We start from the raw sequence: 54,579 nt of genomic DNA, 5'->3' as shown, positions 1-54,579 counted from the left end.
TGGGTCATTGATGTGATAGGGCACGCGTAACAACTGGCGATGCGCTGTCTGCGATACGGTGCGTTCGAGAGCCTCGAAGAGTGCGGCATCGGCCTCGGGATCGTGGAACGGTTGACCGGGCGCGTCCAGCGCCGATACACCGCCTTCGGGCAGAAGGAAGCGCACGTCGCCTTCGCAGCGGTTTAGCCGCTCGCCTATCCAGGCACCGATGCGCGAATTTTCGTCGGCAGTCGTGCGCATAAGAGTGACCTGCGGGTTATGCGTGTATAACGTGCGGCCGCGATAGTGCGGCGGGACCGTGTCGGGCGCGCCGAAGTTCACCATGTCGAGGGCCCCACAGGAGCCGACGTATGGCGCTCGCGTCCGGGCGACAGCGCCGAAGCGATCATCGGTACAAGCCAGGATACCGCCGAGAAGGTGATCGCAAACTTCGGTCGTCGTGAGATCCAGCAGACCGGTCAGCAGGCCGCCATCGAGCAGCTTTTCCATCGACGCTCCGCCGATGCCGGTGGCGTGAAACACCAGACAGTCGTGGTCCCGCTCAAGACTCGCGCGCACGTGGCCGATACAGCTTGTCGTGACGCCGAACATGGTCAGGCCCACCGCCGGGCGCGCATCGGATGGCTCCTGGTAGCCTTGCGCCTGGCGGAACGCGCCGGTGATCGCCCCGGCCGCGTTCGCCAGCACGCGGCGCGAGATACGGTTTAGCCCGGCGATGTCCGTGACGGGGTGCATCATCGCGATATCGGTCGGGCCGACATAGGCGGACACATCGCCGGACGCCATGGTCGACACCATGAGTTTGGGCAGACCAACCGGCAGCAAACGCATTGCCGGGGTGATGAGCGCGGTTCCGCCGGAACCGCCAAGGCCGATCACGGCGCCCACGTCGTCGCGGCTCGCGAGGAACCGTTTGAACGCGTCGATCATCGCCGCCACCGAACTGCCACGGTCCCCCGTGAAGACGGCGGAGGGACCGCCAGCGTGAGCCTGCGCGACAACCTGCGCGGGGATGTCCGCACCATCGCCAGTTGGCGTCGTCGAGACATCCACGGTGACGACCGGCGCGCCGGCGAGCCGTATCTGATCGCGTAGATAAATCGCCTCGGCACCCTTGGTGTCAAACGTGCCGATCAGGTAGATCTGTTTATCGCGTGTTGTCATGTCGTTTGCTGCGCCGGTAGACTCGGTAGCGATCGTAGTTCACAGTACAAGACATCAGATTCGAAATGAGTCTATAGGATTACAATGAGACCCATGTCTCTTTTTCTGAAAATTCAGGGTAAACAATGAGTCAGGACCGACGCACCACCGTCCAGCCGATAAGCCCGCTAGTGGAAGAAAACGCCGAGACAGCCCAGCGCGGACCGCGTGCTCGCATGCGGCGCGCGCTGCTTGCAAAGGCAATGGAGATGATGGCGAGTGGCCAGACGCCGTCCGTGGCCGAACTCGCGGAGGCGGCAGAGGTGTCGCGCGCCACGGCATACCGATACTTCCCGACGCAAAGCGCGCTCGTCGCGGCGGTGGTCGATGAGAGCCTCGGGCCGATTCTCGAATGGAAGTCCGAATCGGCAGACGCGGTCACTCGCGTCGACGAACTGTTGCTCCACGCCTATCCGCGCATGGAAGAATACGAGGTGCAACTGCGTGCGGCCATACTGGTCTCGCTGCAGCAGGGTGCTCAGATCCGTGCGGGCAAAGGCGGCAACGAGGAACCACTCGTGCGCGGACATCGTATCAAACTGCTCAGTTCTGCAGCGAGCCCGTTACGCGACAAACTCGGAGAGGAGCGTTTCCAGCGTGTACTGTATGCGCTGTCCCTCGTTTACGGCACCGAAGTCTTTCTCGTGCTGAAGGACATCTGGCACCTCGAACTCGAAGAAATCCTGCAGACTGTGCGCTGGACTGCACGGGCGATACTGCGACACGCAAGCACCGACGAGTGACGAGCAGATGTGCCCCGGGCGTGTGCCCAATCGTCGAATCCACTCGGTTCGGCAAAGGGAGTCAAGTCGTTCTTCATATGGCCGTCGGGGATTGGCGTAGGCCTCTCGCGAACATTTCGACGCTTGTCTTCGGTTTGCCGAGATCTCGCCAGGTCTGGTCTGCATAGAAGGGGTCTTCATGGCTCCCGAAATAGGCGAACAGATGTCCGACGAACTTGATCCGCGGGCTGAAGAGGCCGAGGACCCTGATCACCCATAGGGGGGCGATCCGGATTTTCAGAGCAGGTTCGTAGTGCTGGACGAATTGCTCCATCGCCTGTTTGACGGTGACGGCTTCAGGTCCCTGGATAGGGCAGTGTTCCGGCATCGTTTCGGGACGCTGAAAGGCCCTGACCACTTGTCGCCCATAGTCGGCCGCGCTGATCCAATAGACCTTCACGCTGGTGTTTCCGATCCATTGAAGCGCGTTCTTGTCGATCATGTTTGGCAGCAACTCCAGGAAATGGGTCGGTGCAAAAAAAGTGTGCGGGATGCCGGACGCCGCGATGATATCGTGCCCCTCCATCCTGATGAGGTTCGGGACCATGTTGTTTCGGATCGTCGGGAGCGCCGGAGGATAGGCGCCAAGCGCCCCGATCTTCGCGATGTACTGAATGTCCAGCCCTTCGGTGGCGGCTATCAGGTTCTTTATGCCTTCCCGTTCTTCGTAGAAGGGCAGGTTCAGGTCCACCGTCTCGGTAGCGAGATTGATGTAGATCGCGTCCATTCCATCGAGGCCGGCGCGTAAGCCTGGAATGTCCCGAAGATCCCCTTGGACGATCTCTACATTGGCCGGGAGTCTGATCCTCGCCTTGTCCGGCGCGCGAACGATTGCCCGTACCTCGAAGGTTTTGGCCAGTTCCACGACGACCGGCGTACCGAGACGGCCTGTTGCCCCGATCACGGCTATCTTCTTTATCTGTCGCATCGCTACTCCCGTGTGATGGGTCAAAGGATGTTTCTGATTGCCTGCGGGTCGTAATAGCGATCTATGGCAGCGTTCTTCAGTCCGAGGCCTCGCAGCAGAAGTCGGAAGGCGCATTCGACCAGTTCTTCCTGGGGCATGTCGTAATCGATCACGCCGACGTCAGGCAGGCTGATCAAGTGCAGCGTGTTCGAGAGGTGATGGACAAACCAGATGTCGGTTTTGGTGGTGCGCACACCGTCTTCGACATCGCCGGCTGCCCGCGCGGCTCGAAGAGACCTTTCAAAAACGCCGATCCACGGCTTTACATGGCGGTCCAGGAACGCCTTCGCCAATCGACCGTCATCGAGCAGGCTCGACGTGACAAGACGCTTGGTGTTCTCATGAACCTGCCGCGCGCCGATGCCCGGGAAGACGGCCTGTACCAGCACGGCGACGCCCATCACCAACGTTGCCGTTGACGGCGTTGCTCCGTCAAAGAGTGGGCCGCCGAACGCGTTCGCGTCGACGCAATGGCTTTCGAGCTCGGCATACAGCGCTTCCTTTCCCGAGAAGTGCTTGTAGAGAAGTGCTTCGGAAATCCCTGCTGCCTTGGCGAGAGCTAAAGTCGGAAGTGGTGTACGGGGGGGATTGAGGCGGGGGATTGAAGGCGGTGGAGGTTTCGGCTGAGAATCTGATTGTCGAAGTCGGAAACCAGCGAACAACAAACCATCCACCATAAGCAAGTTTACGGAAAAAGAAGTCGTCGGTCTATCGGAAGTCGGTCTGGGTCTGGACGAACTGGTCCGGCACGGAGCCCGGCAGGTGATCCAGCAGGCAATCGAGGCGGAGCTGTCGGCGCTGCTGGAGCGGTTCGAGAACGTCAAGACATTGCACGGCCAGCGTGCCGTGGTGCGCAACGGCTATTTGCCGGAGCGCGAAGTGTTGACGGCGGCCGGACCGATTCCAGTGAAGGTGCCGAAGGTTCGTGATCGATCGGGATCGGGCGTGAAGTTCAATTCATCGATTGTGCCACCGTACGTGAGGAGGTCACCGCGCGTGAGCGCCGCACTGCCGTGGCTGTATCTGAAGGGCATTTCGACGGGCGACATGAGCGAAGCACTGAGCGTGCTGCTGGGCGAGGACGCCAAGGGTTTGTCGGCGAACGTGGTGAGTCGTCTGAAGGCGCAATGGGCCGACGAGCATGCCAGCTGGAGCCGGCGTGATCTGTCGAAGTCGCGCTATGTGTATTGGTGGGTCGACGGCATTCATACCGGCCTGCGCAGTGAGAACTCAGACGGCCAGTGCCTGCTGGTGATTATCGGCGTGAGGCCGGATGGGCGCAAGGAGCGCGTAGCAATCGGCGATGGGTATCGCGAGTCGAAGGCGTCCTGGCAGGAGCTGCTGCTCGATCTGAAATCGCGTGGCTTGCAGGGTGGTCCGCTGCTGGCCGTCGGAGATGGCGCAATGGGATTCTGGGCCGCACTGGAGGAAGTGTTTCCTGCAACTCGCGGCCAGCGCTGCTGGTTTCATTATGCCGACCTCCGGATTATGCCGGCGTGCAGCCGCAATGCGGCGGTGCTGGCGGGGAACGCGCTGTAGGCATCGGCATAATCTCGGTGACTGAGCGATGCTTCCTTTTCCACAACTCGGAGAAGGAGACAACTCATGTCAAATCCATCTCGTGTCCGTATCACCGGACCGCTCGCCTCGTTCGCAGACGGCTTCGCTGCGGAGTTGAGCAAACAAGGTTACCGGCCCAATGCCGCTGCAAATCAACTGCAGCTTCTTGCGCATCTGAGCCGGTGGCTTGCTTCCAGGCGACAAGACGCGACGACGCTCACCGCTCCGGTCCTGGACGAATTCCTGAATGCACGGCGCGCGCAGGGCTACACGTTGTGGCTGTCATCCAAAGCACTGGCGCCGCTGGTCAGCTACCTCAGTAACGTTGGGATCGCGGTGGCAAGCGCGCACGCGGTGTTAAGTCCCAGCGAATCAATGCTGGAGCGCTATCGCAAATACCTTGTCGATGTGCGCGGGCTTGTCGCGACCAGCGCTCGCGGATATGTCGACGTAGCTCGTGCCTTTGCCGTGACCAGAGTCGTCGATGGCGAACTCGATTGGAAGTGCTTGCGACCGCAGCACCTGATCCAATTTGTGCTCTCTGCTAGCCGCGGTCGCTCAACCGGCACAGCGAAGATAACAGTAACGGCACTGCGCTCTTTGCTCATCTACTTGCATATCGAAGGTTTTATCGCGCAGCCGCTTGACACAGCAGTTCCGTCGGTCGCCGGCTGGCGCCTTGCGGGGCTGCCATGCGCACTGGAGAGACGCGACGTGCAACGCTTGCTGGCGGCTTGCGATCGGCGCACTCATCACGGACAACGCGATTTCGCTATGCTGATGCTGCTCGCGCGTCTGGGCTTGCGTGCCGGAGAGGTGCGTATGCTCAAACTTGACGACATCGACTGGCGCGCGGGTGAACTCGTGGTGAGAGGTAAAGGTCAGCGCATCGAACGCCTTCCTTTGCCTGCGGATGTAGGCCAGGCATTGGCATCGTATCTGCGACGTGGCCGCCCCGATACCGCACAAGGCCGTACTGTGTTCGTGCGTACACGCGCTCCTCACCGTGCGCTCTCATCCGCAGGTGTCACAGAAGCGGTGGCCGCCGCGGCTTCACGCGCGGGCCTCCCTCACATGAGCGCCCATCGACTGCGTCATACACTTGCAACCCAGATGGTTCGCTCGGGTGTTGCACTTCCCGAGGTCGCCCAGGTGTTGCGTCATCGGCGCCTGATGACCACGTCAATCTACGCGAAGGTCGACCGGGAGGGGTTGCGCCTGCTCGCCCGTCCGTGGCCGGGAGGTGCGGCATGAGCGAATTACATTGTGCTCTGGCTGAGTATTTGAATTTGCGCCGCTCGCTGGGCTACAAGCTGCGGCGGTCGGAGAAGCTGCTGAAGCAATTCATTGATTTTTTCCTGACCACAGGAGCACCGGCGATCACCATTCAACACGCTTTAACGTGGGCGTGCCAACCAAACGACGGCAGCAACAACTGGTGGGCCTATCGTCTATCGGCCGTTCGTGGATTCACTAAGTATCTGCAAGCCACCAATCCTTCCATCGAGGTTCCACCATCTGACTTATTGCCTTGGCGGCCGCACCGAGCCTGCCCGTATCTGTATCGTGAGGAAGAGATCATCGCGCTAATCAAGGCCGCCAGCGCGCTCAGCTCACCGCTACGAGTAGCAACTTACCAGAGCTTGATCGGATTGCTTGCCGTGACCGGGATGCGAGTGGGTGAGGCGATCAACCTCGATCTGCAAGACTTCGATGCGCGCAACGGCACACTGATCATCAGACGTGCGAAGTTCAATAAGATGCGAGAAATTCCCTTGCACCCAACAACGGTCGCGTCGTTGAAGCGTTATCTCGCCCGCCGCAACCGAATGGCCAGCGCCGAGGGAACCTCGGCACTGTTCATATCTCCGACGGGCAACCGGCTCCTGTACTGCAACGTTCAGTGGACCTTCCAGCGAGTCGCCCGCCAAGCAGGTCTGGTGTCGCGCACCACTCATTGTCGCCCCCGTATTCATGACATGCGTCATGCGTTCGCCGTTAACACGATGCTCGAGGCCTACCGGGATGGTTCGAACACGCAGCAACGCCTCACGCTGCTTTCAACTTATCTCGGGCACGTAAGCCCGGCATCGACCTATTGGTATCTGTCGGCAGCTCCGGAGCTACTCGCTAAGGCAGCCGAGCGTCTGGAGCATCTGCACGGAGAGCAAACATGACTGAACTTGCCATTACTCTGCAAGCATTCTTCACTGATCGGCTCATCCGGGAGCGTCACGCGAGCCCATGCACCGTTGCGGCGTATCGCGATACGTGGCGATTGTTGCTTGGTTTCTGCGCAAAGCGAACAGGCAAATCACCGTCGGCACTTGATTTTACCGATTTCGACATTTCGCTTGTCTGCGCCTTCCTGGACCACCTCGAACGGGATCGTAAAAACAGCGTGCGTACTCGTAACGCTCGGCTCGCCGCCATCCACTCACTGTTTCGCTACGCGGCATTACGTCACCCCGAACACGCAGCCACCATCGCTCGGGTGCTGGCGATACTTCCCAAGCGCTTTGAGCGTGCGATCGTTACCTTCCTTACCGAAGTTGAAGTGCAAGCGTTGCTTGCGGCACCCGATCGCACCTTATGGTCAGGACGACGTGACTACGCGATGCTACTGGTCGCGGTGCAAACCGGTTTGCGAATCTCAGAGGTGATCGGCCTGCTATGGACTGACGTTCACCTCGGCGCTGGCGCACATGTCGCCTGTCAGGGTAAGGGCCGAAAGGATCGCATCACACCCTTGACCGTCCCTGTGGTTAAGGTGCTGCGCGTATGGCTTGCCGAGTGTGAGGCCAATCCAGCTGCGCGGTTGTTCCCAACGCGCACCGGTACACCTCTCAGTCGAGACGCGATTGAGCGCCGTATCACTCTCCATGCAGCTAAAGCATCCGCTGCGTGTGCCACTTTGGCAAACAAGAACGTCACTTTCCATGTGCTTCGACATACGGCTGCAATGCGGCTTCTCGAAGCGGGAGTCGATCCCACGGTAATCGCTCTATGGCTAGGCCATGAACATGTCGACACCACTACCATCTACCTTCATGCACATCTAGGCATCAAGGAGCAAGCTCTCGCCCGGGCCCGAATGCCGAACGCGAACCCGGGCCGGTATCGTCCCTCCGATCCACTTCTCACCTTCCTGGAATCGCTCTGATTATGCCAATGCCTACAGCGCGTTCCCCGCCAGCACCGCCGCATTGCGGCTGCACGCCGGCATAATCCGGAGGTCGGCATAATGAAACTTAGGCCGATATCGGCCTAAGTTTCACAAGATGGGCAACGTGCTCAATGCGCTACCGAAGTCACAGCAAGGCAAAGCCAAAGCAGATCTGCAGGCGATCTGGATGGCCGCCACGCGCGCCGACGCGTATGCCGCGTTTGATCGTTTCGTGACGGTCTACGCGGCAAAATATCCGAAGGCGACAGAAACGTTGAAGAAGGACCGGGAGAGCCTGCTGGCCTTCTACGACTTTCCGGCCGAGCACTGGCAGCATTTGCGGACGACGAATGCGATCGAGTCGACGTTCGCGACCGTGCGCCATCGAACGACGCGTACGCGCAACTGCGTGTCACGACCGACCTTCCTTGGTCTGGCATTCAAGCTGATCGAGGAAGCCGAGAAAACCTGGCGCCGCGTCAACGGGCCTGAAAAGATCAAGCTGTTGCTGGAAGGCATTGCCTTCAGGGACGGCGAACCGGTGCAGGACGATCGACCGGTTCAGCAGAAACTCGCCGCTTGAAATCGCCGATCATCAAGCAGCCCATACACCACTCTTGACGCTAGCTCCTACCGTGTCCTGCGTTCGATCTGGCATAACATCGTCGGCTTCGATAACGGCAATGTGCACGTCCGTAATCCGTTCAAGGAAAAAGGCCTGCGGCACAAGCTTGCGGGCTATCTGGCGAAGTACATCACGAAGGGCTTTTCGGAACACGCGATGAACGAAAAGCGCTACTGGACCAGTCGCGGCGTGGTCGTGCCGGAGCGTATGCCCATCGAACATATCCTGTCGGACGATCCTGCCGAAGCGCTCAAGATCGCGTTCGCGGCGGCAAAGCGCGTCGGAGCCACGCTCGACCGGTGTCAGACGTTCTGGCGTCAGGAACTGGGGTGCTTTTGGCTCTCTACTCGAGAAATTTAGCGGCAACCTATCTGGAATTATTTTCGCTACCAGCGAAAATAATTTTGACTTTCATCGACGGCAGGCATATGCTGTGTTCAGCAGTTAGCGGAGACGTAATCTCGTGTTGTTGGGGCGGAAGCCCTGTGGGAAGGTAACTTCCTAATGTTTGCCCCCTCTTGTGGTTTCGCCACGGAAGGGGATAGGCGAGTTCCGCGAGAGCGGAACTCGGTGAGGTAGGTGGGGGACAAGGCGCTGTTCACTCCGTGCTTTTGCTTTCCGAAGGTGTGCGAGAGGCTGTCACTGTTGAACGCGTCGTGCGAACAACGTTGTAGTGGCGGTCATCCTTGGGAGAAAGTGTATGCAAAAGCTTAAACAAGCTGCAGAACAGTGTCCGTCCGATGTGGGGTTCTCTAAGTGGATTGTGCTAATCCGGTTTCTTCTACGGTTTGGCGCATTGCTGCACCACCTTTTTAGCGCGGTTGACAAGCTTATTGCCGACCTGCTTAAGCTGGGAGGACATTCATAACGGACTTACCCCCTTATTTTCACTCGCTCTTTGGGAGTACTGCCATGTTAGGCGAGGCGCTTCGATTGGTTCGTGTTTATCATGACCTTTCTCAATCTCAGTTGTGCTCGGACTTGGGTGTGTCCAATTCGTATGTATCGGAAGTTGAGTCGGGCAAGAAACAGCCAACGTTAGAGTTATTGCAAAAGTATTCGGCCGCGTTTGATATTCCGGTTTCGTCGTTGCTCTTCTTTGCGGAGAATCTAGGTGATCCGCGACCAACGGACAGGCTTCGCAAGGTTGCTGCGAGCCAGGTGATTTCGCTGCTTCAATGGGTGGAGAACAAGAATGCCCGGCGCACCGAAGAAGTACGTAAGAAAGGGTCGTAGTTATCGATATGATGTTACCCAGTGCCGTCTATATCGCGTCGGCTCTCCGACGAAGCTATCGGAGACTTTGGAAATTCCGTTGGACAAGTTACAGGCGCTAGCTTGTCGGAGTGACAACTACAAGAGTTTTCAGAAGGACGATTTGGATCCATTTGCGTTGCGTGGTCGGAAGCCGCGCGAGATTCAGGAACCTAAACCGGCTCTGAAAGCTGTCCATGAGCGCGTAGCTAGACTACTCAAGCATGTCGAGGTGCCTGAGTATCTGCATTCAGCGGTGAAGGGCGTTTCGTATCGAACAAACGCCCTTCAGCATGCCAAAGTCGGCGCTTCTATTCTCACAATGGATGTACAGGACTTCTACCAATCGACGGGAGAGTCACGGGTTTTTAATTTTTTTCGTGAGGTCCTTCTGTGTGCGCCCGACGTTTCAAGGCTCATAGCCAAATTGTTAACGTGGCGCGGGGTACTGGCAACGGGAAGTTCAGTCAGCCCGCTTCTTTCGTTTCATTGCAATCGTCCAATGTTCGATGAAATGGCGGCGATTGCAGTTGAGGGTTCTTTGACGTTCACGTGCTACGTGGACGATATTACTTTTTCGGGATCTGCTGTGCGACGTGGTTTGGCGTGCGCGATCGGCCGCATCGCTCGAAGGCATGGGCACTGCATCAAGGAGCGGAAAACACGCTTCTACAGTCCGGGGCAGGCGAGCATCATTACGGGTGTCGTGGTAACGGATGGAGTTGTGAGCGTGCCGCACGAGCGCCGACTTAAGGGGCGTCGAATCGAAGCGGCGATTGCGTCTGCGGAGAATCCGATTGATCGCCTTGCGTTGACCGAGAAATTGATGGGGCTCGCAGGAGAGGCCGCTTATCTCGATCCGACTTTTCGGCCGTGGGCTCGTGGGATCAGTAGCCGGCTTAAAGTTATGCGCGGTGCGGCCGCGTATGTCACCAAGCCTGAGGATGCGAGTGCTCGTGCAACAATATCGAGCCCGCCTTGGGAATAGTGTTTCTAATTAGGCCGTGTTCAGCGGGGCTGTCGTGGATGGGTCTGCGGCTACAATAGAATCTGGTTAGATACTTGGGGGTTGTGATGCTTACTGTGGCGTTGCCGGATGAGCTTGAGGTGGCTGTGGTGACTGCAGCGCATCGGTCTGGGCAGTCGGTGGATGAATACGTGGCCGCCGTGTTTGCTGACGCGTTGTCGCTTGAAATAGACCGCTCGCGGCTCGATTCGTTTTTGTCGGGAACGCCGGGGGTTGCGCACGAACGGGCGCGGGCGTGGCTGTCTGATCTGGCCGATGGGAAGCGCACTGAATGCCCGCGTTAATCTGGCATCCCGACGCGCTGGATGATGTGGCGCGTCTCTATGACTTCCTTGCTCCAAACAGTCCTGCCGCTGCACGACATGCCGCTTCGGTGATTCTTGAAGCGGCTGACCGGGTTGCGGAAAACCCAACGATTGGCGTCCCTCGGGCCGAGTTCCGCGAATGGTTCGCGCCGTTCGGCCGCAGCGCCTACGTCCTGCGGTACGCGATTCTGGACGATGGTGACGTGATCGTTACGCGGGTTTGGCATAGCCGCGAACATCGGACGAATTAGGGCGTTTCGGGCCAGGTGGTTGCCATGCGGCGGCGGTTTGCCCGTACCCATGATCCCAAGCTCGCGGCAACGCCTACATTGCCCTGATATCGAGCGTCAGCTGATGGGCAAACAGAGTGTCATTTGCCGCTGGGCGTGGTTTGATGACGGGTTGCGGTGCGCAACGTTCCGCCTCACGCTCGAGGGCGCTGAAACCCATCTGGTCACGCATCAATTCATATTCGAGCGCGTGCAGGCGTAGCACGGCGACCGCCCAGGGCGGAATCACGGTCTTGCCGCTCATCCAGTCCTTGACCGTGCGTTCATGTCGTCCGAGCGTCCGGCACAGGTGGCGCATCGGGAGGCTTCGTGCGTAGTGCAGGAATTCACTGGGGGACGCGGCGTTGTAGCGCGTCAGTATTTTGGGTTTGCGTGTGCTCATGCTGGTCTCGCTGTGGCTTGCGCAGTGTGCGCGACAGACAAAAAAGCCGCCCGGTGGGAGCGGCTTTCTGTAGCGTTTTGCGAAGTGAGTTCGTATCTTTCATATAAATTACAACCGCGATTGTCGAGGCCAGTTTCAGATGTCCGGGTTCTGGCCAAGTTCAGATGTCCGCTTCCGAGTGGTTAAATATCTCTATCTGGAAGGGGTTTTAAGCACCGAGCCTGCCCGTTCGCCGGCGGTTCCCATCACGATCTCGTTCAGGTCGCCCACGGTGAGTTCGCGTTGCTTGCGCGTCCCGGTGGGACGGACCCTGGGTCGAACTTCGTCACCCCGATTGGTGCGCGATGGCGAGCCTGCCGCGCGCCGGTTATCGCGCTCGGCCTGCACCTGCTGGGCAACCCTGAGCGCGTGCCCCAGACGCTTGTTCTCGATGACCGCCCCCTGATCAATCTCCGAGAGCCGGTCATAGCGGGAGCAGGGCAGAGTGCTGCCGTCCGCACGGATCTCGATGCGGCCGTCCGGATATTCATAGACGTCGATGTAGTGATGGATCCGGCCACGGTTCGCGGCCGTGTCTTCGAGCAGATAGATCACCCGGTCATACTGGACGGTCAGCGTGTTCGACACGCAGCGTGTTGCCCGGTGCGTCAGGATCAGGTCGAGATCCTCGTCGTCGCGCAGTGACCGGTGTGCATTAAAAGCGCTCTTCGGTGGCTTGCCAAAGCGCGTGTTGTAGTCGGCCACGAAGTGGGGCGCATAGTCGTTCGCGGCTTCATGTGTATCGATCCCACGCAGCCGCAGTTCCTTCACGAGCCGGTCCTGCAAGGTCAGATTCGCCCGTTCAACCCGCCCCTTGGCCTGGCTGCTGTTCGCACACCATGACTCGATATTAAGCTCGTACAGGGCCCGCCCAAACTGCGTAAATCCCTTGCCGGCCGTCGTCGACGTCTGCGCCGAGCGGAACACAGTGGCCTTGTCGCTGTAGAACGCCACCGGTTTGCCATGCTGCCTGAGATACCCGCGTGTCGCCTCGAAGTAACTGAAGGTCGACTCGGTGGCCGTGAAGTGCAGCGCCATCAGCCGGCTGGTCGCGTCGTCGACGTACACCAGCAGCGTGCACGCCGGCGCCCGTTCCTCGAACCACCGGTGATCGCTGCCGTCGATCTGCACCAGCTCGCCCACGCAGGCCCGACGACTGCGCAACTGATGGATCTTCGGCGGCCGCTGACGCCTCGGAATCCACAGGCCGGCATCGGTCATGAGTCGTCTGACGGTTTCCTTGGCCAGCCGCAGCCCATGGCATTCACGCAGCTTCTCGCACGCCAGCGTCGGGCCAAAATCGGCATAGCGCTCGCGAATGATCGCCAGCGCGCGAGCCGCGGTGCCGGCATCGAGCCGGTTGTTGCTCGGCTTCGCGCATCGGCCGGACACCAGACCCGCCGGGCCATCTCCACGCAGGCGCGCGACCAGCCGTCGTATCTGTCGCGTCGTCAGGCCGAGCCGCTGTGCAGCGCGCCACGGTTTGAGCAGATCGTCCGCCACGGCCTGAATGACCTTGAACCTGTCCAGCTCACGCATCGTCATGGTGATCCTGTCCGTCGCAGCCATCCCAGCCTCCGGCGCCGGAGGATCGACGCCGGGTAAGCTTATGCCGCCTCGAAGCGGACATTTGAACTTGGCTAAAAGCGGACATTACAACTTAGCCTCTACACGATTTTGGTTGATAATTTATCTTATGTCAAATTGGATGGCGAGCCTCCGTCGTGCGCTCCGGGCAATCAAAACAGCCCTTGCCAACGCATCGCTTCGACCGGCAACAAGCTAGCAAATCCAGAATCTCGCGCTTCGTGACGCCTGCTTCGAGCAGGCGTTTTTTTTGCACAGCAATCTTACGATAAACACGACGACGGCGCGCGTCATGAACGCCGCGTCGCGAAACCCTGATATGCCAGTACAGGTTGCGCACCTCCCGCACGATCGTAGACAGATCGCTCACCGACAAGCTATCGCGTTCCCACAGTTCTAGCTGCACCATATTCGGTCTCACGCAGCTAGGCGCCGCCCAAAGATGCTGCAAGGGCCTGCATTGCATCGAAATCCCGTTTCAGCACCTGAGGGTCAGTCCGTACACTTTGATATCGCACAAGGCGCAGCCCCGCCGACTTAGCGATCTCATCCTTAACCGCATCACGCCTGCGGCTAGCATCACCGCTATGACTCCTATCGTCTAACTCAACCACGTACAACACCGATCCATCTGGACGACAAACCACATAATCGAAAATCTTTCGGTCAAATGCATTACGCGAAGACCGGTTGCCCCCTTTAACGTCCACAAGCGCAGCCATCGCGACCTGCGAATGGATCGTCGCGTCTGGCAACGCTGTGCACAGCAACCGAAAAAATTCAAGCTCCCTTGCGGTCATCAAATTGCGCCGAACATACACCAACGATCCCGCCGACGGTGGCCACTTCGCCTTTCCGCCGCTTGACGCGGCAATCAGACCCCCCACAGCGACTACCACCAAAATCAACGTCACCCCATGCATAAGCACCTCGCCGACAAAAGGGCGAATATCGCTCGCTTATTAAGTGAGCAGTTAAAACTGTGATAATTTGTTACATTGCTTGCTAAATGCCGACAGGACTTAAAGAACGTTCCCCGTCGCCATCCAGAACACCCCGATACCTCGATTCCAGAACAGCTGCGCATTACCAAAGTCCGCCCCGTTGGTCTCGACGCATTCATATGCCGCCGCCACCGCCTCACCCCGGCTCGAATCCGCCCCCAGGTGCGCATAGGTCGTCAGCTCAGGCAGCACAATGCCCCGGCTCGTCCAGTAGCGCTTTTTGTTAAAACCAACGTCCCCGGCGCCCTTGCCGACGTACTTCGCGATATATGTCGCAATCAGGTGACGCATAGCGCGCCCCTTGCCGCCAATCTTGCGGAACACGCACCACTTTTTGAAGCCTTCAACACTGTCGTTCACAGCGCCGTCCGTGCCATGCTTTGCAATCACGGAGAGCCAGATCGAGCGCAGCAGCTTCCAGTTCTGCCGACCACTTACCGCCACGTGGATATGCCACGCGCCACGCTTCTGACGTTCAAGCACCGCCACGTAATGAAAGTCCTGCAACTGGTTCAACCGACGCCGGAAGGCGTCCCACCACTTCGCCCATACCTCGATACGTGTCTCATTCGCTCGCGTCGATAACGTCAGCATCCGGTCTGCCCGGATCGCCTTGCAACGCTGCCGGATCATCCGTTTCGACCGCTCAACAGAGGTACGCAACGCCTTATCCGCCCTGGTGGACGCATTCTGTCCATCCTCACCTTTCCCGGCATCACGTTTGCCACGCACTGCCCGAGGCCGCAGCCGAAGCTCCTGAAGCTGGCGCTGCACCCGCGTACTGAACGCCACGACTTCCTGCTGTCCGTCATCGAAGCGGCGCGTGCGCACGATAAATTCGTCGCTAAACGGCGACCATTCCTGCGTTTCTCGTGTCTCGCGACCATCGATACGCGCCTGATTCAGCAGCGCCGACGAACCCCATTCATTAAGCAATGCCTGGTACGTCGGCAAATCGTGTCCTACAATGGCTTCACTCACGTTGGATATCCTGTTATCCGATGTTGGTCACCGCCCGGAATCGCTCCAACGATTGCCGGGTTTTTCTTTTTCTACAGCCCTACCATTCCCGACTCCCATACCCCTGCACTAACCATTTCCGTTAAGTGTTAGAGGTACAAGTTTAGGCGCGCTTCGCGCGCCGGCCGCTGCGGCCTCCCGGCTCGCCGGCGACCGGCGCGTACCGCGCGATTCACATGTCACCGTTACACCAGCCCCGGAAAAAGCGGCTTTGCAGTGAGGGGCGGGCTCGATAACCGCACCAGCCTCACGACATACCATCCTGCCGATACCCGCTACTCGGCCCGACCGCCGCGCTGAGCCGCGCGACAACCGCCACGACTCCGCAGACGCGCCGCAGACGTACCAGCGGCTCCGGGAACCTGTCGGGCACTCCTGACGCTAGACGCTCAGACCTTCTGCACCTGCAACACCAGCAAGACCTCAGTGCGCCCCTTCGACGCGCCGTGACCATCGAGGAAATGCGGCAACCAGCCGACGCTGTTATGCGTCGACGAATCGGTGTCCTGCACCAGCCCACCAATCACGATGACCTCGCCATCTTTCATGCTCACAGTCGTCGTCATCTGCCGCGTGTTCTTCGTCGGCGAATTGTTCACGCCGGTCGTAGTCGCCACGAAGCTCGACATCTGCTCCTGCAGCTGCACCTGTATCGCATCGGCCATTACCGTAGGCTGCACATCAAAAATAAGACCCGCGTCCTGATACTCGACCGACTGAACCGGTGTACCGCTCGTCCCCTGATAGCTGATGCTCCCCAGCGTCGGCACCTGCGAACCCACGTTAAGCCGCACGCTCGACCCCGACAGCACACGCGCATGCGGATCGCTGACCTGCTTAAAGCGCGTATCAGCGTTCAACGCCGAGATCGCGACATTGAGGTAATTACTCGTGAAACGCAGCGCCGTCGAATCCTGATCTGTTGGCCCGTTCGAAAAAGCCACCTGGCCACCAATGCCGTTGAGCACCTTGGCCGCGATCGAGAACGCCGAGTTCTGGTCATTCTCCGTACTCACCTCGTACACCCAGCCACGCACCACCACCTCACCAGCGGCCCGGTCCAGCTCCGGCAACAGCCGTTTCACGTCCCGAATCTCCGCCGCCGTCCCACTAAACACCAGGTCATCGGCCACCGACACGCCCGAACGCGGCGGCACCGGCAAAGGCAAAGGCACCGCAGCCAACAGACCAGACGCGCCCACAGGAGCCGCCGCCACATCGGAAGGCACCACACCACCAACCGGACGCGCCGACGCCGTCATACGCCCGGAAAACAGCGGCTGCACCTCCTGCGCCAGATAAGCCGCCGTGCGAAAACGCGGGTGATACACAAGCGTTTCATGCTCCGGCAGCTTCTGTTCCTCCTGAGGCTTCTTCGACACGAAATCCACCCCATCCCGCGTGTCGACCTTGAACCCCTCCGCATCCAAAAACACCTTCACAAACGAACGCAGATCGCCCGACTTACCGTCGTACTGGAACGACACCAGCCGCGTATCGTCCAGCACATCCGAGCTGATCACGTGCGGCACATGCAACGCATCGCCATAGAGCAGATCCACGAGCTGGCCCACATTCACGAACCGCAGATCGAACGCCCCTCCCCTCACACGAGGCAACGGCTTAAGCGCCACCGAAGGCAACTCCTCAGCCGGCACCGGCACGCTCACCCCGGACGCTGACGGCAACGGCGGCAGCGTCGGAACCGGCGACACCGACTCAGCTGCAAACACCGACCACGAAAACAGCACCCCACACACCGCCCCGATAACCCGCATCATTTGCCTTCCCCAACCGCTTTCTTATCGTTACCCGCTGTCCCACCAGCTGCCCCACCAGCCCAGCCGGTCCACACAGCAACCCGCTCACCATCGACCGTACCGGTCACCCCAAGCGTCTCGCCCTTAAAGTCCTCCGAACCCTCACGCCGAAAATGCCCCTGCGTATCAGCCAGCAGCACATACCCGCGTCCGTCCACCGCATACCGACCCGCCACACGCCACTTCTTCGACGCCTCACCCTTCGGCACCACCGCCCCACTAGACGCACCAGAAGCCGCGACAGGCGCTTCAGCGGCCCTCTCCTGACCATGCGAACCAAAGCCGCCCGAAACGCCTTTAAAACCCTTCCACGCCATCACCCCAGCCACGATCAACGCAACCGGCAGGATGAACAGCGCCTTAGGAACGACCGCCTTCGGTTTCGTATGCAGCTCCGCGCTCGTGTACAGCTCAAAAACCTTTTTCGGATACCACCACACATGCTTAACCGCATCACGCAAACCGCTATTCGGGTTATGCGCGCTGTCCCACTCGTAGATCATCGCGCGACGACCACCGAACAACCGCCTCACATGGACATGACGCCCCACCAGATCACGAATCGTCTTATTCATCCGGTTGGGATGCTGCGTGATAACGATGATGTCCACGCCGAAATGACGATGCACATGCAACTTCTCGATATCCTCGCTCGCCTTCACCGAAACCGACACCGGAGGCCAGATGCGCTGCACCTCGTCAACCACGATCACATCATTGGGCTGGCAGTGCTTGTGCCACTCACGCACCATGTCGTCGTCCCACAGCTCGTGATCGATCGCCAGTCCCCTGATGCCGTTCGCAACAACCCGACGCCCCGCCTTGATTTCCTTCACCAGCGACGCAACCGCCCACAACGTCTTGCCACTACCCGGCACCCCCGTCACCAACGTGATAGCCATAGCGCCGCCTTACTTGATAAAAAACTTCTTCATGCTCGACGCGCCCGCCATCGCCACACGTGCACTGATCGCCCCGCCGATATAGCCGAAGCCCTGAAAAACCCCGCCAATCGCCAACAGGCTCGCAAGGTCAGCCGGAAGCCCGCCGACTGAAGATTGCAACCACGCCAACGTCTGATTCACTGCCAGATCAATCCCCGTCACCGTGAGCACACCAACCCCCAACGCAATCAACGCATTGACGATCAGCGGCTGCACCAGCGCAAGCAGCCACGTCGCCCATGTCATCGCGCATACCTCGCCGCCATCTGGCCAACAGCATCATTCATGCGCTCATACTCATGAGCCATCGACACGAACACATAGAGAAAAAACGCAGCCATCACCACGCCACACACCACGAATACCTTCATGCCATCACCCCCGTACCCACGATGAACGCCGCAGCCAGCGCACACAGCGCCAGAATCAGCGGCCGGATGCTCCGCGCAAGCGAACAGAGCGGATCAAACGAAATCGAATACTGAGAACCAAACACCTCAAACGTCACCGGCACCGGGCACGAACCATCAGCCGCCCCAACGTTCCAAGGCGACATAGACACATCGACCGAACTGGTCGGAATTGGAGGAGCAGCAGGCGCCGTCCCCAACGGAGCACACGCCGACGCATTCGGATCAATCGCACACGGATCACTCGTCGCAGTCGTCCCACTCGCCCCACCCGTATCCGTACCTGTGCCTGTGCCGGTCCCTGTGCCGGTCCCTGTGCCTGTGCCGGTCCCTGTCCCTGTCCCTGTGCCTGTGCCTGTGCCAGTCCCTGTGCCTGTGCCCGTATTCACACCAGGCGTCGTATCGGTCCCACCCGGCTGACCACTAATCGGCAGCGCCCCGACCGAAACACCCGATCCGCTCTGCCCCTGCGTACCCGAACCCGTCCCGGTCCCCAAACCATCGCCAACCGTCCCCGTATAGGCAGGATTGGCGTTCTGCCAGTCGGTCGCATCCTGCGCCGTGATCGGATTCGCCGGGTCATACGGCACCCCCTGATAACCGGCCTGCTGCGCCGCCGTCTGCCAAAGCCCATTCACCGCATCCGCCATCAACTCGGGATTAATCGGCTGCGCCTTCTCAGAATCCGGCACGTTGACCGCAGCGGTCGCAAAATCTGACACCACCGGCGTAGCAGAAGTAACCTGAAGATTCGGCGCAATCCCATAACCTTGCGCAAACGTAAAGGTCGTAGTGAGCGTGCTACCACTCACCGGGCTCGTGGCGTGCGCCGTACACACACCCTGGCCATTACAACTATCAAGAATCCAGTTGGTCGCCTTCGACGGTTCAACGCCATAACACTCAACCGGAGACCCATTGCTGCCGACCGCTGCAATCTCCGCGTTAGCCGCGTCCACATCCGTCAAATAGTCCTTCTCCACCGTCTTGCTACAGTTCTCCGGCCAAATACGCGAGTCCGCAAAGTACACATAATCACCAGACGGCGGAGCGCTCGCCATCGTTGCCGTCACGCTATCGCCCGAGCCGAACAGCCACGACACCAACTTATCAAGCCCCAGCCCTATCGCAGCATTCACCACGGCACCAATCACAGCACCCGCGATAATCCCGAGCCACCCACCACCGACACCCGCTCGCGCACCGGTCGCAGCACCAACGCCGACCGACTCCACCGCCTGAATCGTGCTCGTCGCCTCCACAGACGAAGGCTCAAAACCCATAGAAGCCATCTTTTTATAAAGCAGCCCCGATGCCTCCTCCTGCGGCTTGCCATAGCTCGCATACGCATCCGGCACAGACCCGATGATTTTTCCGTTCGAATCGAACGTCAGTTGCGTCGCCTCAGCCCGACCACACACCGACAGCGCCAGCGCCACGCAAAGAACCTTTTTAAGAGACACCGGACACCCCCCCGTCACACAAACAAAATCGCACCGGCCAGCCAACACGTGGCCACCACAATCGCCACACACTCGTAATACCAGGTCATCGCTATAGCTCCCCTGCTGAGTTCAAGAAATCGCGTATCGCACGCACGCACCAAGCCGCCGCCAACACGCCAAGCACCGCACCGCCAATCTGCAACCCGGCAATTTCGCCACCGGACACCGGCTGATCGCTGCTCAACGTCGAAACCTGCAAATACAACGTCGCACCTGTCGAATCCGTGCCGCAGCTCACCTCCTGACCGTTCGCCTGCGCATACGTGACGCCGCTCACACCATCAGGACCACAAACAATTGCAGACACCGCCATAAAGGCCCTCGCCAGAAAAAAAGGCGTCCGGTTTCCCAGACGCCTTTAATCGCCGCTCCCCCGTCGATCAACGACCGATGAAGCCCTTCACGACGCGGTAACCCCACGCCACGACCACCACCGCCAGTACCGCCCCGCCAATCGCTTCAATCGACGTGGTAACACCACTGATCGAGGTCACCGTGCTGGTCACATCCACACCCGACGCCTGCGCAAACGCGCCGCTCGAGGCGGCAACACCAGCAGCGACAACAAACAACTTCTTAAGCATTTTCATTTTGGTCTTCCTCGCGGCCCGATGATTAGGATTCGCCCGAGCGGGCCACTTTCGAGCGAATCGACTTCGACGGCGGATCGCGACGGAACACGGTACGTGTCACGTACGCCACCCCCTTGCAGATCAAGTTCACGGACAACAGCAGGTTCAGCAACATCAGCTGCGCCGACACCGGATCAACCGCGTACGACGAAAGCCGTTCCATCACCACACCCCAACAGGCCACCGAGGCCCGAAAGACAATCGCGCGCACCATCGCGGCGACCATCGCGCAAACTCAACAGCAGCCGCCGACGCATGCCCGCGTAATAGGCGCATGCCTGACAGCCGCAACCGGGCGTAATCACGACGCAGCCGCACCGACGCCCGCACCCGGCTTTGGCACCGGCTTGGGCTTGTTCGCAGGAGTCCACGACACAATGCGCGGCACCATGCGGCCCGCGTCCTGCCCATAGCCCTCACCAAGCCGATACTGCACGAGGTATTCAGCGCCTACCTCGATCTGAATCTTGTCGTCAAAGAGCGACGTTTTCGCGACGAACGAGCCATCGACCAGCTCGCCCGACTCGTTTTCATAGCTCGACTCAACGAAGCAATGAAGCACGCGCATATCGCGCACCTGTCCCGTTTTTTTGCTGGTGATCTTTTCGTTATCGATCTTCAGAACGCGGATTTTTTCGCTAGCCATCTTATGCACTCCAATTAGGACTACTACGCGTAGTCGATTCAGTATGTTTGAACGCCGGATCCACCGGCAAGGCTTAACGCTCAGCTTGCTTCAGGTCACTACACGCACCACAACCACCCGCACGGTCAACACCGCACCATGCGCACAACTCCTCTACAACCTCAACCGGCACTAAACGGAAATCACGGCGCCGCACTTCGCACGCAACCAAGCGGACCGGCTCACTCACCCGACCGTTGAACAGATCGGGCGTGACGTGATCGGACGCACATTTGGTCATCGTGGATTAACAGCGGAAAGGATTCGCGGGCGCACCAACTTCAATCGGCACCAGCGTTAGGAAATCGGGTTGACGGCCCTGACGGACAAGTTCCGTTCGCGCCTTCCCGCGTGCGGAGTCGGCATCCGGCGCAGAGACTTCGATTTTGGCAATGCGCGTATGGGCGCATTGAGTGAAAGCGTGGACTTCGTATGCAGGCACAGCTAACCCCCGTTAGTGGCTTACAACTCCCCGACTGCGGCAGGGTTTACCTTTTTGTACATGCTGATAGACTGCGGAACATCTACAGACCGTAGAAAATCTACAGTCCGTAGAATATCCTACGGTCTGTAGATGTCAAGGGGAACGTATATGAAGAGCGTGAAATATCTAGATGCAGTCATCGCAAAGAAGGGCCTCAAGAACGACAAGGCTCTGTGCGACTACATGGGATGGTCGCACTCGGTTGCCAGCCATTACCGGACCGGAAAGCGTGTCATGGATAACGAGACATGTCTCCGACTCGCCAGCGAACTCGACCTAGACAATCCGCTTCCCATAATCATCGCGGCAGACATTGATCGAGCGGAAAAATCAGGCCAAAAATCGTTATGGGAAATTTTTACACCGAAGATGGCGGGACTTAGCGCGGCGCTTGTCTTCGCGGTTGTCATAAATTTTGTGACACCCTCACCCGCGCAAGCCGCGCAACTTCAGCAAATCGGGGGCACAACGGTTTATCTTATGTCAAATAGTAAAGGCAATTAACGGAAACTGACAGTCGTGTCGGCTTTGGCAAACAGACATGGAGAATACAAGAAGACGCTGCACTGGCCATTGCGAGTAGCGATTGCGAGCTAAACCGGAAGCCACGTCCCAGTCATTTCCGTTGAGGAGCAAAGCGTCGAGGCGAGGCCAGCCGACCACCATCGTAATCTAGGAGTGTCCGACCGTCGGCATCACAAAGAGGCGTTCGTCCCACACCACGGGTTGCGGCTCGGTCACAACAATCCGCGTCGCGTCGGGGTGTGCGGGATTGACCAGCACGTTGAACTCTGCACGGACGACGACAGAAGGTACCATCAGAAGTGCGGTACGCGACTCGGTCAGCCAGGCGTCGCCGAACTCCCTTGCCGCCTGCAGTGCTGGCGCATCCCATCCCCTTGGCAACGATCCGGCCGAATGGAGTTCGACGCGAATATCGTCGGGAACCGCTGCTTCAACCCATCCGTGTGTCTTCGGTACCTTGCCGATGCGCGCATGAACAAGAACCTCCAGCATCGCACCGGCGAAGGTCGACGCGGCGTAGATGACCGGTCGTCCCGGGCTATTGAAGCGGCCGCCCACCAGCATCGCGCCGGTGCCGCTCCAGACCGTATGTCGAGTGTCGGCGATCCGAAACAACTTCACGCCGGCAACCCGTAAAACAGTTTCCAGAGCAGTTCTTCGACCCGGCGCGCGCCGAGCTCGGTCAGCGCAACATCGAGTGGCGCCCGCCCTTCGAGCTCCGGGTGCGGCGTCGACAGGAATTCCCGCGCGTCGTCTTCGTCGTTCCAGACATAGGCCGTCGTCGCGACAATCCTGGCCAGCCGCTCAGTCTTTTCCGATTCGTCTGGCGTCAGCCGATCGCGACGCCGCTTATAAGTTGCTTCGGGGATGATGCGGGCAAGTAGCGCACGCCGGGCATCAGCGCCCTGCGTCGCATGTTCGACGCCCGCGCGCAGCGCGGACTTGGGCAGTCCGTCGCGGACAAGTGCTTCGAGTTCCGCGAGCGTGTGCGGGACCTGCCGCAGTTCCATGACTGCGGCCACTGCCTCAGGCGTAATCAGTGACATGCGACTCCCGACTAAAGTATCAGTTGATACCCAATCATAGCGCAATTGATACTGTCCGCAAACCCATCTTCAACTAGCAGGCTTCAGCGGGGAGACTGCCGAGGCGGCCTCCTCGACATCGTCCCTGCCTGCGAGAATCGCCCACATGGCATGACGGCACGTCACGTGCCTGAAGAAGTCTTTCATACACGAAATGCTCAAGCAATTAAGCATCCGCTCGCGACGGGATGTCGCACTGGGCATACGGATAAACCATTTATAGTGCACTGCACAAGCCCGTGTGATCGGTAAATGCGATCTGATAGTTGTGTTATATTGCATTGCACAAAATTCGTCCGATCGGCAAGCGCGATCCGACGACCGCGTCGAGCGTTGCCGGGTTGCGGACCGAGATGCCGCTGAAGTTGAGTCGACACGCCTGTCAGCTACGTCCAGTTTCTGTCTACATCATCAAAATGAGGTCCCTGTGAAATACCTTACCCGCATCGCCGCGTCTGGAGCACTCCTGGTCGTCGCTCTCGGTATCGTCACCTTCGCCCAGATCAAGTTCGCGCCGCAATCCGCAGACAACAACCCGGTCGCACGGATCGTCCTGAACGTCGAATCGCAACTGAACGGTTGAGCGACTCCACCGCCATATGTAGCTCGCGCCCCACAGGCAAAGAAAAACCCGCCGGGCTCCGGAGAGAACTGGCGGGTTTGAGCTACTGATTTCGGATTCACATACCAGGCGATGGTAACCGGAAATTTTCAAGCTAGATGTCGCCTCAACGATTAAATTCAGGCGGCTTTTTGCTCCTGTCGGTGGTCGCGTTTGATGGGTTCGAAGTTGTCTGTCTGATCGGGATTCAGATGGACCGTGTGTACGCGCTTCCAGTTTCGCGTGGGGCCTTTCCATCGGAGCGGGTTACGCTGCTTTGCCGCCTCGTAGAGCGTCGCGCGGCGATCGAGGATCTGCTGGTCGAGGTTGGCGTGCCGTTGGGCAGGCGTGACGAAACGGATCGCGCTGTGACGATGTTCGTGGTTATACCAGCGCACCAACCCGGTGACCCAGGCGCGCGCGGCAAATAGGGTGTCGAACGCCTGCAGAGGATAGGCCGGCCGATACTTCAGTGTTTTGAACAACGATTCCGAGAACGGGTTGTCGTTGCTCACGCCCGGTCGACTCAATGACGGCATGACACCCAGAGCCTGCAGGGTGGCGAGCATCGTGACCCCCTTCATTGGGCCGCCGTTATCCGAATGCAAAATCACCTGGCCCGGTTTGATCGCTTCACGCGCACATAGATCCTTCAGAAGCTCGCTGGCCTGGGCGCTGCTCTCTTCGGCGTAGACCTGCCAGCCGACGACCATTCGACTGAACACGTCCATGAACAGATAGAGATAGAAATACTGCCCGCGAACTGTCGTTGGCAGGTAAGTAATATCCCAGCTGAACAACTGATTGGGCCCGTCGGCACATACTGCGCGGGGCTTGCTGCGGGCTCGGGGCGGTCGTTCACTGCGCCGATGAGCAAGGTATCCGTCAGCGGAACCCGTCGGCGTAGTTCTCCGCGGCTAGATGTCGACGATTTTTCGCAGTAAGGCGTAGGAAACACGCCAGTGACCATCGGTGTCATTGACGGCAATCGAGGCCGTCTTCGCATTCAGCCGAACGATGATGCCGACGCGTTCGCTCAGGTGCTTGTCGGTGAAGCCGACTGTGTCGCCGATGAAGAACTCTTCGCGCTGTGTTCTCGACGGCGGTGCCGGTTCGACGTGAGGCTGACCAGTTGAAGTTTGCGGGATGATGATCGCCGCATAGAGCACGCCCCACCGGCGTCGCGTCGCGCTGTCCTGAACCACCGCCTGGGTTTGCCGGAGTTCAACAATCGTGCCTTGTGCCGGCGGACCAAGCGGGTTGTCGCCAATGTAGTTGACTGCCATCCCCAGATGGAGGCGTTGACGTATTTCGAGAATGCGGCGGGGATCGTCAAGCATTTTTCCGATCGCAAGATAGAGGCGATAGAGCTCGGCGCTAGGCGCCTGGCGAAGCGAGTCTGGAATGTCCATGTGCAGAGGTGTTTTAGCGGGCGAGCGGCAGCAATTCGTGCACGCGATTGACGGGATACGACGGCAATTGTTCGAGCGTTCGCTCAAGCCACGCGTAGGGTTCGACACCGTTCAGGCGAGCCGTACCGATGAGTGAGTACATCGTTGCAGCTGCACGGGCGCCGCGAGGAGATGCCGCAAACATCCAGTACGACCTTCCGAGGGCAATCGGCCTGATCTGCCGCTCAAGCGCATTGTTGTCAGGCAACAGGACACCGTTCTCCGTATATCGGAAGAGCGCCTCCCAGTGTCGCAGCGTATAACCGAAGGCCTTGGCCAGCGGCGCTCGTGGGAGCAAACCGATGACGTTTGCATCTAACCACCGACGAAACTGCGCAAGCACGGGCAACGTCTCTGCCTGCCGGACCGCAAGCTTGATGTCTGGCGTTTGGTCTTTGACTCGCGATTCAATCGCATACAGCCGGGCGATCCACTGCAGCGCGTGAGCCGCGAGCCCTGGGTCCTTCTGAGCCTTGGCAATCTCGAAGAACCGTCGGCGGCAATGAGCCCAACACTGGCCCGCGCCAAGGTAGCCCCATAATCGCGCTGTACGCGTTGACGGGTGGCCTCGCTCGAGCAAAGGCAGTGTTGTGTCGTCCACGTGCATTCGCGGCGCCTTCAACTGGTGAGCGCGCAACCCGGGCAGCAGTACCGATAGTAGCTCGGCCGATGCCAGCTTCCATTCGCACAGCGTGGCTCGAGGCAAGTACACGCCACGGCGCGCGTAGCGCATTTCCTGACGATTCAACGGCAGATGATCGACATAGGTGTTGACCAGCACATTGGCGAGCAGGCTCGCGCTGGCATTGCTCTTCGGTAGCGGCGACGGCTGCGCGCTTGCAGTCACGATGGTCGACTCGCCATCCTTCTTCGCCACGTATTTGAAGCGGATGTGTTCAATGACGGTGAGCCTGGACGGCTCGTAATGGAGTGTCTCGCTGCGTTCTTCGCCGATCCGGTCGAGCGTATCGAAAGCTATCTTCTGCTCATCGCTGAGATCGTATTCGATGCGTGTGCGTGGCAGGTCCTTCGGCAAAGCAGGACGCCCTTTGCGAGTGTGGCCCTCCACAGGTACTGCGTCGGCCACGGGCGGCACCGGGATTTCCGCGGCGGCATCAAACAGTTCGGCCTGGCCGGCCAGGCGCTCGGAACTCACGCCGAAGCGCGCCCGGTTCAGCTGTGCAATCTGATGCTGGAGGATTTCCAGCTGCTCCCACAACACCCGTGCAAGTCGGTTCTGTTCCAGCGCGAATGCTTGCAGCGCATCGGGCTCGACGGGAAGATCCGCGACAGTGACGGCGGTGGGTGGCATGTGCATCATGATGCCCAACTCGAGCCACGTTTACAAGCTCGGGCTGGGGTGGAACATGTCATGCCACGCGCGTCACTGCCACGGTGTGGTGCGGCTCCCGCGCCGGAATCTCGATGCCTTCGAGCCATGCGTCCCCCTGCGGCACAATCAATGAATTGAATTTCACGCCTGATCCTGATCGATCGCGAACCTTCGGGACCTTTACCGGAATGGGGCCGGCTGCCGTCAACACTTCGCGCTCCGGCAAATAGCCGTTGCGCACCACGGCACGTTGGCCGTGCAAGGTCTTGACGTTCTCGAATCGCTCCAGCAGCGCCGACAGCTCTGCTTCAATTGCCTGCTGGATCACCTGCCGCGCGCCCTGGCGCACCAGATCGTCCAGGCCCAGACCGACTTCCGATAGACCCAGGACTTCTTTTTCCGTAAACTTGCTCATGGTGGATGGTTTGTTGTTTGCTGGTTTCCGACTTCGACAATCAGATTCTCAGCCGAAACCTCCACCGCCTTCAATCCCCCGCCTCAATTCCCCCGTACACCACTTTCGACTTTAGCTCTTTCTCGACAGTCTTGAGGTGGAGCGCAATAACACAGTGCGATCTCGCAACGCCAGACTGGCGGCCGTCCACTCGTTCTTCCGTTGGGTCGCCATATCCAAGCCTGAGTTTGCCGGACTTTCCACTTCCGTGCTGGCCATCCCGACCAACGCACTGATCATCGTTTGATCTGCGCGTTATCGCGACCCGAAATTCAAGCGATTCTCGGGGCCCCCGACCTCTCGACGTCGAGCGGACGACGTGACCACGCGATGCTGCTGACGATGTATAACACCGGTGCGCGTGTTCCCGAGATTACAACAATGGCGTGCAGCCAGGTCGAACTCGGCGTTCGTAGCAGTTTCGTGCAACTCCACGGCAAAGGGAGGAAGGAGCGAACCGTGCCACTCTGGACCAGGACAGCCGATGCTATCAGGAAATGGATGCGCGAGCGGGAGGCTGCGCCGACGACGCTTCTGTTCACAAACTACCGCGGCGAGGAACTGACACGCAATGGCATCGACTGCATCCTGAAGAAGGCGATCGCCGGCGCGGTGCATACCTGTCCGAGTCTCTCCCAAAAGCATATCTCGCCTCACGTCATACGGCACGCGACGGCGACCCATCTGTTACAGGCTGGGGTCGACATCAGTGTCATCGCATTGTGGCTCGGTCATGAAAGCATCGACACGACGCACATCTACATGGAGGCCAATCTTGCGCACAAGGAGGAAGCGTTAGGCCGCCTGCGACCTGCCGGCCAGCGTACGCCACGTTTCCACGCAACTGACAAGGTCATGGCGTTCCTCGAAACCCTCTGATTATGCGCACCGCAACGGCTGGGGTTTCTTGCTTCAAAGGGCTCCCTGGCCGTCACTTCGCCTAATCTGCCGGTGTGGGTAATCGTGAATATCTGAAGCTTCGGGTATTCACGAATCCCGGCCGACCCTCGTTTTGCAGCCACCTGCACCTCGTAGAATATTCTTGTTTCATTCCAAAACCTGGCATTTCGACGACACAAAACAAAAACGCCACCTTCCGGTGGCGCATTGTTTAGCAGAACACGAGCGTCGACCCGTTACGGTTCCGAGTCCGCAGTACGCCGCGTCCGGACTCGCACCGTCGCGCGATAGGTCTCGCGGGCGTTCTTCCCCGCAAGTGCGCCGCTCTCGGCCGCAGCCTCCGTACGCTGAAGGAGCACAGCAACCCCGCGCTTTTGCAGCGCAATCACCTTCGGGCGAAGCTTGCTAGATGCGTTCAAAGCCATAAAAACCTCCTTCGTCTGATGCGGGCCGGGTCACGCAGCGGAAAGTTGCTCCCATCGCGCCACGCTCGAATTTCCTAGCCAACCTATTATATAGCGCGTCCAGCTTGCCCGTCTGTGGCATGTAGAAGTACTGCGACGTCGCCGGGTATGCGTCGGCGTGCGCAACGAGGGCAAGCCCGAAAGCTTCACTGAACTGCCAGATCATGGCCGGTCCGGCAGCGGCCAATCGTCCGGATAAAACATAGTCTCACGGTCTGCCTCGGCGCGGAAGAACTTGACCAGCCGTGACGCCGGCGCCGGCACGAAGCCTCGATTCCACGCGGCGGCGGTCTCCCGCACAAACTGCTCGTCATGTCCCGCGTAGGTCGTCACGTCGGCAAAAAACACCAGGTGCCGCGTGCCGTCAAAGTCGATACCGCTCGCTTCGATCGTCGCGTCCACCTGAAGCGGCCCGGCGATGCGCAACACTCCGGGGCCGCCCGCATCGGCCGGGAACAGCGCAGCGAGCAGCTCGTCGCTTACATATTCAATCATTCGACTGTAGGTCCCCACTCGTCAGATACCGTCCATTTTCGCATTGTCCGGTCTAAGTCAAGGGCATGCCGCGCTGAGCAACGAGTGAGTTTGACCGGGCAGCACCGGGCCACCAGGTCAAAACGCATCTTCGCGGCTCGGGTCGACGCCTGCCTGTCCAGTCCCAAGCCCGACGCCCGGGTGCCCGCGCCGCTCACCCGTGTCTAACTCTTCTTTGAAAAGATGCCCGGCAGCCAGACCAGATCGCCGACGCCTGGAAGATCACGCTCGCATTCGAGGCACCAGAAGGCCGGGGCAGCACGCGTGACATCCCCTGACACGGGCGAAGGGCGAAACCTGAGCCCTGCGTGAACCTCAGGGACCGCGACAACAAACGAACTGTCGTTAGCGATCCATTGCCATTTGACGGGGTAGGAGCCCTCCGGCGTCGTCGTGTGGCTTCCCGGTTCCCGTTCAACCGTCAGTGTGCCGTCGCCGCCGTTCGCAGTCGGGCCGAATCCGTTCAGCTTGAGCGACGCTTTCAGTCCTGGGGGCGAGTTTTCAAGCGTGGACGTCGCCACAAACGTGACCGGTTCGCGGGAGCACGCGCCGAGGCCAACCAGAATGAGAGCAAAGGCGAGCCGACTGAATTTCTTCGTCATGTAGTTTCCATTCGATATTGAGGGAGAGCAGCCCAAGGGTGCCGCGGCCGACGACCGCATTTTGGGTATCGGCGGAAGGGCCGCTATGTGTAGAGCGGATTCAAAATATCTCGCGAAGCGCCGTCGGCCCGTCGACGCGGCCGGCGCTTGCAGATCGTGAGCCTCAACTTGCACCCTGCAATCGCGCGTCCGCGCCCTCCTCCGCACAGTGTCGGCAAACGAAGGGTATGAAAGCTGCAACTTTCATACCCTTCACTTTTAACAGGGAAGAGGGTACATTTCTGATCGATCCTGTCCCGAAGCCCGCCCCACAAGGCGCGCCGGATGGTCGACGAACGACAGCGACGCCTGGCTCGTTTCGCAGACACAGCGACGTGCAGCCGTGCAATGAAGCGAAAGTAGAAGCGTTTTGGAAGTAAAAGTAGAAGCAGCCTGGGCGCAAGTGGTCCACGTCGCTCACCCAGACGGTCGTCATGTCCGTTCCGTTCGAACCCTATTCACCGCCGCGTGCGCAGAGCTCCGGCAACTTATCGCTCGATCCGTCATCGCTACGTTGCGGCCCTGTCGGTGGAACCGCTCTGTTCGTTTTTCTTTCCCGCCGCTCATTGCGCCGGGCGTCCGCACGCTTCACGACTTCTTCCAGAGATTGCACGTGTTCGGGCGTAGCACGACCAAAGCGCTTGTGATAACAGCGCGCGATAAATTCTGCGAGGGGGCGCTTCCACGGCTCCTGCTGCCCGTTAGCCAGGGATCCGAATTTTCGGGGATTCAATCCCAGGTTGCGCGCCATCTGGATATGAGCATGGCTCAATCTGAAACGCTGCCTCGCTTCAAACCACGGTTGAAGTTTCGATGGTATCGGCATCAGTGTTCACCTCTGCGCCAGCTTGCGGCGGTCAACCGCTCCACCGCCGCGTAATAACGCGCCTGCGAAGTCGCAGCATCGTCGTTCTGATCCGTCTTCAAAATATCAAACAGATGCTCTGCGACGACTGAGCCGATCGCGTGAACCGCGTCGTGTCGCGTAAGTCCTTCTTTCCCGAGGCGATCCATCGCCCGGACCACGGGCTCAAGGTTCAGGGCGATCTGGTTTTCGACGATCGCGTGTAGTGCAGCGTGTGCCGTGACGTTGGGAGGCTTGATCCGGGCAACGCGGTGATACGTTTCGACGAGAGCAATTCGCTCCTGTTCGTCGAGTTCGAGCCATGATTCAGGTTCGGGCGCACACCCGGGGTTGTACTCTTCCATGATGCAAGTCCTGTGCTGACTTCTGCCTGTCGTAAAACTGCCATTTCCAGCCACTTTGCGCTTGAGTCCAGTCATCGGCGACAAAACGGGCGCCTGTCCCACACGACCGGGAGGGACCCGTTGTGATGACAACACGCCGGGGCTCGGGCCATGCAAAAACCGTCCATCCCGTAACCGGGATGCATCGCGACGTTATGCGACCCAATGATGCGCCAGCACCGTGGCGACTAACGAATGCCCCGGAATGGCCGCAAACTGCTCCCGCAGACGCCTGTTGAGCTGGTCACGTTCCATGCCGGAAGCAAGGGCCGCATCCGCCAGCGCCCCGTAGGCATCCAGCACATCGCTCCCCGTGATTTCGTACCCGAAGCCTGCGGCCATCCAGTGCAGCGCTGCCGTGCCACAGGCCACTGCGAATTCAGGCTTGCGCTGCGCAAAATCGCGTGCGGCTCGCGTCAGGGTTCGCGGGTCGGTGGGGCCGCGCATCGCGAGCGACGCCGCCAGATCGAGCAGGCCGGCGTCCTTCGCGGCGGCGAACCATTTCCCCTCTGCGCCGGGACTGCTCGCGACCAGGTCGTGGAGAATGCTGTCGGAACTCCTGTCCGGATATTTCTTTGCGATGGCACGGAATGTCGCGAGATGCGTGGTGGCCTGATTGGCCTCGATTGCGTAACGCCGATAGGCCTCGTCCATCATGCCCGACGACAGAAGGATCGCTTCGCATTTGCGGGCGATGGCGGCAGTGGGCGCATTCAGCTCCCTCGACGCTTCCGCGTAACGCAGTGCTTCAGCCGAACGATTTAATGCGATCAGTGCATCCACCCCGTATTGGCGATACCCCCACCAGTTCAGGCGCGCGCCATCCACAAGAGCGAGTAGTTCCGCATGGCGCCGGGCGGCATTGAGCGCACTCAGGCAGGCGGTGGTACCCGCGAAATGCTCCCCCAGTCCTTCAGCGCCCATCACGCGCGCTGTTATCGGCAACAACCGGTCTGCCCATGAGGACGCGATGTCGGGCGAAGCACACAGGTCACCCCAGCGATCGCCCAGCTGTTCGATATACGGCATCGCGTCATCCTGGAGCGCGTCAAACAGGCGTTCCAGCCAGCGCATCCGGACCGGAGCGGGCACGTCCACCCCGGCAATGACCGGCGCAAGCGCGTCGATTGCGCGATTCACGGCGGTGCCAATTGCCCCCGAGGAGCTGTCTACGTGTTCAAGCGCTGGCGAAAGCTTTTCGAGCAAAACGACCGCGCCGTCCGCGGCGAGAACAGGATCGGCACGGGCGATCTGCCGGATCTCCGCCAGCGCTTCTTTCAGACGCTGGATCGGCAACGCGGATTTCCAGCCGAAGGCGCCACGTCTGAACCGCGTGGCGAACGCCCATTTGTGAGAGGTTGTGCGTGTCATGCTCCGGGGTACCAGCTCAGCGCGTCTTCATATAGGCGGCGTACAGCGCCGTGTTGAGCGCCTGCAGTTCGCGCCGGGTTTCCAGCAGTTCGTGATGCCGGCCTTGACGCTCCAGACCGAGTAACTCGAGCATCACCTTCGCCGCCCGCTCGGGCGCATTGCGTCGCGAAGGCTCTGCCTGTCTGAGCAGCGGCGCGAGGCCGGCCTTTTCCGTGAGTACCCACGCCGGAAACCATGCGAGATCGTCAATGTCGCCGGCGCCGTCGAACGACGTATCGAAGTTGCGCCGCAACGTGTTGACGCACGCGTCGCCAAGCCGGCTCAAAAGCTGGTCAAACCTTGATGGAGAAAGCCACGCAAGTTCCACCAGCAATGGCCAGGCCGCGTCCAGGCCATCGAGCCGGTAACGTGCCTCCGTCATCCAGCAAAGCGGCGCTGGAATCCGTCGCCAGGACGCGATGCGCGATATCGCATCGGAGGCCTCGGCCCACCGCGCAGCAAGCAGGAAGAGCGGCGCCGCGTGCGCATCCGCGTGGTCCGCACGGAAAGGCAGCGCAGCGGCGCGCCCGGCCAGTTCTGCCCAGAGCGGTGCGAGCCAGGTCGCCCCGGTCTGCCTCGGGAACACATGCGCGACGGCGGGCTGGACTTCGTGAGATAGCGACTGGCGAGCCTGCAGGGCGGCTTCGTGACGGTCAAACGGTACCGTCGATCGACCCTCGAGAGCATTGACGATCGGACCGAAATACACCTGGGCGACATCGTCCGGATACTCGTTCACAAGGGCCTGCAGCGCGCGCCGCGCGCCCGCGGCATCGTACCGCTGCAACGCTGACAGGACGTCATTGCGCAGCATCACGTCGCGGCTGTCGTTGAAAATGTCGAGCTGCATCCGTTGGATTCAGATCAGTTGGCTGGTCAGGCTGAAGAGATTAATCCATTTGACCGCGCATCTCAATTTCCTGTCGTGCTCATCGACTGACTCGACGATTGCGCGCCGACCGCTCGCGTCGGGGACCGCGGTGCGGGCGCGTCATCAGTGGTCGTGTTCCGTCGGCTCTGCGAAAGACGGTTCCCAGGCTTGTCCGCCATAGAACACGCCAACGATTGACACCACCTCAGGATCCACAAGGTAAGCAATGACGGCGCGCTGCCGGTAGTGGGTCACGCGCAGGCCAGGCAACAGATCATCGCGCGGGACGCCGCGCTCAGGGAACGTCTGCAGGCGCAGGCAGAAATTCACAATGGCGTCCACGTAGCGAGCCGCCGTGACGGGCGAACCCGCTTCAATGATGAACCGTTCCAAGTCCTCAAGCTGGTCCCGCGCTTCCGGGGCAAACTGCACCCGGTAGGTCATGCGGCGCCCGAGCGCTTCTTCGCCAGGTGAGCGCGCACCTGCTCGGGCGTGAGCGCGCGCGCGGGCTCCGCGCGCAACGCTTCGGCCGCAGGCACCACCTCGTCGCGCAGCCAGGCCTCGATGGCCCTGTCGCGGGCCGCGAGGGTGCGTAGCCCGTCGCGGATCACCTCGCTTTCAGAGGCATATTCGCCGCTGGCGACCTTGGTGCGGATGAGCTCGGCCATCTCGTTGGGCAGGGTAATGCTGAACTGCTGTGTGGTACGCATGGCGCTCTCCAAGCTGACAGGATTTAATCCTACTCCGTCGACGGGGGGCTGGCAAGGCGCGCCGGCCTTGCACAGATGACGATAGCAGCTGCGCGCGACGGGACGGCGCACAGCATGACGGATCTTCCTGCGGCGAACCCTTTCGAAGGAAAAGCTGGATGCGTCTGTCAGGGGCGCGCTTGATATCTGTTCGCAAACGCCAGCATCGAACCAGTACATCGCTTCGCCCCACAGCGACAGGCATAGTCAGCGATCAGTTCGGGAGTAATCGCGTCATCGATAGTGAGTCCATAGGCGATACAAAGCTCGTCGCCCGGCATCACGTCCCTGAGTGTTTCGATGAAAACCCGCCCCCGCTCGTCCTCGATCGCCTCGCAGTTCGGCTGGCAGGAGTGGTTCAGCCAGCGGGCGCTGTTGCCCCCTACGCTCCCGTCGATCACCCGCCCGTCAGCCAGTCCGAAAATGAACGTGTGGCCGGGCATGCCGGAGCGCCGATAGCGGGCAGAGGCCCGTCGCCACGAGGTCACCTCACCGCGATATTCGAAGATCCGCTGGCCGGCTGGAATCGCGCGTAGCGCGAACACACCTCGCCCATGCACCGATGATTTCCTGACCGTCACGCGCCGCACTTCTGACTCCTGATCCGTTGAAGCCTGCGAGCATATCGCGCTGCGCGGCAACCGTCACGATCGCGTCAGAACAACCGGGTCTGCCTGGGATCACGTGGCGGGGGCCGGGAAACATCAATCCGGCTGGTTTGCCGGCGTTTGCCGCGCCTGTCTCCGACCCGCTGCAGCCGTGCCAGCATCAGGCATTCCACTGCCCCATCGTTGAAGCGCAACTCGAACACGCCGGTTTCACCCGCCGGACACGGCGCCGTTGCGCGGAACGACAGGCGCAGCCCCCGCCGTTTCGCGCGGGCGATCATCTGCGTGCGACTCATGCCGTGCCAGCAATCCGACATGAAGCGCGTCACGGTCCCGGGCAGGGACTCATGCGCGACGCCCTGCGGCAGCGTCAGTCCGGCGAGCAGGTAGATATCAGCCATGCAGTCCATTTCCCTGGTGGCGAATTACCGTGTGTTTATACCGTTTTCTTGCGACGCGTTGCTGGTTTGGTGCTCGGCACGGCGCTAGGCGACCGGGTTGGCCGTGGTGCCTTCCGGACTCCGGCCGGGACGGCCAGGGCGACCGATGGCCGGGTTTCCCGCGCACGCGCTTCGGCCTCCCGCAGCGTCATCATCTCCGCCTGCAGCCGCAGATTCTCCATCTGAACAGCATCCAGCCGCCCCTGCAGCACGCCCGCCTGATGACGTGCATCGCCCGCCTGCGCCTGGATGGTTTCCAATGCACGGCGATGGTCGGCATCCTTCCGGTCCGCCCGGCGTGTGGCGTCGTCGAGCTCCTTCTGCAGCTTCGTTGCGGCGCTTCGCTCGCGATCGATCTCCAGCAGGGCGCGCTTCTCGGACGCACGGAGCCGATCTTCCGCGCGTTCCGCCGCTTCCCGCTGCTTCGCCAGATCGCGCGAAAACCCTTCCCTGACCTCCACCAGCTCGCGGTCGCGCGCGGCCAGCGCCGCCCTGATCCGCGCCAGCTCCGCCTCCAGCGCCTGACGCTGCGCGTGGCCTTCCGCCTGCGCCTTTTCCAGCTCGCGGATCTCAACCTGCGCGGCCAGCAGCGCGGCGGTGCGCTGCTCGAGCGCGCTCTCGGTGCGACCCAGCTCATCGCGGGCGGCAACGACCGACTGCTGCGCATCGACCCGCTGCGCCTCGAGTTCGGCGCGCAGCGCGTCGAGCGCAGCTTCGGCTGACGCGGTGGCGCGCGACCAGAGGGTGGCGACCAGTTCCCCGGCGGCCGCACCGAGATCGGCGGGCAGGTCGGGATGTTCGATGCGTACCCGACTCTTCTCGCGCAGTTCCGCCCAGAACTCGCCGAGCACGCCTGTCGGCGTGCCCATGCTACCGCGCCGGACCAGCTGATACAGGCGGTTGGCGGTCGGCGTGATGCCATAACGGAAGAACAGCAGCGCGCAGACCTCGCGATAGAGCTCGCGTGTCTTCGGGAACGCCGCCTTCAGGCGCTCGATCTCGGCGGCCAGCGCCGCGTCAGGGGACAGGACGTCACTCATGAGGATCTTCACTGGTGAATTTTCCTTAATATTACTACGTAAACCGATTGTTTTGTAACGCACTCTTCCTTTAATTTTGACATTAATCCTATAATGTTGAAATTTGATAGCGTCGATGCGACAATCATCGCGTGACTGAACCGCACCGGGTTTTCCGGAGACTCCAACCTTTGAGAGAATGGAGTCATGGAAAACATCAAGAAGAAATCACCAAGGTATTCGCCGGAAGTCCGTGAACGGGCAGTCCGGATGGTGCACGAGCATCGCGGCGAACATGAATCGCAATGGAAAGTAATCGCGTCGATTGCCGCGAAGATGGGCTGTTCCGGCGAGACGCTGCGTAACTGGGTACGTCAGGACGAACGCAATCGGGGCCTGCGGGCCGACGGCAACAGCGCCGATCAGGAACGCCTGAAAGAACTGGAACGGGAGAACCGTGAACTGCGCCAGGTCAATGAGATCCTGCGCAAGGCATCGGCGTATTTCGCACAGGCGGAGCTCGACCGCCGACCGAAGTGATGGTCACGTTCATTGATAATCACCGGCAGGTCTACGGGGTCGAGCCGATCTGCAGGGTGCTGCCGATCGCCCCGTCGACGTATTACCAGCATGTGGCCCGGCGCGCCGATCCAGCACATCTGCCGGCGCGGGCCCAGCGTGACGCGATGCTATGCGTGCACATCCGGCGCGTGTGGAACGATAACTTCCAGGTGTACGGGGTTCGCAAGGTGTGGCGGCAACTCGCACGCGAAGGCATCCGGGCGGCCCGCTGTACGGTAGAGCGGTTGATGAAGAGGCTGGGGCTGCGTGGTGTGCGGCGAGGCAGATTTATCCGGACGACCGTGAGCGACAGTTCGAGGCCATGTCCGCTGGACCGTGTGCAGCGGCAGTTCACGGCCGAACGGCCCAATGCACTGTGGGTGTCAGATTTTACCTATGTATCGAGCTGGCAGGGCTTCATCTATGTCGCCTTCGTCACTGACGTGTTTGCCCGGCGCATTGTCGGCTGGCGTGTATCGGCATCGGCGCATACGGACTTCGTGCTGGATGCGCTCGAGCAGGCCCTGTATGAACGACAGCCGGTGCAGCAGGACGGGCTGATCCATCACAGCGACCGCGGCGTCCAATACGTTTCAATCCGCTATACAGATCGCCTGTCCGATGCCGGCATCGAGCCGTCCGTGGGCAGCGTGGGCGACTCCTACGATAACGCCCTGACCGAAACGATCAACGGCCTGTACAAGGCCGAAGTGATTCATCGGCTGGGCCCGTGGCGCAATCTGCAGGCCGTCGAGATGGCCACGCTCGATTGGGTCGACTGGTTCAATCACCGCCGGCTGCTTGAGCCCATCGGCAACATCCCACCTGCCGAGGCGGAAGCCGCCTATTATGCAAAACTCGCTGGGTTCGCCATTGCGGCGTAACTCAAGCAAACCAGTCTCCGGGATTCCCGGTGCGGTTCAGTCGGCCGACGGATTTCCGGCTTGGTTTTTTCGTTAGCCTTCGTCGTCGCCTGGATAACCATCGGATCAGGCCTCCTGTCAGTTATGTTTTCGTTGTCGGGCACAATGCATCATGATCCCGGTTCTGCCTGGAATCTTGATAAATATACGCGCAGCTTACCAAACAACCGACTGATTCAGGCTATCGGGCACGTAGCAGGCCCGGCTCTGACAGCCACGGCGGCTCTTCTGCACGGCGTGGCCGCAGGTCGCCAGGCTGCGCAAGGGCATCCGTAGATCAATGTATCGGTGCAAATGCCCTCGGTTTCCAATATATGTTGGCCATGGACTTTTTTCGCCAGATCAATCTCATACAAATGTCTGATCGACCATGCGTATGCCGTTCCGAGCGGAACTTGCAGGGTGCGACATCCATGCGTTCGCGCGTCGCGCCGCCGCTCAGCGCATCGGATAATCACGCTCCATAATTTCAGCGAGAAACGTCGCCACTTTGCGCATCCGTGGAACCCGTTGCAGATATTGATGCGAACTCAACCATACATCTCTCCGGACGTCGATCTGTCCGTCGAGAATCCGCACGAGACCGAAACGCTCCGCCCTCGCGAAAGCCGGCAGCATTACGATGCCCGCGCCTGATGCCGCGGCAAACATCTGCGCCAGCATGCTGCTCGAAAAAAAGCCGACCGATGGATTGACGATCACGTCATCGAGCCATCGGACGGCGTCGAGCTGGATCAGGTCAGGGATATAGCCGACGAAACGATGCTTCCGCAAGTCTTTCACCGACTTTGGCGTACCGGATTCGCGCAGATATACCGCGTGCGCGTACAGATGCAGCGGAAACTGTCCGATTCGCCGGATATCGAGGTTGGGTCCCAGCGGTTCGAAGAAGCCCAGAAAGATGTCCGCCTCGCGATGCGAGATGCGGACGTCATGCGCCGACGTCACGAGTTCAATCGCGATGGACGGATGCTGCCGTTTCAGTTCGACGCACTGTTCGCTCAGATACAGCGATGCGATTCCTTCCATCGTCGCGATCCGGACATGCCCAGTCAGGTCGGGGTGATCTGCGTCGAGCGTATCGCCGAGTGCAAGCACGTTCGCTTCGATCGCTTCGACAAATGTCAGCATGTCCCGGCCTTGCGCGTTCAGCCGGTAACCCGTCCGGTCGCGTTCGAAAACAGGCGTCCCCAGCGCGAATTCAAGCGCCGAAACGCGTCGCCCGACCGTCGCGTGATCCATCGTGAGCGCCCGGCCTGCTTTCGAGAGATTGCCTGCGCGCGCGACCGAAAGAAAAATGCGCAGATCGTCCCAACTAAGGCGGTTCAGATTCATCTGAAGTAATCAAAAGAAGTCCGGTTCCTAGATTATCGCTGTGCAAAATTGCACAGGCCACTGATTGTTTTCAAGTTTGTCAGCAGGATCTTCCTCCTTAGACTCAACTCATCGCACGGTTCAAGCGCACCCGGCGCGCTGGATTGCGCCCATACCTCACAGGGAAATCACCATGAATGACGCAGAGATCGACTGGGACGCCATCTACGGCAGCGAGCGTTTCCAGCAACTGGCGCGCAGACGGCGCAATACGATCGTCGCACTCGGCGCGCTCGCAGCCGTCTACTACTTTTCGATTCCTGCACTGATTGCATGGGCGCCCGACTTCTTCAAGATCCGCCTTGCTCCTGGCATCAATCTGGGGACGCTGTTTGCAGTCTCGCAGTACCCATTTGGTGGCGTCATTGCCTGCGTGTTTCTGCGGCGCATTGCGACACTCGATAACGCTGCGACGACGCTGGCACCCGAGAAACCGCTCGTCGCGTCGCAGGAGGAAAGCCATGCGTTCTAAGAAAGCCGCCAGCTTTGCAGGCGCGGCCGTCGTCGTTTCCTCATCGGCCAGCGCCGAGCCGGTCGCCACGACAGCAATTACGCATCATGCATTGACCTTCGTCGTGTTCGGTCTTGTGATCTTTTCCACTTTGCTGATTACCTGGTACGCCTCGCGCCGCAACCGGACTGCGGGTGATTTCTACACGGCGGGCGGAGCGATCAGCCCCGCCAAGAACGGCCTGGCGATCGCTGGTGATTACTTGTCCGCAGCGGCTTTTTTGGGTGCGTCGGGACTGATTGCGCTGTACGGCTTCGATGGGATCATCTACCTGGTCGGCTTTTTCGCAGCGTTCATTCCCGTGTTGCTGTTCATTGCCGAGCCGTGCCGGAACCTGGGGCGTTACACGATTGGCGACGTACTCGCCATGCGCAACGGTTTCCGCTCGACCAAGGCGGTGTCGGCGGTCTCAAGCGTCGTGGTCGCGCTTGCCTACATGATTCCGCAGATAGTCGGCGGCGCGGTGATCGTGCGAGCACTGGTCGGTATCGACTATGTCGTCTCGGTCATCGGCGTCGGTACCTTGATGCTGATTTACGTGGCGTGCGGCGGCATGCGCGCGACAACCTGGGTGCAAGTAATCAAGGCAATGCTGCTGATCGGTGCGTCATTCATCCTCGTCGTGCTCGCCTGGCTACCGTTCGGTTTTCGCGTGCCGGCGTTCATGAATGCCGTCGTACAAAGCCCTCTCGTGCAGGCACATGTCGCAAGCATGTCGGCTGCGGTGTCGTTGCGCGGCGACGAACTCGGCTGGCGCTTTCTTGAACCTGGTCTGTTCCTCAACAAACCGCTGGAACTACTGTCGCTGGGACTTGCTCTCGTGCTCGGTACGGCCGCCATGCCACACATCCTGATGCGCTTCTTCACGGTGAAAGATGCGCGGGCTGCGCGTCACTCGGTGATGTGGGCGATGCTCGGGATCGGCGGCTGCCATCTGTTGATCGTCGTGATCGGATTTGCTGCTGCGTATTTTGTGGGTGCGCCACTAATTTCGTCGCTCGACAAAGGAGGCAATCTGGCCGCACCGTTGCTGGCCCAGGCGTTGACCGGCGGTCCGAACAGTGTCGGCGGCGATCTGATGCTGGCGTTTATCGCGGCCGTTGCATTCGCAACGATCGTTGCGGTGGTCGCGGGTCTGACGCTGGCCGCGGCATCGTCGCTCGCTCACGACGTGTATGTCGGCGCACTGCGCAACGGTCAGGCCAGCGAGCGCCAACAGGTGTTCGCCGCGCGGATCGCTACGCTATTCGTGGGAGCGGTCGCGATTTCAGTAAGCATTCTGGCGCGCGGTCAGAACGTCGCGCAACTCGTGGGGGTGGCTTATGCGGTCGCGGCTTCGGCCAATCTGCCTGCGCTTGTCCTGACCTTGTACTGGAAGCGTTGCACGACGCAAGGCGTACTCGTCGGCATCGTCGGCGGGACGCTGGCCGCTATCTCTCTCGTGGTCGTATCGCCCAACATGACCTACCCCGCGATGGTGCGGCAAACGGCGCTCCGCCACATTGCCTCGATCGACTCCCGCTTGCCCACGATTCACGATTCCGCTATACGCAATGGGCTGGTCGCCGAAAGGACGGCCGCGCTTGCGACTGCAAGCAGCATTGCGCCGGATGCCACCAGCATCATTGGATTGAAAGCGCCACTGGTCGGTCTGCGCAATCCGGGGATTATCTCGATCCCCATCGGCTTCCTGCTGGTCTTCCTGGTCTCCCTGTTCACGCGCGATACGACAGCGAGGTCGCGTTGGGCTGAACTTGTCGTGCGCAGAGAAACCGGCTACGGCGCGGTGACGGCGCTCGATCATTGACTCCTTGTCGAATCATCTCCGGAATAAAAATGTCTTACCTTCCCATTGTCAAAGTAGCTGCGGCGCACGCTGCACCTGTGTTCCTGAACAAGCGCGCGACGGTCGCCAAAGCGATCTCGCTGATTCGCGAAGCGAGCCATCATGGCGCACAACTGGTCGCGTTCCCGGAGTCGTTTATCCCGGCGTTTCCGGTATGGGCGTCACTGTGGGCGCCTATCGACAATCACGATCTGTTCGAAACGTTTGCGCAGGAAAGCCTGTACGCGGACGGCCCCGAGATCACAGAAATTGCGGCCGAAGCAGCTCGCAGCGGCGTGTTCGTGTCACTAGGCTTTAGCGAGCGTTCGCATGCCAGCGTGGGCTGTGTGTGGAACTCGAACGTGCTGATCGATGGCCACGGTGTGGTGGTGAATCATCATCGGAAGCTGGTGCCTACCTTTTACGAAAAGCTGGTGTGGGCCGCGGGCGATGGCGCGGGCCTGCGAGTCGTCGATACGCCGGTTGGGCGCATCGGCGGTCTGATTTGCGGCGAGAACACGAATCCGCTGGCACGTTACGCGTTGATTGCGCAAGGCGAACAGATTCACATTTCGAGCTGGCCAGCGCTATGGCCGACGCGCCGACCTTCGAGCGGCGGCAACTTCAACAATGTCGCCGCGAACCGCCTCCGTGCCGGCGCGCATTCGTTCGAGGCGAAGGCTTTCGGCATCATTTCGGCTGGCTATATGGATGCCGGGATGCGCGACTATCTCGTCGCGCGCGACCCGAATTGCGCAGCGGTGCTCGACGGTTCCCCGCGTGCGGCGACGATGTTCGTCGATCCGACGGGGTCGCCGGTCGGCGACATGCTCAGCGACGACGAAGGCATCGCTTACGCGGAATTCGATCTGAACCGTTGCGTCGAGCCCAAGCAATTTCATGACGTGGTCGGCTATTACAACCGGTACGACGTGTTTTCGCTCACGGTGAATCGCGAGCGTCAGGAGCCTGTCACGTGGAGCGAGCAGGCCACTGTAGCGTCTGCTCCGTACGCTGGAAAAGAAGTTTCAGTGACTGAGTCGGCGCTCAAGTGATATGGACCAAAGAAAGCAATGCAAGGCGCCGTTTGCCAGCGGAATAACAGTTACCCATAAAGGGTATTTTCTGCGAATCGCCGACCGTGGAGTGCAAGCGCTAACCGAGTATGTCACCGACGATGACCAACTCTTCGTCGTTACTCACATGGCGCTCATCGAGGTTGATCCGCAAATGTGGTCGTTGCGTGTCGACGGAATGGTGACGAATCCAATAAGCATTACGCTCGATGAGATACTTGCCTTGCCGCGACACGATGTGCATTCAGTGCATGAATGCGCTGGCAGCCCGCTAACGCCGAAGGTCGCCAAGCGGCGAGTCGGTAACGTCGTATGGAATGGCGTACGTTTATCCGACGTGCTTGATCTTTGCGGTATCCAACCCGGAGCGGCATACGTCTGGACCGAAGGACTTGAATGGGGTGAGTTCGCAGGAATAAAAGACGAGGCATTCGTCAAGGACCTCCCACTGCACAAGGCGTTGGCGCCGGAGGTTCTTCTCGCTGTAGCGCTTAACGGCAAGCCGCTGCGGGCCGAACGTGGCGGTCCCGTTCGTCTCGTCGTTCCCGGGTGGTACGGAACGAACTCTGTAAAATGGGTAGGCAAGATCACGCTGGCCGATCGACGTGCGCCTGGATCGTACACGACACGATTTTACAACGACCCGACGCCCGCCGGTCCGCGACCGGTCTGGGATATTGCGCCTGAGTGCGTGATAGTTTCGCCCGCGGATAATAGTGTCGTGAGTGCCGGTGAACCCACGAATATCGAAGGTTGGGCGTGGTCCGATGCCGGGGTCACGCGCGTCGAAGTGAGCGTGGATGGAGGCAAGAACTGGAAGGTGGCGAAGCATGCCGGCCGCCGAGACTTTAGTTGGCAGCACTTCAGCCTTTCATGGATCTTTCGCGTAGGCGAACATCGTATTTTTTGCCGGTGCTTTGATGCTCGCGGTGTAGGTCAGCCCGTATCGTCAGCGCGAAACGAAATACATTCGATCACGATCACGGCCATTTCGACTGCGGCCACACACAATGCAATGCCGTCGTGAAAATATTCAAGGCGCACGAATACTTCGCGCGTTGGCAAGTGATAACCGAACCATAAACACACCTCCCCGCCTGCAAGGAAAGCGCTGGAGCCTCAACAACTTCGCTACTTTCAATTCTTGCAAGCGAAGTCCATTTCGGCCGGGCGGGAAATATGCCTATGTGACGGGAGCAGCCCTGAATCAGTAGCTTGCCAAGTTGGAAGAACCTGTCAGCACGCGCGAGGCAGTAAGGCGGCTGCCTCACTGCGTTGATTCAAATTGGGCGATCAATGCGTTCTCATACATTGTGGACCCGCATCGGACCTGCGCCGGGCGGGAAGCGAACACCCACGAATACCGCTTCGCGCCACGAAGGAGCGGGTCCGAACGTTCGCTAACCGGAAATCGGACCGCCACATTCCTGCCGCTATCGAAGCACGGTCCTTGCATATCAGTGGGCATCGCCACGAAAGAGCGGGTGGAGACTGGCTTTCGTCTCGTTCTGCAGAGGCATACGACATCAACACTACGCTTCAATCTCGCTCACGTCGATGACTACCTTGCCCGCCGCCTGCCCTGCTTCCAGCTTGCGATGTGCGTCGGCCACCTGCGCCAGACTGAAACGCTGCGGATCCAGTAACGGCCTGATCTGTCCATCATCCACGAGACGCCTGATCGCATCGAGGTTCAATCCCTGCGCTTCGCGATCCCGCCCGAACATAATCGGGATGAGCACCAGTACTGTATGCAGATTGGCGCCTCGCAGATACAGGGGAGCAAGATTGTGCGTCGCTGCGCCTACCACGGTGATCACGTCGCCAGCAGGACGAATCATCTGAAAAGCTGCGTCGAGCAATGAACCACCTACGGTGTCGAAGATGACATCGAACCCCACGCCATCGGCGTACTTGTCAACCACCTCTTTTGCGTCGGTCTGAGCCAGATTAATGCTTTCGGCGGCGCCCAGTTCTTTGGCCAATGCAGCGCTTTCATCACTTCTCACTGCTGCAAACACCTGGGCACCGGCTGCCTTCGCCAATTGAACCGCGACATGCCCCACGCCGCCGGTTCCGCCCAGGATCAGCACCTTCGTCTTCGAGTCCAACTTGACCTTGTCATGCAAGGCGAGCCAGGCGGTCGTGGCAACCAAAGGTAGGGCGGCGGCCTGTCTGAAATCCAGCGTACGTGGCTTGAGCGCAATCAACGCTGCATCCGCCACGATGTACTCCGCCAACGCGCCAGAAACGTCGCCATTTGGACCCTGGAAACCACCGACAAACCCGTAGACTTCGTTCCCAACGCTAAATTGCGTGACATCAGGGCTTACAGCCTCTACCACTCCAGCGAAGTCAGTCTGAAGTACCGCAGGAAACTCGGCCGGCGTCATCGGCAAATTGGCTTTCCGCACCTTGATATCGATGTGATTGACGCTAGACGCCACGACTTTGATCAATACCTGCCCCGCGCCGGGCACGGGCTTCGGCAGATCGACAATTTTCAATACATCGGGAGATCCTTGCGTAGTAGCAATGACAGCTTTCATCTGATGATCCTTAAATCAAAACACGGACAGGCGTGCGACAAAGAGCATGCTATTGAACGCCGAAATAACTATAAAGGTAGAATTTGGACACATGCTGTGAACTGTGAGTCATCAATCGAGGTGTCGCGTGCGTTTAATCCAGAAAGTATCCGGCGTTGAAGAATTTGTCCGGGTTGCCGAATCATTGAGCTTCGCACGCGCGGCCGAATCCCTTGGCCTGACAAACTCGGGGGTATCCAAGGCGATTCGTTTGCTGGAGGGCAGATTGGGTGTGCGACTCCTTAATCGCACGACCCGCAATGTCAGTCTGACGGATGACGGATGCATCTTCTATCAGCGAGCGCGCAATTGGATTGCTGAGCTAGAGGAGATGCAAAGTTCGCTTTCTCCGGTCGATGCCGATTTGGCGGGCTCCATCAGGATCGAGATGCCGGTGACGTATGGCCGCGTATTGTTTATGCCGCACCTTGCGAGATTTTTGGAGCTTCATCCCAAGTTAACCGTTGAAGTGCGAATGAGCGATCTGTTCGCTGACCTGGTTGCAGAAGGCATTGACCTTGCCATACGTATCGGTGAATTGCCGGATTCAGACCTGATCGCCCGCCCCCTCGGACGCGTCAGTTTAGGGACATTCGCATGTCCACGTTGCCTCGATATTTTTGGCAGACCACAACGCCCTCCGGACTTGCTGTCTCATCGGCTCATTTCTTTTGTCCAGCCGTCGGGGCGTGCCAAAACGATGCGATACGTCGACGGTGACAATGAGATCGTTATTGATGCCGCTCACGCAGTGGCGGCATTCAATAACGGCGAGGCAATGACGGATGCGACGATTAACGGAATCGGTATCGCGCAATTGCCGATGTTTCACGCTCAGGACGCGCTCGATCAGGGTCGGCTGGCTCAGGTTCTGGAGGGATGGGATGCACCAGGTCCCTCCATTCAACTGGTGTATGCCTCGCGCAAACATCTTCCTAAACGGGTAAGCGTGCTGATCGACTTCATCACTAACGAAGTAAATCGGACGGGGGTTGTCGGAGACCCGCGGCCTCGCTAATGGGTGTCGACGATTTGGATGCTCGCATCGACCGTTTCTTGTTGGCCGCATCCGGGCCGACGGCGAGCGCACCAAAACCGACCCAGGCTGTGTGGAAACGCCAAGAGAATTTCAATGCACGCGGTGCCGACCTCGCGTCGCACGTTTGACGGGTTGCATGTTGACAGTTCATTCGGCGATGACGAAGTGCTGAAGGGGTCTAGTGCCCCTGAACTGCTGATTGTGAGCTTGCTTTTTAAGTCGATGGGTACTCAGCAGGCACCCACCAGCCGCATCGCTTTCATTGTCCTTTTGAATCCGAGGATTCTCAGCACCCTCATGAGGTTGTAGGCATGCACGTTCAGACTCATCTCGGTCCCCACGTTTGGCAGCCGGCGTGTCAGGAAGTGCGTGTAACCCATCCAGTGCTTGAACGTCCCGAAGACATGTTCGACGGTGCGTCTGCGTATCGTCATTGCCTCGGGCGTTTTGTCGAGTTGACGTTGAACACCTTCCAATACCGACTCGTGCTCCCATCGGGTGATTCGCCGATATGCACTTGGTGTTGCCTTTCGCCGTAAAGGAGCCGAGTGTTTTCGGCGTAATGGCGCCAGCGAAAGGCGCCTGATTCGGGGCTCGAACGGGGATCAAGAATCCTTGTTTTTACCTCCTTTCGCAAGTGCTGATTTGTTGCCCTCGGGCATCGGGCGTGGAACACGGTAGCTCTCGCCGTCGAGCACGACGCGGTACGCGGCATGTCGCAGGCGATCAAGCGTTGCGGCGCCGAGCATTTTGTTGGTCGCGAAGGCATCACCCCATTCCGTAAAATCAAGATTGCTGGTCAGGACGGTCGATGTACGTTCGTACCGTTCGGCGATCAGATCGTGGAAGTCTTCATCTTCGGGCGTGCGCATGGGTTTCAGTCCGAAATCGTCAACTAATGTTGCGCGCAACATTAAGCAGAGATTTTTTTGGTTGGCGATCGCGGCTACTGACGCGTGAACAGGCCGGTCGGGGCCAGTCCGCGATCGGTAATCAAAAAAATGTTTGTGCTAAACCGCTCCGCAGGCGCTGGCGTTTATGGGCGTTGAATGACCGTCGCGGTGATTGGTGATGCCCGGCGCACGGTTGGCGCACGCCGGAACGCGGGGGTTGTCGGGGCCCGTTGTGCGAACGCAGCGGAAATACGGACATCGATGGGCAGGGAATGCAGGGTTTCGCGGCATTCTGATGGTGCGACGACGCTAAAGCACGAGTGGGTTCGCGTTGGCCGCATGGGGGAAGACCAACGTGCGCGTGGGTGGTGCTGATGGCGGTCAGTGCACATGGCTCGGGTCAGGCGGAGCCCGCGGCAGGATGCCAGGCACACCGCCTTCGATACGGACCATGTGGCCCCTGCCGCACACGGGGCAATCGCGCAGTGATCTGCCGGTGAGCCGCTGGTAACGGTCACGGTAGTCTTCCCCGATGGTGGCTGAGGAAGCGGCGGGCGGCTCGACGCCGAGCAGCCGCCGGCAGATGGCGAGGCGGGCGGTCCGATGGCGGTTGGCGAGCCACCCGTAGCTGCGGATGCGCTTGAAGCCGGCGGGCAGCACGTGCAGCAGGAAGCGGCGGATGAACTCGTCGGCCGTGAGCGTCATGGTCCTGTGGCGGGCTTGGTGACGGTAGTCCTTCCACTGGAACAGGACCGAATCGCCATCCAGGCGCAGCAACCGGTTATTCGAGATGGCGACGCGATGCGTGTAGCGGCCCAGGTAATCGAGGACCTGTGCGGCGCCGCCAAACGGTGGTTTCGCGTAGACGACCCACTCCGCGTGAGCAGCGGGCGCGAGCCAGGCGAAGAACGCTCGTGGCTCACGCAACGGCTCGAGCTGGCCATGGAAGCGCAGCGCGCCGGCGTCGAACGCGCGGCGCAGCTGGTCGAGAAAGAGCCGCCGGAAGAGCCGCGAGAGCACCCGCACGGGCAGAAAGAAGCCCGGCCGGCAGGCGATCCAGCGCTCGCCGGCCGGGGCAATGCCGCCGCCTGGTATCACGCAGTGGACGTGCGGATGGTGCAGCAGATTCTGCCCCCACGTGTGCAGGACCGAGAGGAAGCCGATCTCCGCGCCCAGGTGTTTCGGATCGGCGGCGATGGTGCGCAGCGTCGCGGCGCTGGTGCGGAACAGCAGATCGTAGAGAGTCTTCTTGTTCTGGTACGCGAGTGCCGCGATGGGTTCGGGCAGCGTGAAGACGACATGGAAGTACTCAACCTCGGGAAGCAGTTCGGCCTGCCGGCGCTCGAGCCATTGCGCGCGGGCGAGCGACTGGCACTTCGGACAGCAGCGATGGCGACACGAGTCGTAGGCAATGCGCTGATGGCCGCAGGCATCGCACTGCTCGACATGACCGCCGAGCGCGGCGGTGCGGCACAGCTCGATGGCGCTCATTGCGCGCCGCTGGGCAAGACTGAGGGCGTCGGCATGGGTCTGCCGGTAGTGAGGGCCGCAGCGGCGGAAGACGTCCGCCACCTCGAGCGCCGGTCGCATCGCTGGCTTCAGAAGTACTCGGGCGCAGGCGGCTGGGGTGGAATGGGTGCGGGATGCGGCAGCAGGTCGAAGGGGCTGGTGGTGGCGCACACGGTGCTCGTTGCCAGCTTGAGGTAACGCGCCGTGGTCGCCATGCTGCGATGTCCCATGAGCAGCTGGATCCTGCGTACATCGGCACCGGTTTCCAGCAGATGAGTGGCGAACGCGTGCCTCAAGGAATGGGGTGTCACGGGTTTCGTGATGCCGCTGCGCTCACGTGCAAGCTGGCATACGTCGCCCACGGCATGGCGGCTGATGGGCCGCCCCGGAACGCTGCCTGGAAAAAGCCAGTCTCTCGGGTGGGCGTTCTGCCAGTACAGTCGCAGGATCTCAAGCAGGCGCGGCGAGAGCATTACGTAGCGATCCTTACGGCCTTTGCCCTGGTTCACGCGGATCATCATCCGCTGGCTGTCGATATCGGTGACCTTCAGGTGCACGACCTCCGATACACGCAGGCCAGCGGCATAGGCAGTCATCAGGATGGCACGCTGCTTCAGGCTGGGAATCGACTCGAAGAAACGCGTGACTTCATCGAAGCTGAGGATGACCGGAAGCTTCACGGGCCGCCTGGGCAAGGGAAAGTCTTCGTCGCTCCAGTCGCGTCTGAGCGAGATTCGATACAGGAAGCGCAGCGCGCCGACGGCCAGTTGCACGCTCGCGGGCGCAAGCTTGCGTTCGTTGGTCAGGTGGATGATCCAGGCGCGGATCTCGTCGGGGCCGAGCGCTTCCGGCGAACGCTGGAAGTGTCGGGCGAAACTGGAAACCTGCAGGAGATAGGTCTTCTGCGTATTGAGCGCAAGATTGCGGATCTGCATGTCGTGCAGCATGCGTTGGCGCAGCGGCGTCATGGCGAGCCTCCTGGAACAGTGGATGGAATGCCCGGTCGGGCATCTCCATCCTGCTCCTGGTGGCCTTCTCGCCAATCCGCTGTGGTTCGGCATCAGGTAACCGCACGAGGCGAACGCGAGGCACTGACTCTTGCACTCCCCCCACTACCGCGCCAGCGGATTAGTACAAATCGATTTATGTGTAGCGCGCGGTTATGTGGAGAGATCGTGCAGCAAGGCAAACCCGCCTGGTTTGAGCATGCCTTGACTGCACATAACGGGTCAGAGTCTACGCAGCCAGCCAATCAGGTCAGCACCGTTCAAGATGAATGCTCCACCTCGTGGAGGCGCGAGGATTTCTGGGAACACCTGCGCGAGTGCCTGACGTTTGAGATCGATATCGGCACGCGCATAGCGCATCGTGGTATTCAGGCTCGCGTGGCCGAGCCACTGGCTGATAGTCGCGAAGTCTACGCCAGCCTTCAGCAACTGAATCGCGGTGGTATGCCTAAGCGAATGCGGGTGGATTTCTTTGTGCGCAAGGGTTGGGTTCCGGGTGCTCGCGATGAGCATGTATTTGCGCAGCAGATAACGCACGCCAAATCGGCTCATCTGAGTACCGCGGCAATTAACGAAGACAGGCAGTTCGGCCGAGCCTTGAGCGACCAAAGGACGAGTGCGAATGAGTTCGCGCAGAAGCTGCGCAGTACGCGGCCAGATCGGGCACACTCTCACCTTGTTCCCTTTGCCACGCAGCTGGACCTGCGGCGGTGGGTCGAGCCGCAGGTCACAGATCTGCAAATTGAGGATCTCCTGCACACGAGCTCCAGTGTTGAACATCAGCGCAAACAGTGCAAAGTCGCGTTGCCCCGCTGGACTGCTCTGGTCGATGGCGGTCAGCAGTGTATCGATCTCAGCCGTTTCCAGATATTCGATCGGTGCCTCCCGCGCTGCCCGCTTAAACGGTATCCCGAGTACCTGCTGAAACGGTGCCAGATGTTCGGGATGCTCGGCAATCACGAAACGTGCGAACGCATGAATGGCGGCGAGCCGAGCGTTGCGCGTCGCGATGCTGTTGCCGCGCTCGGACTCAAGGAATTTGAGGAATCGCTTTACGTGATCGGCATTCAGATCGCTCAGATCCAAGGCTTCGATGGGGCGCCGGCTCGCGCGCGCGGTGAACCGCAGCAGCAAGACGAGGGCATCACGGTAGCTCCGTATCGTGTGCACACTGACGCCGCGCAGTGTGGGCAGATAGTCCTGGAAGAAGCGCAGCAGACATCGGCCGAGCTCTGTCGGTTTGCGCGGTTTCATGGCCTCCTCCCGCCGAGCACGTGGCCTAGATGCTTCTCGAAGCGTTCACTTGCGAGTGCCGCGATCGTCGGAACGAATGGAAGGTAGTATGCCGTCGATACGATCGAGACATGCCCCATGTAGATGGCCAGTTTCGGGAGATTCGACTGTACGTCCGCGCCTTCCTGATACCACCGGATCAAAGCCTGGACTGCAAAGCTATGCCGCAAGTCGTGAATTCGCGGACATCGTCCCTCGGCATCGCGAACGTCAGCGAGCTCGAAGAGTGCATGTATGGGACGGCTGATTCCCGTGCCGGTGTATCCACGTAGACCTCGGGTCGTATTGCACAACAATGGCGTTTCCGGGCCGGTGCCGAGCGAAGCGTTGAGGCGCTTGCGTAGGTAAAGCCGAAGTTCGCGTGCGGCATCGGTTGATAGCGGCACCAGCCGACTCTTGTGGAACTTCGACTCTCGAATCTGCAACACCCCCGACGTGGGCTCAACGTCTCGTAGCGTCAGGCGCAGCAGTTCGCCGCGCCGCAACCCGGCCGTATACAGCAGCACAATGGCGATGCGCGTCACCGCGGGTAGTAGCGGTGAGCCAAGCGTCGGCGTCAGGTGCGTGGCCGCGACCAGCATTCGTGCGACCTGATCCGGCTGCACGATGAGCGGGCGGATGTACGGACAGGGTCGCGCGAAGTACAGCGGATTGGGTACGAAACACTCGTGCTCGGCGCGCTGTCTGAACAGGCAGAACTTGTGCACCATCAACTGTCTGGCGCGACACGTATTCGGTCCCAGATGGTGCATGGTATCGCACCATCGATCGAAGCTTGCTTGATCAAGCTCCCAAACTGAGGACTGCGCGAGCCAGTGACACATCGACAGCAGGATTCGTTCTTCGTTGCGGTAGCCACGACCGAGGGCGCGTTGATGGGCAACGTAGTCTGTGATCGCAGCCTCCATGGCAAACATTGGCGTGGAGATGCTCATGGCAGCCTCCTCGAATTCGAGAGCGTCGGAACCTGCAGCGCGACGGAACGTAACATGGCAATGTCCAGTCGCAGGTAGACGCACGTGCTCTCGAGGCTGCGATGTCCCAGGATATCGCCAATGGCCTTCGTGCCCACGCCTCGATCCAGGAGACGCATCGCGAACGCGTGTCGCAGCGCATATGAGGAGCTGTTCGTGATTGGCAAGCCACTCAGCCTGGCGCGCGTGCAAAAGATGTCGACCACGCCATAGTGGGTCAGTGGCCCAGCCGGGTTTCGTGCCCGTAGGAACAAAGCGGGGCAATCACTTCCAGAGCGGCCACACCGAAGATAGCGCCGTAGCAGATTTATGGTCCTGTCCGCCAATGGCAATACCAGGACCGAACGGGTCTTGCGCTGCTGAACGTGAAGCGTCCGCGATTCCCAGTTGATAGAACGCAGCGTGAGTGCGGCAACTTCTGATGCTCGTAGACCGTAGTACGCCATCAAATGCAGGACCGCGTGGTCCCGCCAGCCAGTGCGGCTGTGACGGTCCACCGAATTAACCAGCTTCGGCACCAGCTTCCAGTCGAGCGCACGCGGGGGCAACTCGGCACGATAAGTCCGTGGCGTGTCAATGCAATGCAGTCCAGGCGTGATATCGCCACGGTCTTCGCAATAGCGCAAGAACGCCCTCAGATGCACAACGACATGCTGCAGGGTCTGACGGGTAACCTCCCGGCTCTTGAGCCGGATGTAATTCTCGACGTCCGTAGCGCCCAATGTCCGCAGCGTTCTATTGGGTAACACCGCCCGACCCAGGAAGTCCCTGAGAGTCGAGTCGTGCTGAGCGGCGGTCGAGACGGCAAACCCACGTAGCTCATGAAGGTGCTGTAGATAGTGACCGCGCAGGGCTCCGAACGGGTCGTCCGGCTCAGCCCGAATCAATCTGCCGCGCGAAGACAGAAAGCGCTCGAATGCCCGCTGCGTGCCTCGATATAGCGCAGGGAAGCGCGATGACGTAAATGCAGCGTATAGGTGTTCGGTGGCAAACTCCCCGCCGGGCTCGGCGCCATCCATCCGTTCAAGTGTTTGCTTTGCCCGAAACAAATGATCGCAGGTACTGTTGCGAGAATATCCGCTCCGACGCAGCCAGGCAGCGAAACCTTCAAGATCGGCGGCGAACCGGGATCCTTCATAGCGGCGATGTACCTTCGGAAACAATTCCTGAAGCATGGTGCCCTCCGAATACGGTGATCGGAGGAACTACGCTACTCCCACGACGAAGTTATGTTGACGAACTCCTGACCCAACCCCGCGCCCAAGCAGCGCCCAGAGGGAAACTCCACATAACCGCACGCTACACATAAGTCAATGATGAGCAGTGGCACCTTGGCAAGTGCCTGGAAGCGCCGTTCGTAGGAGCCGACAGCCTGTGCGTTGCGCAGTGCGCCGAGAAGCCGGGTCTGGGTCATGAACAGGACATCGTGCCCCTGCCGGGCGGCCGCATGGCCTAGTGCCTGCGCCAGATGGGATTTGCCCGTTCCACATGGACCGGCGATCAGCACGCTGACCTTCTCATCGATAAAGCGGCAGGTCGCCAGATCATGAACGACAGCACGATTGAGATTCGGCAGGCGGTCGAAGTCGAAACCTTCCAGTGTCTTCTGGCCACGGAAGTTCGCGCGGCGCATGCGGGCGTCGAGCTTGCGATGATCGCGCCGTGCGATCTCGTCCTGGATGAGCAACGTCAGGAAGTCGGTATAGGCGAGCTTGCGGTCGATGGCTTCACGGTTGCGCGCTTCGAGCGTGTCGAGGATGCCGGACAGTCGCAATTGCTTGAGGGAAGACGTGAGTTCGGGAATTGGATTCATGTTCAATGGATCAGGAGGGTCTGGGTATCACGGCAGAAGCGGCCGCCGTGGGTATAAGTGGTCGCGCCCGATTCAACGGGTTCGGTCGACAGCCAGCTCTGGTCGAGACCTTTCTGCAGGATCAGCTTGACGGCTTTGTAGCTTGGCGTGCCGAAGTGATTCGCGCGACGGCAGGCCGCCTCCAGGCGAGACGCGCCGAACTGCTGGGCGAAGCGCAGCACGCCCTGTACAGCGCGCAGCTTGATGAGACCTGATCGCCGAAGAGCGCGTGTAGTGACGATGCCACAGCACGACTTCGTTTCATGAAGAGCGCTTTTCGAACCGCACAATGAATGGCCCGTGCGTCATTTCAGATGTGCACGTGCGAAGTCGATAAAAGCACGCAGCTTGCGTGGCATGCCGCCAGGATTGTAGTAATAGAGGTAGAGCGCGGTCCTCGGAACCCAGTCGTCGAGCGCGCTCACCAGCCGGCCGGCCTGAATATGCGGTGCCGTGCGATGCTGAAGGTAGCTAAAGCCAAACCCGTCGAGCGCGGACTGCAACAGCAGATCGTTGTCGTTGGTCGCGATACGTCCTGCCACCGCGATGCGAATCCTCTCGTCGCCCTTCTCGAATTCCCAGCGATAAAGCGCGTTCGTGTCGGCACTCCGGTAATTGGTGCACTCGTGTCCGAGCAACTCCCTCGGATGCGCGGGAATGGCTCTTCCTTCGAGATACGCGGGCGACGCCACAATGCAGAACCGCATGTTAGTGACAAGCGGTATCGCCACCATATCCTGCGTGAGCACATTGTCGTATCGAATGCCCGCGTCGTAGCCTTTGCTGGCAATATCGACGAGACTGTTTTCAGCTATGACGTCGATATTGATATCGGGGTATGCGGCGAGGAAATCCCGCAGGATCGGGCTGATCACCAGTGAAATCGCCGAGGGCGGCACGTTCAGCCGCAGTGTGCCCGCCGTGTCGCTCGATGCGCGGCCAATTTCGCTAAAGGCAAGATTCAGTTGCTCCAGCAACGGCTGGACACGAATGAGAAATGCGTGACCGGCTTCCGTGAGGCTGACGCTGCGCGTCGTCCGATTGAAGAGCTTTGTGCCGACCTGCTTTTCCAGCTGGCGGATGACGTAGCTGGCCGCGGAATTGGACATGCCCAGCGCTTGCGCAGCGGC

General features: G+C 60.0%; 59 protein-coding genes, 6 pseudogenes and 1 other annotated feature (1 of these 66 only partly in view). Of the genes and pseudogenes, 19 read left to right on the top strand and 46 right to left on the bottom strand.

What is annotated here, in order from left to right:
• Positions 1-1,164 carry the 5' portion of a Tm-1-like ATP-binding domain-containing protein gene (locus tag ACZ9H4_RS35365; protein WP_476122777.1) on the bottom strand. Its footprint begins 75 nt before the window's first position, so 1,164 of the gene's 1,239 nt are visible here — the first part of the coding sequence; the start codon lies at positions 1,162-1,164; its stop codon lies beyond the left edge, outside the window.
• 125 nt (positions 1,165-1,289) lie between these two features.
• On the opposite strand from ACZ9H4_RS35365, the gene ACZ9H4_RS35360 reads away from it, so the two are divergent.
• Positions 1,290-1,946, top strand: coding sequence for a TetR/AcrR family transcriptional regulator (locus ACZ9H4_RS35360; protein ID WP_476122775.1), 657 nt, complete (start codon positions 1,290-1,292; stop codon positions 1,944-1,946).
• Between the two features lie 73 nt (positions 1,947-2,019).
• On the opposite strand, the gene ACZ9H4_RS35355 is transcribed toward ACZ9H4_RS35360, so the two are convergent.
• Both ACZ9H4_RS35355 and ACZ9H4_RS35350 read right to left on the bottom strand, forming a co-directional pair.
• On the bottom strand, positions 2,020-2,913 hold the full coding sequence (locus ACZ9H4_RS35355) for an SDR family oxidoreductase (RefSeq protein WP_476122773.1): 894 nt from the start codon (positions 2,911-2,913) through the stop codon (positions 2,020-2,022).
• 20 nt (positions 2,914-2,933) lie between these two features.
• Positions 2,934-3,629, bottom strand: coding sequence for a TetR family transcriptional regulator (locus tag ACZ9H4_RS35350; protein ID WP_476122771.1), 696 nt, complete (start codon positions 3,627-3,629; stop codon positions 2,934-2,936).
• Here ACZ9H4_RS35350 and ACZ9H4_RS35345 point away from each other — a divergent pair.
• From ACZ9H4_RS35345 to ACZ9H4_RS35305, 9 genes and pseudogenes are all read left to right on the top strand, one after another.
• Positions 3,628-4,422 (top strand): annotated as a pseudogene (locus tag ACZ9H4_RS35345) (IS256 family transposase); the annotation flags it as partial. The gene ACZ9H4_RS35350 and the pseudogene ACZ9H4_RS35345 overlap by 2 nt on opposite strands.
• Positions 4,423-4,557: 135 nt before the next feature.
• Positions 4,558-5,766, top strand: coding sequence for a site-specific integrase (locus ACZ9H4_RS35340; RefSeq protein WP_007179153.1), 1,209 nt, complete (start codon positions 4,558-4,560; stop codon positions 5,764-5,766).
• The gene (locus tag ACZ9H4_RS35335) at positions 5,763-6,689 is read left to right on the top strand and encodes a tyrosine-type recombinase/integrase (protein ID WP_476122768.1); all 927 of its coding nucleotides are present in this window, start codon (positions 5,763-5,765) and stop codon (positions 6,687-6,689) included. Before ACZ9H4_RS35340 ends, ACZ9H4_RS35335 begins: the two co-directional genes overlap by 4 nt.
• The gene (locus ACZ9H4_RS35330; RefSeq protein WP_007179155.1) at positions 6,686-7,675 is read left to right on the top strand and encodes a tyrosine-type recombinase/integrase; all 990 of its coding nucleotides are present in this window, start codon (positions 6,686-6,688) and stop codon (positions 7,673-7,675) included. The genes ACZ9H4_RS35335 and ACZ9H4_RS35330 overlap by 4 nt, the downstream gene beginning before the upstream one ends.
• Positions 7,676-7,787: 112 nt before the next feature.
• A pseudogene (locus ACZ9H4_RS35325) lies at positions 7,788-8,261 on the top strand (transposase); the annotation flags it as partial.
• Between the two features lie 45 nt (positions 8,262-8,306).
• Positions 8,307-8,663, top strand: a pseudogene (locus ACZ9H4_RS35320) (rolling circle replication-associated protein); the annotation flags it as partial.
• Positions 8,664-9,215: 552 nt separating this feature from the next.
• A complete protein-coding gene (locus ACZ9H4_RS35315; RefSeq protein WP_476122766.1) occupies positions 9,216-9,539 on the top strand; it encodes a helix-turn-helix transcriptional regulator in 324 nt (107 codons plus the stop codon).
• 79 nt (positions 9,540-9,618) lie between these two features.
• Positions 9,619-10,545, top strand: coding sequence for a reverse transcriptase family protein (locus tag ACZ9H4_RS35310; RefSeq protein WP_476122764.1), 927 nt, complete (start codon positions 9,619-9,621; stop codon positions 10,543-10,545).
• Positions 10,546-10,855: 310 nt separating this feature from the next.
• Positions 10,856-11,140, top strand: a complete 285-nt coding sequence (locus tag ACZ9H4_RS35305) for a type II toxin-antitoxin system RelE/ParE family toxin (protein ID WP_476122761.1) — start codon at positions 10,856-10,858, stop codon at positions 11,138-11,140.
• A 73-nt stretch (positions 11,141-11,213) separates the two neighbouring features.
• On the opposite strand, the gene ACZ9H4_RS35300 is transcribed toward ACZ9H4_RS35305, so the two are convergent.
• From ACZ9H4_RS35300 to ACZ9H4_RS35235, 14 genes are all read right to left on the bottom strand, one after another.
• Positions 11,214-11,561 (bottom strand): hypothetical protein, encoded by a 348-nt coding sequence (locus tag ACZ9H4_RS35300; RefSeq protein ID WP_476122759.1) that lies wholly within the window; start codon positions 11,559-11,561, stop codon positions 11,214-11,216.
• Positions 11,562-11,753: 192 nt separating this feature from the next.
• Positions 11,754-13,169, bottom strand: coding sequence for an ISNCY family transposase (locus ACZ9H4_RS35295; protein ID WP_476122757.1), 1,416 nt, complete (start codon positions 13,167-13,169; stop codon positions 11,754-11,756).
• Positions 13,170-13,299: 130 nt separating this feature from the next.
• Entirely contained in the window at positions 13,300-13,596 is a 297-nt protein-coding gene (locus ACZ9H4_RS35290) for a hypothetical protein (protein ID WP_476122755.1), read from the bottom strand.
• A 16-nt stretch (positions 13,597-13,612) separates the two neighbouring features.
• Positions 13,613-13,987 carry a DUF2726 domain-containing protein gene (locus ACZ9H4_RS35285; RefSeq protein ID WP_476122753.1) on the bottom strand — a complete coding sequence of 125 codons (375 nt, stop codon included), beginning with the start codon at positions 13,985-13,987 and terminating at the stop codon, positions 13,613-13,615.
• A 222-nt stretch (positions 13,988-14,209) separates the two neighbouring features.
• A complete protein-coding gene (locus ACZ9H4_RS35280) occupies positions 14,210-15,172 on the bottom strand; it encodes a rolling circle replication-associated protein (RefSeq protein ID WP_476122751.1) in 963 nt (320 codons plus the stop codon).
• Positions 15,173-15,600: 428 nt separating this feature from the next.
• A complete protein-coding gene (locus tag ACZ9H4_RS35275) occupies positions 15,601-16,992 on the bottom strand; it encodes a type II secretion system protein GspD (RefSeq protein WP_476122749.1) in 1,392 nt (463 codons plus the stop codon).
• Positions 16,989-17,933 (bottom strand): zonular occludens toxin domain-containing protein, encoded by a 945-nt coding sequence (locus ACZ9H4_RS35270; protein WP_476122747.1) that lies wholly within the window; start codon positions 17,931-17,933, stop codon positions 16,989-16,991. Before ACZ9H4_RS35270 ends, ACZ9H4_RS35275 begins: the two co-directional genes overlap by 4 nt.
• Positions 17,934-17,942: 9 nt before the next feature.
• A complete protein-coding gene (locus ACZ9H4_RS35265) occupies positions 17,943-18,221 on the bottom strand; it encodes a DUF2523 family protein (RefSeq protein ID WP_476122746.1) in 279 nt (92 codons plus the stop codon).
• The gene (locus ACZ9H4_RS35260; RefSeq protein ID WP_476122744.1) at positions 18,218-18,346 is read right to left on the bottom strand and encodes a hypothetical protein; all 129 of its coding nucleotides are present in this window, start codon (positions 18,344-18,346) and stop codon (positions 18,218-18,220) included. Before ACZ9H4_RS35260 ends, ACZ9H4_RS35265 begins: the two co-directional genes overlap by 4 nt.
• Positions 18,343-19,824 carry a virulence factor TspB C-terminal domain-related protein gene (locus tag ACZ9H4_RS35255; protein WP_476122742.1) on the bottom strand — a complete coding sequence of 494 codons (1,482 nt, stop codon included), beginning with the start codon at positions 19,822-19,824 and terminating at the stop codon, positions 18,343-18,345. The genes ACZ9H4_RS35260 and ACZ9H4_RS35255 overlap by 4 nt, the downstream gene beginning before the upstream one ends.
• Before the next feature lie 115 nt (positions 19,825-19,939).
• Positions 19,940-20,203, bottom strand: coding sequence for a hypothetical protein (locus tag ACZ9H4_RS35250; RefSeq protein ID WP_476122740.1), 264 nt, complete (start codon positions 20,201-20,203; stop codon positions 19,940-19,942).
• A 67-nt stretch (positions 20,204-20,270) separates the two neighbouring features.
• Positions 20,271-20,480, bottom strand: a complete 210-nt coding sequence (locus ACZ9H4_RS35245; protein ID WP_476122738.1) for a major capsid protein — start codon at positions 20,478-20,480, stop codon at positions 20,271-20,273.
• A gap of 25 nt (positions 20,481-20,505) precedes the next feature.
• Complete coding sequence (locus tag ACZ9H4_RS35240) at positions 20,506-20,748, bottom strand: hypothetical protein (protein ID WP_476122736.1); 243 nt, start codon at positions 20,746-20,748, stop codon at positions 20,506-20,508.
• Positions 20,749-20,823: 75 nt separating this feature from the next.
• Positions 20,824-21,168, bottom strand: a complete 345-nt coding sequence (locus ACZ9H4_RS35235; protein ID WP_476122734.1) for a hypothetical protein — start codon at positions 21,166-21,168, stop codon at positions 20,824-20,826.
• Positions 21,169-21,799: 631 nt separating this feature from the next.
• Between ACZ9H4_RS35235 and ACZ9H4_RS35230 the strand changes: the two genes are divergently transcribed.
• The gene (locus ACZ9H4_RS35230; protein ID WP_476122732.1) at positions 21,800-22,195 is read left to right on the top strand and encodes a Cro/Cl family transcriptional regulator; all 396 of its coding nucleotides are present in this window, start codon (positions 21,800-21,802) and stop codon (positions 22,193-22,195) included.
• Positions 22,196-22,363: 168 nt separating this feature from the next.
• Here ACZ9H4_RS35230 and ACZ9H4_RS35225 read toward each other — a convergent pair whose 3' ends face one another.
• Positions 22,364-22,837, bottom strand: a complete 474-nt coding sequence (locus ACZ9H4_RS35225; RefSeq protein ID WP_408158060.1) for an RES family NAD+ phosphorylase — start codon at positions 22,835-22,837, stop codon at positions 22,364-22,366.
• Positions 22,834-23,262 (bottom strand): antitoxin Xre/MbcA/ParS toxin-binding domain-containing protein, encoded by a 429-nt coding sequence (locus ACZ9H4_RS35220; protein ID WP_408150592.1) that lies wholly within the window; start codon positions 23,260-23,262, stop codon positions 22,834-22,836. The genes ACZ9H4_RS35225 and ACZ9H4_RS35220 overlap by 4 nt, the downstream gene beginning before the upstream one ends.
• Positions 23,263-23,728: 466 nt before the next feature.
• On the opposite strand from ACZ9H4_RS35220, the gene ACZ9H4_RS35215 reads away from it, so the two are divergent.
• Positions 23,729-23,884, top strand: coding sequence for a hypothetical protein (locus tag ACZ9H4_RS35215; protein ID WP_153141799.1), 156 nt, complete (start codon positions 23,729-23,731; stop codon positions 23,882-23,884).
• 158 nt (positions 23,885-24,042) lie between these two features.
• Here the strand turns inward: ACZ9H4_RS35215 and ACZ9H4_RS35210 are convergent.
• The 4 genes and pseudogenes from ACZ9H4_RS35210 to ACZ9H4_RS35195 all read right to left on the bottom strand — a co-directional run.
• Positions 24,043-24,780 (bottom strand): annotated as a pseudogene (locus ACZ9H4_RS35210) (transposase); the annotation flags it as partial.
• A gap of 39 nt (positions 24,781-24,819) precedes the next feature.
• Positions 24,820-25,314, bottom strand: coding sequence for a hypothetical protein (locus ACZ9H4_RS35205; protein ID WP_171914148.1), 495 nt, complete (start codon positions 25,312-25,314; stop codon positions 24,820-24,822).
• A gap of 13 nt (positions 25,315-25,327) precedes the next feature.
• The gene (gene tnpC / locus ACZ9H4_RS35200) at positions 25,328-26,674 is read right to left on the bottom strand and encodes an IS66 family transposase (protein ID WP_476122728.1); all 1,347 of its coding nucleotides are present in this window, start codon (positions 26,672-26,674) and stop codon (positions 25,328-25,330) included.
• Positions 26,675-26,804: 130 nt separating this feature from the next.
• A pseudogene (locus ACZ9H4_RS35195) lies at positions 26,805-27,101 on the bottom strand (transposase); the annotation flags it as partial.
• A 282-nt stretch (positions 27,102-27,383) separates the two neighbouring features.
• On the opposite strand from ACZ9H4_RS35195, the gene ACZ9H4_RS35190 reads away from it, so the two are divergent.
• Positions 27,384-28,019 carry a tyrosine-type recombinase/integrase gene (locus ACZ9H4_RS35190; protein ID WP_476122726.1) on the top strand — a complete coding sequence of 212 codons (636 nt, stop codon included), beginning with the start codon at positions 27,384-27,386 and terminating at the stop codon, positions 28,017-28,019.
• 426 nt (positions 28,020-28,445) lie between these two features.
• Here the strand turns inward: ACZ9H4_RS35190 and ACZ9H4_RS35185 are convergent, their stop codons facing one another.
• The 11 genes from ACZ9H4_RS35185 to ACZ9H4_RS35135 form a co-directional block, all read right to left on the bottom strand.
• The gene (locus ACZ9H4_RS35185; RefSeq protein ID WP_476122724.1) at positions 28,446-28,670 is read right to left on the bottom strand and encodes a hypothetical protein; all 225 of its coding nucleotides are present in this window, start codon (positions 28,668-28,670) and stop codon (positions 28,446-28,448) included.
• A complete protein-coding gene (locus tag ACZ9H4_RS35180; protein WP_476122722.1) occupies positions 28,667-29,017 on the bottom strand; it encodes a hypothetical protein in 351 nt (116 codons plus the stop codon). The genes ACZ9H4_RS35185 and ACZ9H4_RS35180 overlap by 4 nt, the downstream gene beginning before the upstream one ends.
• A gap of 185 nt (positions 29,018-29,202) precedes the next feature.
• On the bottom strand, positions 29,203-29,640 hold the full coding sequence (locus tag ACZ9H4_RS35175) for a hypothetical protein (protein ID WP_476122720.1): 438 nt from the start codon (positions 29,638-29,640) through the stop codon (positions 29,203-29,205).
• A gap of 864 nt (positions 29,641-30,504) precedes the next feature.
• Complete coding sequence (locus ACZ9H4_RS35170) at positions 30,505-30,888, bottom strand: hypothetical protein (protein WP_476122719.1); 384 nt, start codon at positions 30,886-30,888, stop codon at positions 30,505-30,507.
• A gap of 192 nt (positions 30,889-31,080) precedes the next feature.
• Complete coding sequence (locus ACZ9H4_RS35165) at positions 31,081-32,298, bottom strand: hypothetical protein (RefSeq protein ID WP_476122717.1); 1,218 nt, start codon at positions 32,296-32,298, stop codon at positions 31,081-31,083.
• 16 nt (positions 32,299-32,314) lie between these two features.
• Entirely contained in the window at positions 32,315-33,187 is an 873-nt protein-coding gene (locus ACZ9H4_RS35160) for a hypothetical protein (protein WP_476122715.1), read from the bottom strand.
• Between the two features lie 144 nt (positions 33,188-33,331).
• A complete protein-coding gene (locus tag ACZ9H4_RS35155; RefSeq protein ID WP_476122713.1) occupies positions 33,332-33,652 on the bottom strand; it encodes a type II toxin-antitoxin system RelE/ParE family toxin in 321 nt (106 codons plus the stop codon).
• The gene (locus tag ACZ9H4_RS35150) at positions 33,649-33,918 is read right to left on the bottom strand and encodes a type II toxin-antitoxin system ParD family antitoxin (protein ID WP_088176933.1); all 270 of its coding nucleotides are present in this window, start codon (positions 33,916-33,918) and stop codon (positions 33,649-33,651) included. Before ACZ9H4_RS35150 ends, ACZ9H4_RS35155 begins: the two co-directional genes overlap by 4 nt.
• A 167-nt stretch (positions 33,919-34,085) precedes the next feature.
• A complete protein-coding gene (locus ACZ9H4_RS35145) occupies positions 34,086-34,547 on the bottom strand; it encodes an SET domain-containing protein (RefSeq protein WP_476122711.1) in 462 nt (153 codons plus the stop codon).
• 65 nt (positions 34,548-34,612) lie between these two features.
• Entirely contained in the window at positions 34,613-34,966 is a 354-nt protein-coding gene (locus ACZ9H4_RS35140) for a hypothetical protein (protein ID WP_476122709.1), read from the bottom strand.
• Between the two features lie 35 nt (positions 34,967-35,001).
• A complete protein-coding gene (locus ACZ9H4_RS35135) occupies positions 35,002-36,045 on the bottom strand; it encodes a DNA-binding protein (RefSeq protein WP_476122804.1) in 1,044 nt (347 codons plus the stop codon).
• 186 nt (positions 36,046-36,231) lie between these two features.
• Between ACZ9H4_RS35135 and ACZ9H4_RS35130 the strand changes: the two genes are divergently transcribed.
• Positions 36,232-37,469 (top strand): IS3 family transposase gene (locus ACZ9H4_RS35130; protein WP_476122707.1). Its coding sequence is split into 2 segments (ribosomal slippage): positions 36,232-36,535 and positions 36,535-37,469, totalling 1,239 coding nucleotides; the frame shifts between segments, so codons are not numbered across the junction.
• Positions 36,522-36,638, top strand: a sequence feature (AL1L pseudoknot). Its footprint overlaps the gene before it by 117 nt.
• A 477-nt stretch (positions 37,470-37,946) precedes the next feature.
• Here ACZ9H4_RS35130 and ACZ9H4_RS35125 read toward each other — a convergent pair.
• Positions 37,947-38,843 carry a LysR family transcriptional regulator gene (locus tag ACZ9H4_RS35125; protein ID WP_408157603.1) on the bottom strand — a complete coding sequence of 299 codons (897 nt, stop codon included), beginning with the start codon at positions 38,841-38,843 and terminating at the stop codon, positions 37,947-37,949.
• A 172-nt stretch (positions 38,844-39,015) separates the two neighbouring features.
• Between ACZ9H4_RS35125 and ACZ9H4_RS35120 the strand changes: the two genes are divergently transcribed.
• From ACZ9H4_RS35120 to ACZ9H4_RS35105, 4 genes are read left to right on the top strand one after another with little or no spacing between them, the layout of a single operon-like run.
• The gene (locus ACZ9H4_RS35120) at positions 39,016-39,354 is read left to right on the top strand and encodes a DUF485 domain-containing protein (RefSeq protein WP_476122705.1); all 339 of its coding nucleotides are present in this window, start codon (positions 39,016-39,018) and stop codon (positions 39,352-39,354) included.
• On the top strand, positions 39,344-41,200 hold the full coding sequence (locus ACZ9H4_RS35115) for a solute symporter family protein (RefSeq protein ID WP_476122703.1): 1,857 nt from the start codon (positions 39,344-39,346) through the stop codon (positions 41,198-41,200). The genes ACZ9H4_RS35120 and ACZ9H4_RS35115 overlap by 11 nt, the downstream gene beginning before the upstream one ends.
• 29 nt (positions 41,201-41,229) lie before the next feature.
• Positions 41,230-42,273, top strand: a complete 1,044-nt coding sequence (locus ACZ9H4_RS35110; protein ID WP_408157597.1) for a carbon-nitrogen hydrolase family protein — start codon at positions 41,230-41,232, stop codon at positions 42,271-42,273.
• 1 nt (position 42,274) lies between these two features.
• Complete coding sequence (locus ACZ9H4_RS35105) at positions 42,275-43,321, top strand: molybdopterin-dependent oxidoreductase (RefSeq protein ID WP_476122700.1); 1,047 nt, start codon at positions 42,275-42,277, stop codon at positions 43,319-43,321.
• A gap of 505 nt (positions 43,322-43,826) precedes the next feature.
• Here the strand turns inward: ACZ9H4_RS35105 and ACZ9H4_RS35100 are convergent.
• Positions 43,827-44,843, bottom strand: coding sequence for a zinc-dependent alcohol dehydrogenase family protein (locus ACZ9H4_RS35100; protein ID WP_476122698.1), 1,017 nt, complete (start codon positions 44,841-44,843; stop codon positions 43,827-43,829).
• Between the two features lie 127 nt (positions 44,844-44,970).
• Here ACZ9H4_RS35100 and ACZ9H4_RS35095 point away from each other — a divergent pair, with 127 nt between their 5' ends.
• Positions 44,971-45,900: a LysR family transcriptional regulator gene (locus ACZ9H4_RS35095; RefSeq protein WP_408157591.1), complete on the top strand. Its 930-nt coding sequence runs from the start codon at positions 44,971-44,973 to the stop codon at positions 45,898-45,900.
• Positions 45,901-46,151: 251 nt separating this feature from the next.
• Here ACZ9H4_RS35095 and ACZ9H4_RS35090 read toward each other — a convergent pair.
• From ACZ9H4_RS35090 to ACZ9H4_RS35045, 10 genes and pseudogenes are all read right to left on the bottom strand, one after another.
• Positions 46,152-46,460 (bottom strand): annotated as a pseudogene (locus tag ACZ9H4_RS35090) (IS5/IS1182 family transposase); the annotation flags it as partial.
• Positions 46,461-46,526: 66 nt separating this feature from the next.
• Entirely contained in the window at positions 46,527-46,835 is a 309-nt protein-coding gene (locus ACZ9H4_RS35085) for an ATP-binding protein (protein WP_476122696.1), read from the bottom strand.
• Between the two features lie 360 nt (positions 46,836-47,195).
• A complete protein-coding gene (locus tag ACZ9H4_RS35080; protein ID WP_476122694.1) occupies positions 47,196-48,404 on the bottom strand; it encodes an IS91 family transposase in 1,209 nt (402 codons plus the stop codon).
• A gap of 8 nt (positions 48,405-48,412) precedes the next feature.
• Positions 48,413-49,291, bottom strand: coding sequence for a tyrosine-type recombinase/integrase (locus ACZ9H4_RS35075; RefSeq protein WP_408157585.1), 879 nt, complete (start codon positions 49,289-49,291; stop codon positions 48,413-48,415).
• Between the two features lie 261 nt (positions 49,292-49,552).
• Positions 49,553-50,584, bottom strand: coding sequence for a tyrosine-type recombinase/integrase (locus ACZ9H4_RS35070; RefSeq protein WP_476122691.1), 1,032 nt, complete (start codon positions 50,582-50,584; stop codon positions 49,553-49,555).
• Positions 50,581-51,558 (bottom strand): tyrosine-type recombinase/integrase, encoded by a 978-nt coding sequence (locus ACZ9H4_RS35065; protein ID WP_476122689.1) that lies wholly within the window; start codon positions 51,556-51,558, stop codon positions 50,581-50,583. The genes ACZ9H4_RS35070 and ACZ9H4_RS35065 overlap by 4 nt, the downstream gene beginning before the upstream one ends.
• A complete protein-coding gene (locus ACZ9H4_RS35060; RefSeq protein WP_476122687.1) occupies positions 51,555-52,772 on the bottom strand; it encodes a tyrosine-type recombinase/integrase in 1,218 nt (405 codons plus the stop codon). The genes ACZ9H4_RS35065 and ACZ9H4_RS35060 overlap by 4 nt, the downstream gene beginning before the upstream one ends.
• Positions 52,773-52,807: 35 nt before the next feature.
• Positions 52,808-53,410 carry an ATP-binding protein gene (locus ACZ9H4_RS35055; protein ID WP_459252518.1) on the bottom strand — a complete coding sequence of 201 codons (603 nt, stop codon included), beginning with the start codon at positions 53,408-53,410 and terminating at the stop codon, positions 52,808-52,810.
• A 2-nt stretch (positions 53,411-53,412) separates the two neighbouring features.
• On the bottom strand, positions 53,413-53,631 hold the full coding sequence (locus ACZ9H4_RS35050; protein WP_408157577.1) for a hypothetical protein: 219 nt from the start codon (positions 53,629-53,631) through the stop codon (positions 53,413-53,415).
• Between the two features lie 123 nt (positions 53,632-53,754).
• A partial coding sequence (locus ACZ9H4_RS35045) for a LysR family transcriptional regulator (RefSeq protein WP_476122685.1) occupies positions 53,755-54,579 on the bottom strand: 825 nt, incomplete at its 5' end.

It is taken from the genome of Paraburkholderia sp. TE9906, from assembly GCF_056279605.1.
This window is presented reverse-complemented; position numbering and strand designations above follow the sequence as displayed.

What these genes read in the sequence shown, in the direction of transcription:
- ACZ9H4_RS35360 (WP_476122775.1), top strand. Translation starts at nt 1,290, where the DNA reads ATGAGTCAGGACCGACGCACCACCGTCCAGCCGATAAGCCCGCTAGTG.
- ACZ9H4_RS35355 (WP_476122773.1), bottom strand. Translation starts at nt 2,913, where the DNA reads ATGCGACAGATAAAGAAGATAGCCGTGATCGGGGCAACAGGCCGTCTC.
- ACZ9H4_RS35350 (WP_476122771.1), bottom strand. Translation starts at nt 3,629, where the DNA reads ATGGTGGATGGTTTGTTGTTCGCTGGTTTCCGACTTCGACAATCAGAT.
- ACZ9H4_RS35340 (WP_007179153.1), top strand. Translation starts at nt 4,558, where the DNA reads ATGTCAAATCCATCTCGTGTCCGTATCACCGGACCGCTCGCCTCGTTC.
- ACZ9H4_RS35335 (WP_476122768.1), top strand. Translation starts at nt 5,763, where the DNA reads ATGAGCGAATTACATTGTGCTCTGGCTGAGTATTTGAATTTGCGCCGC.
- ACZ9H4_RS35330 (WP_007179155.1), top strand. Translation starts at nt 6,686, where the DNA reads ATGACTGAACTTGCCATTACTCTGCAAGCATTCTTCACTGATCGGCTC.
- ACZ9H4_RS35315 (WP_476122766.1), top strand. Translation starts at nt 9,216, where the DNA reads ATGTTAGGCGAGGCGCTTCGATTGGTTCGTGTTTATCATGACCTTTCT.
- ACZ9H4_RS35305 (WP_476122761.1), top strand. Translation starts at nt 10,856, where the DNA reads ATGCCCGCGTTAATCTGGCATCCCGACGCGCTGGATGATGTGGCGCGT.
- ACZ9H4_RS35300 (WP_476122759.1), bottom strand. Translation starts at nt 11,561, where the DNA reads ATGAGCACACGCAAACCCAAAATACTGACGCGCTACAACGCCGCGTCC.
- ACZ9H4_RS35295 (WP_476122757.1), bottom strand. Translation starts at nt 13,169, where the DNA reads ATGGCTGCGACGGACAGGATCACCATGACGATGCGTGAGCTGGACAGG.
- ACZ9H4_RS35290 (WP_476122755.1), bottom strand. Translation starts at nt 13,596, where the DNA reads ATGGTGCAGCTAGAACTGTGGGAACGCGATAGCTTGTCGGTGAGCGAT.
- ACZ9H4_RS35285 (WP_476122753.1), bottom strand. Translation starts at nt 13,987, where the DNA reads ATGACCGCAAGGGAGCTTGAATTTTTTCGGTTGCTGTGCACAGCGTTG.
- ACZ9H4_RS35275 (WP_476122749.1), bottom strand. Translation starts at nt 16,992, where the DNA reads ATGATGCGGGTTATCGGGGCGGTGTGTGGGGTGCTGTTTTCGTGGTCG.
- ACZ9H4_RS35270 (WP_476122747.1), bottom strand. Translation starts at nt 17,933, where the DNA reads ATGGCTATCACGTTGGTGACGGGGGTGCCGGGTAGTGGCAAGACGTTG.
- ACZ9H4_RS35265 (WP_476122746.1), bottom strand. Translation starts at nt 18,221, where the DNA reads ATGACATGGGCGACGTGGCTGCTTGCGCTGGTGCAGCCGCTGATCGTC.
- ACZ9H4_RS35260 (WP_476122744.1), bottom strand. Translation starts at nt 18,346, where the DNA reads ATGAAGGTATTCGTGGTGTGTGGCGTGGTGATGGCTGCGTTTTTTCTC.
- ACZ9H4_RS35250 (WP_476122740.1), bottom strand. Translation starts at nt 20,203, where the DNA reads ATGGCGGTGTCTGCAATTGTTTGTGGTCCTGATGGTGTGAGCGGCGTC.
- ACZ9H4_RS35245 (WP_476122738.1), bottom strand. Translation starts at nt 20,480, where the DNA reads ATGAAAATGCTTAAGAAGTTGTTTGTTGTCGCTGCTGGTGTTGCCGCC.
- ACZ9H4_RS35240 (WP_476122736.1), bottom strand. Translation starts at nt 20,748, where the DNA reads ATGGTCGCCGCGATGGTGCGCGCGATTGTCTTTCGGGCCTCGGTGGCC.
- ACZ9H4_RS35235 (WP_476122734.1), bottom strand. Translation starts at nt 21,168, where the DNA reads ATGGCTAGCGAAAAAATCCGCGTTCTGAAGATCGATAACGAAAAGATC.
- ACZ9H4_RS35230 (WP_476122732.1), top strand. Translation starts at nt 21,800, where the DNA reads ATGAAGAGCGTGAAATATCTAGATGCAGTCATCGCAAAGAAGGGCCTC.
- ACZ9H4_RS35220 (WP_408150592.1), bottom strand. Translation starts at nt 23,262, where the DNA reads ATGTCACTGATTACGCCTGAGGCAGTGGCCGCAGTCATGGAACTGCGG.
- ACZ9H4_RS35205 (WP_171914148.1), bottom strand. Translation starts at nt 25,314, where the DNA reads ATGGACATTCCAGACTCGCTTCGCCAGGCGCCTAGCGCCGAGCTCTAT.
- tnpC (WP_476122728.1), bottom strand. Translation starts at nt 26,674, where the DNA reads ATGATGCACATGCCACCCACCGCCGTCACTGTCGCGGATCTTCCCGTC.
- ACZ9H4_RS35185 (WP_476122724.1), bottom strand. Translation starts at nt 28,670, where the DNA reads ATGATCTGGCAGTTCAGTGAAGCTTTCGGGCTTGCCCTCGTTGCGCAC.
- ACZ9H4_RS35175 (WP_476122720.1), bottom strand. Translation starts at nt 29,640, where the DNA reads ATGACGAAGAAATTCAGTCGGCTCGCCTTTGCTCTCATTCTGGTTGGC.
- ACZ9H4_RS35170 (WP_476122719.1), bottom strand. Translation starts at nt 30,888, where the DNA reads ATGGAAGAGTACAACCCCGGGTGTGCGCCCGAACCTGAATCATGGCTC.
- ACZ9H4_RS35165 (WP_476122717.1), bottom strand. Translation starts at nt 32,298, where the DNA reads ATGACACGCACAACCTCTCACAAATGGGCGTTCGCCACGCGGTTCAGA.
- ACZ9H4_RS35160 (WP_476122715.1), bottom strand. Translation starts at nt 33,187, where the DNA reads ATGCAGCTCGACATTTTCAACGACAGCCGCGACGTGATGCTGCGCAAT.
- ACZ9H4_RS35155 (WP_476122713.1), bottom strand. Translation starts at nt 33,652, where the DNA reads ATGACCTACCGGGTGCAGTTTGCCCCGGAAGCGCGGGACCAGCTTGAG.
- ACZ9H4_RS35150 (WP_088176933.1), bottom strand. Translation starts at nt 33,918, where the DNA reads ATGCGTACCACACAGCAGTTCAGCATTACCCTGCCCAACGAGATGGCC.
- ACZ9H4_RS35140 (WP_476122709.1), bottom strand. Translation starts at nt 34,966, where the DNA reads ATGGCTGATATCTACCTGCTCGCCGGACTGACGCTGCCGCAGGGCGTC.
- ACZ9H4_RS35135 (WP_476122804.1), bottom strand. Translation starts at nt 36,045, where the DNA reads ATGAGTGACGTCCTGTCCCCTGACGCGGCGCTGGCCGCCGAGATCGAG.
- ACZ9H4_RS35125 (WP_408157603.1), bottom strand. Translation starts at nt 38,843, where the DNA reads ATGAATCTGAACCGCCTTAGTTGGGACGATCTGCGCATTTTTCTTTCG.
- ACZ9H4_RS35120 (WP_476122705.1), top strand. Translation starts at nt 39,016, where the DNA reads ATGAATGACGCAGAGATCGACTGGGACGCCATCTACGGCAGCGAGCGT.
- ACZ9H4_RS35115 (WP_476122703.1), top strand. Translation starts at nt 39,344, where the DNA reads ATGCGTTCTAAGAAAGCCGCCAGCTTTGCAGGCGCGGCCGTCGTCGTT.
- ACZ9H4_RS35110 (WP_408157597.1), top strand. Translation starts at nt 41,230, where the DNA reads ATGTCTTACCTTCCCATTGTCAAAGTAGCTGCGGCGCACGCTGCACCT.
- ACZ9H4_RS35105 (WP_476122700.1), top strand. Translation starts at nt 42,275, where the DNA reads ATGGACCAAAGAAAGCAATGCAAGGCGCCGTTTGCCAGCGGAATAACA.
- ACZ9H4_RS35100 (WP_476122698.1), bottom strand. Translation starts at nt 44,843, where the DNA reads ATGAAAGCTGTCATTGCTACTACGCAAGGATCTCCCGATGTATTGAAA.
- ACZ9H4_RS35085 (WP_476122696.1), bottom strand. Translation starts at nt 46,835, where the DNA reads ATGTTGCGCGCAACATTAGTTGACGATTTCGGACTGAAACCCATGCGC.
- ACZ9H4_RS35080 (WP_476122694.1), bottom strand. Translation starts at nt 48,404, where the DNA reads ATGCGACCGGCGCTCGAGGTGGCGGACGTCTTCCGCCGCTGCGGCCCT.
- ACZ9H4_RS35075 (WP_408157585.1), bottom strand. Translation starts at nt 49,291, where the DNA reads ATGACGCCGCTGCGCCAACGCATGCTGCACGACATGCAGATCCGCAAT.
- ACZ9H4_RS35070 (WP_476122691.1), bottom strand. Translation starts at nt 50,584, where the DNA reads ATGAAACCGCGCAAACCGACAGAGCTCGGCCGATGTCTGCTGCGCTTC.
- ACZ9H4_RS35065 (WP_476122689.1), bottom strand. Translation starts at nt 51,558, where the DNA reads ATGAGCATCTCCACGCCAATGTTTGCCATGGAGGCTGCGATCACAGAC.
- ACZ9H4_RS35060 (WP_476122687.1), bottom strand. Translation starts at nt 52,772, where the DNA reads ATGCTTCAGGAATTGTTTCCGAAGGTACATCGCCGCTATGAAGGATCC.
- ACZ9H4_RS35055 (WP_459252518.1), bottom strand. Translation starts at nt 53,410, where the DNA reads ATGAATCCAATTCCCGAACTCACGTCTTCCCTCAAGCAATTGCGACTG.